The sequence below is a fragment of the Shimia sp. R9_3 genome, from assembly GCF_017743755.1.
Lineage (GTDB): Bacteria > Pseudomonadota > Alphaproteobacteria > Rhodobacterales > Rhodobacteraceae > Shimia.
Window position 1 is genome coordinate 1 of record NZ_JAGHRP010000014.1, and the last position, 42,675, is coordinate 42,675.

39 protein-coding genes, 1 tRNA gene and 1 pseudogene are annotated in these 42,675 nt (G+C 57.7%); 19 read left to right on the forward strand and 22 right to left on the reverse strand.

Annotated elements, in window-relative coordinates; translation table 11 throughout:
• The first annotated feature begins 49 nt into the window (after positions 1-49).
• The 3 genes from J7412_RS20480 (at position 50) to J7412_RS20490 (ending at position 3,628) form a co-directional block, all read left to right on the forward strand.
• A tRNA-Met gene (locus J7412_RS20480) sits at positions 50-126 on the forward strand.
• Between the two features lie 431 nt (positions 127-557).
• Entirely contained in the window at positions 558-1,178 is a 621-nt protein-coding gene (locus J7412_RS20485; RefSeq protein ID WP_209081250.1) for a hypothetical protein, read from the forward strand.
• Between the two features lie 5 nt (positions 1,179-1,183).
• Entirely contained in the window at positions 1,184-3,628 is a 2,445-nt protein-coding gene (locus J7412_RS20490; protein WP_209081258.1) for a hypothetical protein, read from the forward strand.
• A gap of 50 nt (positions 3,629-3,678) precedes the next feature.
• On the opposite strand, the gene J7412_RS20495 is transcribed toward J7412_RS20490, so the two are convergent.
• From J7412_RS20495 to J7412_RS20545, 11 genes are all read right to left on the reverse strand, one after another.
• Positions 3,679-4,827, reverse strand: a complete 1,149-nt coding sequence (locus J7412_RS20495) for a hypothetical protein (protein WP_209081261.1) — start codon at positions 4,825-4,827, stop codon at positions 3,679-3,681.
• 182 nt (positions 4,828-5,009) lie between these two features.
• Positions 5,010-5,228, reverse strand: coding sequence for a hypothetical protein (locus J7412_RS20500; RefSeq protein ID WP_209066021.1), 219 nt, complete (start codon positions 5,226-5,228; stop codon positions 5,010-5,012).
• Between the two features lie 123 nt (positions 5,229-5,351).
• Positions 5,352-5,600 carry a helix-turn-helix domain-containing protein gene (locus J7412_RS20505; protein ID WP_209081269.1) on the reverse strand — a complete coding sequence of 83 codons (249 nt, stop codon included), beginning with the start codon at positions 5,598-5,600 and terminating at the stop codon, positions 5,352-5,354.
• A gap of 83 nt (positions 5,601-5,683) precedes the next feature.
• A complete protein-coding gene (locus J7412_RS20510) occupies positions 5,684-6,412 on the reverse strand; it encodes a hypothetical protein (RefSeq protein WP_209081277.1) in 729 nt (242 codons plus the stop codon).
• Between the two features lie 170 nt (positions 6,413-6,582).
• A complete protein-coding gene (locus J7412_RS20515) occupies positions 6,583-7,731 on the reverse strand; it encodes a site-specific integrase (RefSeq protein WP_209081279.1) in 1,149 nt (382 codons plus the stop codon).
• A 337-nt stretch (positions 7,732-8,068) separates the two neighbouring features.
• Positions 8,069-8,455, reverse strand: coding sequence for a hypothetical protein (locus tag J7412_RS20520; RefSeq protein WP_209081281.1), 387 nt, complete (start codon positions 8,453-8,455; stop codon positions 8,069-8,071).
• A gap of 564 nt (positions 8,456-9,019) precedes the next feature.
• Positions 9,020-10,447, reverse strand: coding sequence for a CDP-glycerol glycerophosphotransferase family protein (locus J7412_RS20525; protein ID WP_209081283.1), 1,428 nt, complete (start codon positions 10,445-10,447; stop codon positions 9,020-9,022).
• Positions 10,444-11,583, reverse strand: coding sequence for a hypothetical protein (locus J7412_RS20530; protein ID WP_209081285.1), 1,140 nt, complete (start codon positions 11,581-11,583; stop codon positions 10,444-10,446). Before J7412_RS20530 ends, J7412_RS20525 begins: the two co-directional genes overlap by 4 nt.
• A 119-nt stretch (positions 11,584-11,702) precedes the next feature.
• Positions 11,703-12,743, reverse strand: coding sequence for a glutathione S-transferase C-terminal domain-containing protein (locus J7412_RS20535; RefSeq protein ID WP_209081287.1), 1,041 nt, complete (start codon positions 12,741-12,743; stop codon positions 11,703-11,705).
• A 63-nt stretch (positions 12,744-12,806) separates the two neighbouring features.
• Positions 12,807-13,373 carry a hemerythrin domain-containing protein gene (locus tag J7412_RS20540; protein ID WP_247744035.1) on the reverse strand — a complete coding sequence of 189 codons (567 nt, stop codon included), beginning with the start codon at positions 13,371-13,373 and terminating at the stop codon, positions 12,807-12,809.
• Between the two features lie 102 nt (positions 13,374-13,475).
• A complete protein-coding gene (locus J7412_RS20545; RefSeq protein ID WP_209081289.1) occupies positions 13,476-14,147 on the reverse strand; it encodes a GntR family transcriptional regulator in 672 nt (223 codons plus the stop codon).
• A gap of 84 nt (positions 14,148-14,231) precedes the next feature.
• Here J7412_RS20545 and J7412_RS20550 point away from each other — a divergent pair, with 84 nt between their 5' ends.
• From J7412_RS20550 to J7412_RS20565, 4 genes are all read left to right on the forward strand, one after another.
• Positions 14,232-15,263 carry an AbrB family transcriptional regulator gene (locus J7412_RS20550; protein WP_209081291.1) on the forward strand — a complete coding sequence of 344 codons (1,032 nt, stop codon included), beginning with the start codon at positions 14,232-14,234 and terminating at the stop codon, positions 15,261-15,263.
• A gap of 96 nt (positions 15,264-15,359) precedes the next feature.
• Positions 15,360-16,601, forward strand: coding sequence for a cytochrome P450 (locus tag J7412_RS20555; RefSeq protein ID WP_209081293.1), 1,242 nt, complete (start codon positions 15,360-15,362; stop codon positions 16,599-16,601).
• A gap of 22 nt (positions 16,602-16,623) precedes the next feature.
• The gene (locus tag J7412_RS20560) at positions 16,624-16,944 is read left to right on the forward strand and encodes a 2Fe-2S iron-sulfur cluster-binding protein (protein ID WP_209081295.1); all 321 of its coding nucleotides are present in this window, start codon (positions 16,624-16,626) and stop codon (positions 16,942-16,944) included.
• Positions 16,945-16,949: 5 nt separating this feature from the next.
• The gene (locus tag J7412_RS20565; protein ID WP_209081297.1) at positions 16,950-17,783 is read left to right on the forward strand and encodes an AraC family transcriptional regulator; all 834 of its coding nucleotides are present in this window, start codon (positions 16,950-16,952) and stop codon (positions 17,781-17,783) included.
• A 60-nt stretch (positions 17,784-17,843) separates the two neighbouring features.
• Here the strand turns inward: J7412_RS20565 and moaA are convergent, their stop codons facing one another.
• The 4 genes from moaA to glmU all read right to left on the reverse strand — a co-directional run bounded on the left by moaA (position 17,844) and on the right by glmU (position 22,790).
• Complete coding sequence (moaA, locus tag J7412_RS20570; RefSeq protein WP_209081299.1) at positions 17,844-18,848, reverse strand: GTP 3',8-cyclase MoaA; 1,005 nt, start codon at positions 18,846-18,848, stop codon at positions 17,844-17,846.
• An 89-nt stretch (positions 18,849-18,937) separates the two neighbouring features.
• A complete protein-coding gene (locus J7412_RS20575; protein WP_209081301.1) occupies positions 18,938-19,615 on the reverse strand; it encodes a DNA alkylation repair protein in 678 nt (225 codons plus the stop codon).
• Positions 19,612-21,435 carry a glutamine--fructose-6-phosphate transaminase (isomerizing) gene (gene glmS, locus J7412_RS20580; protein WP_209081304.1) on the reverse strand — a complete coding sequence of 608 codons (1,824 nt, stop codon included), beginning with the start codon at positions 21,433-21,435 and terminating at the stop codon, positions 19,612-19,614. The genes J7412_RS20575 and glmS overlap by 4 nt, the downstream gene beginning before the upstream one ends.
• Positions 21,435-22,790, reverse strand: a complete 1,356-nt coding sequence (glmU, locus tag J7412_RS20585) for a bifunctional UDP-N-acetylglucosamine diphosphorylase/glucosamine-1-phosphate N-acetyltransferase GlmU (RefSeq protein WP_209081306.1) — start codon at positions 22,788-22,790, stop codon at positions 21,435-21,437. The genes glmS and glmU overlap by 1 nt, the downstream gene beginning before the upstream one ends.
• A 134-nt stretch (positions 22,791-22,924) precedes the next feature.
• Here glmU and J7412_RS20590 point away from each other — a divergent pair, with 134 nt between their 5' ends.
• Both J7412_RS20590 and J7412_RS20595 read left to right on the forward strand, forming a co-directional pair.
• Positions 22,925-23,599, forward strand: coding sequence for an HAD-IA family hydrolase (locus J7412_RS20590; protein ID WP_209081314.1), 675 nt, complete (start codon positions 22,925-22,927; stop codon positions 23,597-23,599).
• A 58-nt stretch (positions 23,600-23,657) separates the two neighbouring features.
• Entirely contained in the window at positions 23,658-24,851 is a 1,194-nt protein-coding gene (locus J7412_RS20595; RefSeq protein ID WP_209081316.1) for an aminotransferase class I/II-fold pyridoxal phosphate-dependent enzyme, read from the forward strand.
• Positions 24,852-24,922: 71 nt separating this feature from the next.
• On the opposite strand, the gene arsC is transcribed toward J7412_RS20595, so the two are convergent.
• From arsC to J7412_RS20610, 3 genes are read right to left on the reverse strand one after another with little or no spacing between them, the layout of a single operon-like run.
• The gene (gene arsC / locus J7412_RS20600) at positions 24,923-25,261 is read right to left on the reverse strand and encodes an arsenate reductase (glutaredoxin) (protein WP_209081318.1); all 339 of its coding nucleotides are present in this window, start codon (positions 25,259-25,261) and stop codon (positions 24,923-24,925) included.
• A complete protein-coding gene (locus J7412_RS20605) occupies positions 25,258-26,325 on the reverse strand; it encodes a quinone-dependent dihydroorotate dehydrogenase (protein ID WP_209081320.1) in 1,068 nt (355 codons plus the stop codon). The genes arsC and J7412_RS20605 overlap by 4 nt, the downstream gene beginning before the upstream one ends.
• Complete coding sequence (locus J7412_RS20610) at positions 26,322-26,663, reverse strand: DUF952 domain-containing protein (RefSeq protein ID WP_209081322.1); 342 nt, start codon at positions 26,661-26,663, stop codon at positions 26,322-26,324. Before J7412_RS20610 ends, J7412_RS20605 begins: the two co-directional genes overlap by 4 nt.
• Positions 26,664-26,786: 123 nt before the next feature.
• Between J7412_RS20610 and J7412_RS20615 the strand changes: the two genes are divergently transcribed.
• The 6 genes from J7412_RS20615 (at position 26,787) to J7412_RS20640 (ending at position 33,789) form a co-directional block, all read left to right on the forward strand.
• On the forward strand, positions 26,787-28,349 hold the full coding sequence (locus tag J7412_RS20615) for a 5'-nucleotidase C-terminal domain-containing protein (RefSeq protein WP_209081324.1): 1,563 nt from the start codon (positions 26,787-26,789) through the stop codon (positions 28,347-28,349).
• A 67-nt stretch (positions 28,350-28,416) separates the two neighbouring features.
• Positions 28,417-28,722: a DUF1992 domain-containing protein gene (locus tag J7412_RS20620; protein WP_209081332.1), complete on the forward strand. Its 306-nt coding sequence runs from the start codon at positions 28,417-28,419 to the stop codon at positions 28,720-28,722.
• Positions 28,722-29,381, forward strand: coding sequence for an SOS response-associated peptidase (locus tag J7412_RS20625; protein WP_209081334.1), 660 nt, complete (start codon positions 28,722-28,724; stop codon positions 29,379-29,381). The genes J7412_RS20620 and J7412_RS20625 overlap by 1 nt, the downstream gene beginning before the upstream one ends.
• 138 nt (positions 29,382-29,519) lie before the next feature.
• A complete protein-coding gene (locus J7412_RS20630) occupies positions 29,520-30,341 on the forward strand; it encodes a bifunctional allantoicase/(S)-ureidoglycine aminohydrolase (RefSeq protein ID WP_209081336.1) in 822 nt (273 codons plus the stop codon).
• A 144-nt stretch (positions 30,342-30,485) separates the two neighbouring features.
• Positions 30,486-31,484 carry a type I glyceraldehyde-3-phosphate dehydrogenase gene (locus tag J7412_RS20635; protein WP_209081339.1) on the forward strand — a complete coding sequence of 333 codons (999 nt, stop codon included), beginning with the start codon at positions 30,486-30,488 and terminating at the stop codon, positions 31,482-31,484.
• Positions 31,485-31,512: 28 nt separating this feature from the next.
• On the forward strand, positions 31,513-33,789 hold the full coding sequence (locus J7412_RS20640) for an NADP-dependent malic enzyme (RefSeq protein ID WP_209066058.1): 2,277 nt from the start codon (positions 31,513-31,515) through the stop codon (positions 33,787-33,789).
• A gap of 301 nt (positions 33,790-34,090) precedes the next feature.
• Here the strand turns inward: J7412_RS20640 and J7412_RS20645 are convergent, their stop codons facing one another.
• Positions 34,091-35,863, reverse strand: coding sequence for an SLC13 family permease (locus J7412_RS20645; protein ID WP_209081341.1), 1,773 nt, complete (start codon positions 35,861-35,863; stop codon positions 34,091-34,093).
• A gap of 142 nt (positions 35,864-36,005) precedes the next feature.
• Here J7412_RS20645 and J7412_RS20650 point away from each other — a divergent pair, with 142 nt between their 5' ends.
• Entirely contained in the window at positions 36,006-36,746 is a 741-nt protein-coding gene (locus tag J7412_RS20650) for a YebC/PmpR family DNA-binding transcriptional regulator (protein WP_209066062.1), read from the forward strand.
• Between the two features lie 77 nt (positions 36,747-36,823).
• Here J7412_RS20650 and J7412_RS20655 read toward each other — a convergent pair whose 3' ends face one another.
• Entirely contained in the window at positions 36,824-37,396 is a 573-nt protein-coding gene (locus J7412_RS20655; RefSeq protein WP_209081343.1) for a superoxide dismutase family protein, read from the reverse strand.
• A gap of 189 nt (positions 37,397-37,585) precedes the next feature.
• Entirely contained in the window at positions 37,586-38,503 is a 918-nt protein-coding gene (locus J7412_RS20660) for a LysR family transcriptional regulator ArgP (protein WP_209081345.1), read from the reverse strand.
• Between the two features lie 88 nt (positions 38,504-38,591).
• Here J7412_RS20660 and J7412_RS20665 point away from each other — a divergent pair, with 88 nt between their 5' ends.
• Both J7412_RS20665 and J7412_RS20670 read left to right on the forward strand, forming a co-directional pair.
• The gene (locus tag J7412_RS20665; protein ID WP_247744036.1) at positions 38,592-39,233 is read left to right on the forward strand and encodes a LysE/ArgO family amino acid transporter; all 642 of its coding nucleotides are present in this window, start codon (positions 38,592-38,594) and stop codon (positions 39,231-39,233) included.
• 194 nt (positions 39,234-39,427) lie between these two features.
• Positions 39,428-40,360, forward strand: a complete 933-nt coding sequence (locus tag J7412_RS20670) for a pirin family protein (RefSeq protein ID WP_209081347.1) — start codon at positions 39,428-39,430, stop codon at positions 40,358-40,360.
• Positions 40,361-40,392: 32 nt separating this feature from the next.
• On the opposite strand, the gene J7412_RS20675 is transcribed toward J7412_RS20670, so the two are convergent.
• The gene (locus tag J7412_RS20675; RefSeq protein ID WP_209081354.1) at positions 40,393-41,520 is read right to left on the reverse strand and encodes a methyl-accepting chemotaxis protein; all 1,128 of its coding nucleotides are present in this window, start codon (positions 41,518-41,520) and stop codon (positions 40,393-40,395) included.
• 222 nt (positions 41,521-41,742) lie between these two features.
• On the opposite strand from J7412_RS20675, the pseudogene J7412_RS20680 reads away from it, so the two are divergent.
• Positions 41,743-42,669 (forward strand): annotated as a pseudogene (locus J7412_RS20680) (DMT family transporter); the annotation flags it as partial.
• Between the last annotated feature and the right edge of the window lie 6 nt (positions 42,670-42,675).

The window sequence follows — 42,675 nt, forward strand, 5'->3', positions numbered from 1 at the left end:
TGAAGGGCGACAGATCTTAAAGCCAACACAGGCCAAAGATCAAAAGCGTCGCGGGATGGAGCAGCCCGGTAGCTCGTCAGGCTCATAACCTGAAGGTCGTAGGTTCAAATCCTACTCCCGCAACCAATTTTACCCCCTTAGATCAATGAACTAGCGACCCAAGGCGCGCTTCTTGCGTTTGCGCTTTAAGAACCGTGGAAGCACTGTGGAAGCAATTGGGGCGGGAAACTAAGTGTGGCACTAGAGCAACTGCAGCCAACTAAGCTAAATGTTACCGTAATGAGCTTTTTTGGCATGCTAGGACCTTTAGGTTCTCGGGGTGTCGAAAGTACAGTCAGGAGCGCTGCTAACATCTCTAGCAAATATGCCCTAATATCCAATAGATGTGGGAAAACGATAAAGCGTTCTAAGAGGACGGTGTTCTCCTTTGGGGCACGCTTGGCTCTCTGAATGCGATTAAGAGTTGTTTTGTTCAGAGCTGCGTTTACAAGCTCTACTAGAGTAGCCGCTGGACTAAATTTTCTCGGCACCCAAGCGAGAGATTCAGGAGAAACAAAATGCGACGTTATTTGGCCGCTTGGCTCTTTGTTGGCCTATCTTTGGCGTTAGGTATTCTGACTCTCTCACTCCTTTCGCAAGAAGATCCCAATCACACCGATCGCGAGATCGAGCGAGCGATTTCTAACGCCTTAAATTATAAGACATCCGTTGGCGGCGAACTTTGGATAGTTAAGGCCATCGGGTGTGAAATAAGCTGGCAGCGTACTACCCTAGCAAGCTGTCAGAACCATAAGCTGGAAACTGAGCAGATCACGACTGTCTTCCTTCCAGAGGTGGAACGATATGATGTTACGGCGTCAGGGCAAACTGGTGTCCTGTCCATAGGATTTGATGAGTATACCACCAATGTCTTCGAGCAAGCACTAAAGCTCATTTATCCAGCTAGCCGAGTTGCATCAGAAAAGCCTGAAAAGTTGCAAAGCGCACATATAGATGCCCTTGGCTATGTCAAATCAAAGGGCGTCATTTCCGGCGGAACTTTTAGAAGCTGTGCGGTAAACAACGGGCTCAATATCAGTCTTACCGCAAAAGTTCAGATTGTTTCGAAACGATCTGAACTCAATAATTTGAAAGAAATCCTAGAGCAGAAAACAGCTCAGTGCAAAAAGAGTGAATAAGACCAATGTCGGAAGCCAACAACGTAATCAACCTAGGTGATCTGTATAAAGGTCCTGAATATCCGGGGAGCGTAACTAATCTGGTCGCGGACGATCTAGAATATTCTGAGATGACAGACTACCAACTTGATTACTTGGCAACTGCTGCTGAGAATGTAGCAGAGTATAAGCAGGAAGTGGCGGGCATTGAAGAACTGGTTGATCAACCTATAGACGGCCTCAGAATCCTTGGTGAGATTGTTACCGGAGGACGTCGCGCTTTGGTCGAAGCGGTGACTGCCATCACAGTAAATCGCGCTGCTACTCAGCTCGCCGAGCGCGCTACTATTCAAGAGTTGGCTGAAATAAATGTCAGAGCCCGGGAAGAACTGTCTAACCGTTCTCTGGGCGGAGATCGAAATTCAAATAGCATACCTACAGATGACTCGAACCCGCAGCCACATCCTGAATGGCACTACCCTTGGAACATCCAAGATTCTGATAATGGATCCTCAGGATCTGATGGTAGCTCAAACTTAGGTGGTTCCGGCGATAACACAAACGGGGGCAGCGCTTCCAACAACACAGGCGACTCTGGTGATAACGATTCTTGGAATGATAGCGGTTATGTCGGGACCCATGAAAATCGCGCTGGCGGGTCACGTGCTACAACAAGACGAACAAACGAAAGTGGTGAGACAACCGGTTATACCCATGAAATATCTGCTCCGGGTTCCAATAGTTCGATAGGATTCAGCGAATCCGCTCGGGATACCTCTGGTCGAGGTCGCTTTGGTGGTGCTGACATCCCAATCATCTTGGACTTGGATGGCGATGGCGTAGAAATCGCTTTTGGCACGCAGGTCTATTTTGACATCGATGAAGATGGCTATCTGGAACAGACGTCTTGGGCCTCTGCGGATGATGGTTTCCTTGTCATTGATCTGAACGCCGACGGCTCCAGAGGCGCTGGCGATGGTGTGATCGACAAGGCCGTTGAGATGATCTGGGGCGATTGGCTGGGCACGGTCAATTCGACCGACCTACAAGTTCTTAGCGTGCTTGAACAACTAAACGATTGGGGCAACGGCGATGGTGTGTTGAATGCCCAAGACACGATGTGGTCTGAGCTGCGCATATGGCAGGATTTGGATCAGGATGCTGTGACGGATGATGGCGAGCTAAAGACGCTTGGAGCGTGGGGCATTACAGAAGTTGCACTATCCTACGATGACGGCTCGGATTTTAACGAGCACGACGATGATATTTCGGTATTTGGCAATACATTGTTTGGACTGTCGTCCTACACGCGCAATGGTGAAGTTGTGGAAGGCGGCGTTGGCGATGTTGCCCTGACTAACAGTACAGAGGGCTGGAAACGCGTAGAAACCACGGTAGGGTTTGACGTGGTTGGGCAAGCCTCTAATGCTGAGGTTCGGCGCTACGTTGAACTTGAGAAGTCTCCCTCCGCAAACATCACGACTTCAGGCAATACCTACGACGGCGTCTATGGTGATGCGCGGAACAATTCGATCAACAGCGCGAGCACCTCAGTTAGCGTTCTTCTTAGCGGAGCAGCCGGAAATGACAGCCTGACCGGTGGGGCGGAAGGCGACATCATTCTTGGCGGTGAAGGTGTCGACAGTTTGATTGGTGGCGCAGGTGATGATCTTCTTGATGCAGGGGGCGGCGGCGAAGATTGGCAGCATCTTCAAGGTCAGGCGGGCAACGACATCTATAGTTACGGGACCGGTGATGGGAAGGCTCAGATAAACTGGGAAGCAGAGAACGCGACGAGTGGCGCGGCGGATCGAGTGTTGTTCCGCGATCTGTCCCTCTCGGATGTGAGCTTCTCGACTTACGAATTCTTAGTAGATATTATAGACTATTCCCCGAATGGTAACGTAGTTATCGGAACTATTCGTTCTTCAAACGGGGTCAATCTCGATATCAACTGGTCCAAGGACGGGCAATCCGGGACACTACGCGTCGCCAATATGGGGGAGCATATCGAAGAGTATGTGTTTGCTGATGGGGCGACTGTTGGCCAAATCAGTTTTGGAGACGGTGGTCTGCGCCTGTCAGGTACATCGGGCGATGACCTTCTGACCGGTTCCGCAACAGGCGCGCGCATTTTGTTTGGCGGTGAAGGTGATGATGTTTTGACCGCGACCTATCGAGGCGGCACTTCTGATCTCTTCGGTCAGGGGGGCAATGACGCATACCGCCTGATCTCTGCCGGTGGCTCAGTTTACATCCATGACGGCGAGGGGGCTAATCGTCTGGAACTTGTCGATGTCGCACTTGCAGAGGTGAGTTTCTCGCAGGATGACACTTTCACGCGTCTGACTTGGGAAGATGCGACGCATGGTATTACTCAGGCGAAGATCCATCGAAGTACCAATTTCGAAGAATTCGCATTCGCTGATGGGACAACATTCTCTAGCCTCGATGAATTTATACTGTCGTAGTTTACTCAGTGTGTTTGTATGAAGAGAGGAAACGGAGCGGGGCGTCGACGCTAATGTAGCTGATACCTCGCCCCAGCCTTCGCGATCCTTTCTGCGAGTGGCTGGTGATGATCTGCCGCCAATCTCTCGAGTGCGCCAACATGCGCTTCCATAAACTCCGGAAACTCATCCGCGCTTACCCCGGACATCGCCGCCCGCGTGACAAACAACCCAAGCAACTGCGCGTCCAGCTCACGCATCTTGGCCATGCGGTTGGCTTTCACCACGTCACAGGGCAGCACGCCTGCGCAATTCTCGTTTAGGTCGTTGCCAATGACATCCTCAAACTGCCGCCAGAGGCCGTGTACGGGCCATCTGGCGCGGTTGCTGTCAGTTGTCGGCATGGCATAGCGCATGCGGCTCAGAGCGTCTGTGAAGGCGTCTCCGATGATGTTGTGAACATCTTCCCAACTGCGCATCTCAAATCGGTTGCGGAGCTGCTTAGAACCTAGCCGCATTTCAAAGCGCCAGACTTGGCTAGCGTCGCGGTCTTTCAAATTCAAAGTTGGTTTGTTTTGTGCCTCAAGGGCGGCGTTCCAGATAGTTAGCCACCCCATTTTGTTTTGCTGAATGATCTCTGCGCGCTTGTCGTAAATCGCGAGCTGGCGGTTGGCGACGGCACCGGCACGCAGGCCAATCACACGCGCGCCGCTGGAGACGGTCGCCGTTTCAGCGACGCCAGTATATTCCGTGACCTTGGTGCCCGGTGGCACAACCAAAGCCTCTCTGTCTGGTTCAAACCATGGGGCGAGGTAGTCTACCGCAAAATCCGCACGAGCCACGCGGAGCTGTGTTTCCACGTACGGAATGCCAAAAGCCGACATGCAGTCCCTAAAGTGGCTCTCAGCACCCTCTAAGCCGCCTGTTGCGAGTCCAAAGGCCCGAAAGTCCACCGTGATGCCGGGATTGTTGGGAATGCGGTCCTCTGGGTCTTGAAAGAGCCAGAAAGCGCCATGATCCCCTGTATGGGCGGTAAAGCCTCGTGCGCCTTTGTTAGTGACGTTGAGCGTGATGTCTCCAAACTCCAAGACACATTCGCCAAGGGTCTCTTTGGCATGGGCTTTGGCAGAGAGCAGCTCTTCGCGGAAACGGGCCGGAATGTCGGTGGTCAGAGTGAACTTCAACCCATCAAACCCATAATGCAGGATCACCCCGTCCATTTACGCTCTCTTTCGTTTTCGTATTCGTGGAGGGGGGTGTTACAAGACCCCCCTCTCTCGCGGCATATTGCGCCGCTGTTTGGTTTTGAGATGTTGGGAAAAGAAACGGGGGCCTTATGGCCCCCTGTGTGCCTCCGGCGGGGCAGCATATGTTTTGGGGCCGGGCATGGCCCGGCGCTGGGTCACTTTGCAGTCAATTGGCGGCCAATCCAGATTTCGGCGCGTTCTGCGCATTTGGCCAGGTTGAGAAGGTCGGAATGATGGAAACTGTTGGTGTTGCGCCATTCGCCGGTGTCGGATTTGTAGCTGCGGGACAGATCAACAGAATAGAACCCGTCATTCTGCCAGACGGTGGCCGTGATCAGGCCGATTTTGAACTTATGTGCAGGCTGGTTTGCCATGGGGGATGTCTTTCAATTGGAATGTGGTTTGAGCGGGGACACAGGACCGTTTCGCCTGCGTCCCCAAGAGCCATCCGGCCCCAAAATCCCGCGCGGCGCTGCCAACCCCAACGCGGGCAAAACTCATGCGGCGGTGTAGGCGCTGGTGCTGTCGTGGCGGCGGACGTTGGCCCATTCCAAGAGATCGCTACGACGGTAACGGACGGAGCGTCCCGATTTGTAGAATTTGGGGCCGTAACCAGTTACCCGCCATTTTTGGATTGTCCGCACGCTCTGACACAGGAAGTCGGCGGCGGTTTTCTCGTCAATAAAGCTGTTCAAATAGTCTTGTGCAGCAGCGCTGCTGTCTTGTGAATGTGTTGTTGTGAGCATCCTTGATTTCCCCTTTTGGATTGGATGCTCTAGCCTTCGCTCAAAACTCAAACAGAAAAAACAACAGTAAAGTACCAGACAATTTACTGTTTTCTGCTTTTCTTTAACTCTTTGAATAAAGGGGTAAAATGTGGTCTTATGCCTTCGTTGGTAGGCTTGTCTGGGTCGACATATTGATCTGGAAAAAATTCCGAAAGAAGCCGACGAACTATGTCGTAGTGAGAATTCGCAGGACGTTTAACGTCGACCAAGCCACGGTTTTCCATGGTGGTAAATACAAACTCGACGTCATCTTTGATCGTCGGTCGGCCCGGTTTGGATTGTGAATGGGCAAGACCTGCGGCCAGCAATGGGTCGTTGTCTTCGCGAACCATTCTCACTCTGACATCCGTGAACACCATAGATTGAAACCTAACCTTTGTTTCATCTAGAGATTTGTTGCTGGTCCAAACCTCAGTTGGTAACTGCACAGGCTGGGTGTCCAAGGTTCTTGGGCGGTCAAAGCCGAAAGCACGATATTGGCCAGTTCTGAGGCGTTTCCTCACTTCCTCAGTTGCGCGTTCCAGAAGTTCACGCTTGGGCCGCGCCAATTCATCGGCCTCCTGCAAGCCGCTTGCAAGCAATTCCAATCCGGGCTGCATTCCTTGTTCTTTGAGCCGCTCTCCAGCTTCCATGACATTGTGGATCCATAGCTTGGATCCGCGATGCGCAACCGCTGCTTCCCATTCTTCTTTGAAAGCTCTTTGGGCAAAAAGTTTCGGTGTATTGGAAAGCCAATGTGAGCCTTTCCAAAGCGCCATGGTGTCTGTCACTGCAAGCCTCGTTTGCATCGTAATTTTGGTTCGTTTCCCTACCCGGGGTATACGCCGGGTAGGGAGCGCATAGGAAGTCTGTTCTCCGGGGTATACCCGCTCTGGCATTACGTACGTAGGATCGTGATTTCCTACGTACCGTATGTAACGGAGATTTTGCTCTACGTAACCTAACCTACCAGCGCACTCAGCCGGGCGGCATTTTCCTCAGCGGCGCGTCTAACAGGATCATCCGCCAAATGCGCATAGCGCATGGTTGTCTGAATTTGCGTGTGCCCAAGCAAGCGCCCCACCATCTGAATGGGCATGCCAGAGGACACCGCATTGGAGGCATAGGTATGGCGCAGGTCGTGAATGCGCACATCGCAAAGACCCGCGCGCTTGCGAATGCGACGCCAAGGTTTCTGCATGTCTGTGGCATAGCCTCCCGGTTGCTTGCCGATGATCACGTAGTGGTTGTCAGGACGCCGTGGCAGGGCGCTCAGGATGGCGCGGGCGGCTTGGGGTAGGGGAATGAGCCGCGCGCCTGTCTTGCTGTCTGGAAGCTCCATGCCGCGATCTGTGATGTAGCTCCACCGCAGGGTTTGAATTTCGCCCAATCGACACCCCGTCAGGATCAGCAGGCGAAACGCCGCGACCACATGGCATGTCTCTGTGCCATCGTGCTCCGCCTCTGTCAGTGCCGTGCCCAGCCGTTGCAGCTCACCTTGGCTCAGATAGCGCTCGCGCTTTTGCTCCCGATACTTGGGAACATGTCGGCAGGGGTTAGAGCCATCAGGGCGCAGGCCCCAGATTTCCGCAAGATTGAACATCTTAGACAACACCCCGAGGGTGCGATTGGCCTGATAAGGTTTGTCGCGAAATTTGTGGTGCAGCTCCGCAATGTCTTTGCGCTCCACATCGACAATCTTGAAAGAGCCGATGGCGGGATTGATAAACAGATCAATGGCGCGGCGATATTCGCCCTGCGTGCTGGGCTTGCAGCGTTCTTTGGCATGTTCTTCAAAGAACCGCTCACACAGCGCTGAAACAGTCGGCGCTCGGCGGTGCTGGGCGATCTCTTCCACAGGGTTCTCACCTTTAGACAATTCGCCCATGATCTCTTTGGCGTGATTGCGGGCTTGCTCTGCGGTGATGTTGCCATGCCGCCCAATGGACGCTCGCCGGGTGCGGCCCCCTTTGCGATATTGCACCTGATAAGTCTTGGTGCCCGATGGCATGATGCGCACCCCAAACCCTTTGATCTCGCTGTCCCATTCGAAGTAGCTTTTAGGGCGTACTTCAAAGCTATCAACGCTGCGTTTGGTTAGTTTTGGCATCGTGTTTTTCTCCGTCTCTGGCCCGTTTGTGGAAGCACTGTGGAAGCAGTTGGGCGCAAATCTTGGAGTAAGGCGTAGAGCTGAGGCGCAATCGCCGTCAATTAAAAAACAATGGATTCAATAAGATAGGGTAGAGGGGCGCAAAAAGGCGCAGACCGTGCAACAACGCCTAACCTCTCTCATAACCTGAAGGTCGTAGGTTCAAATCCTACTCCCGCAACCAATTTTACCCCCTTAGATCAATGAACTAGCGACCCAAGGGGCGCCGCGAGTAAGGTAAGCGCACCAGCGCGTGCTACAACCGTGCTACACAACGCAGCAAACTCAAACACACTGGTCACACACCCCCGCACTGCACCACAAGCCGCCCAAGGGCGGCTTGCTGCGTTTGCGCCCCAACCAAGTGGAAGCACCCTGGAAGCAATTGGAACGGAAAATAGGGTGTGGCGGAAGAGACAACGCGTGGTCTGCTGCCGACATTCACAAAATCTCTGAGCCGGTTGACCCCATCAGGGTGTTTCTCTGGATGCGGCAGGGCCTGTATGGAGGCAGAGCGGCGGAACCGCGCGGGTGGATGACCCACCACCTGCCATCCCTCAGCAGTGATCGCGACGGCCTCCCAGGACTCGCCACCCAAGTCGAGGTAAAGCGTTCGACCGATAGCTGCGATGCGGCTGAACACAGGGTGTGTCTCGCCTTCGAATTTGGCCACGCCTTCCAACATGCGGCGCTTGTCATCGACCTGGGTGGCATTGGAGGGCGCTTTGCCTTCGCTGATGTAGTGCTGTTAGGCGAGGTAGTCCCGGAACGTACGGCTTCCGATTTCCCAATGCTCAAAACGGCCTTTCCTACGTATCGTAGCGTATGGCTCCCCTTGAGGGGTTTTCTACGGTTCTAACCCTTCGACGGTCGGAGCGCTTGTCTCGCTCTCAGGCGAAGCGGTTTTCCTACGTACGTATGTTTCGGGAACATGCGGGCTGTTTGCCGCCTTTTGCTGTGTCGTATGTACGTACGTAGAAAAGCTATTGGGCAGATTGGGGGGCTGAGCTCCCACCCCGTGCTACATCCCTGCCACGCCACACAGCAATCTCAACCACACTCGCGACCTGAACCTCATGTTTCACAAATGCCGCCTCCGGACGGCATTTGTGCTCTTGCTCCGTCACCTAGTGGAAGCACCGTGGAAGCAACAATAGCGGGAAATGGCGTGCGAAAGTGACGCCGCATTCTGTTTCGCGACCTTGGCGCCGGTAGATAGGATTCCAGAATGGAAGCGTCTTCTACATCGCTAACGGCAGGCATCTGCGCTCCTGCTGAGAGCCTCTTCGCACGCCATCTTAAACAGCGCTCCATTGGAGTGAGCAGCGTTTCCGAGCGCATACTCTTTCATGCGTCGCCGATTTTCGGTCAGAGGATCACTATCAAAACACTCAACAATGAGCTCTCGAAGATTTTGCGCATCAGGTGACGCCAGATAGCCTGCTGAAACGCTTGGATAAGCCTCAAGCTGTTTTTTTGTGTAGCCGCGTGGATTGGTCACGACAATGGGTTTTTCTGTCGCCAGAAAATCGATGACCGTTGATGATATGTCGCTGATCAGCAGATCGGCTTCAGCATAGAGTGTCATTGGATCCTCCTCCGGGTGCGCCATGCGGGAGGCGACACCTTCGGGAAGCTTCTGGGCAGTTTGCTCGATGCGGGCAGAGATCTCAGGCCATTTGGCATCTTTAAAGGTCAGCGGATGGGGTTTGAAAATGACATCAACCTTGAGGCCAGAGTGGTAGACCTGATGCAAAATGGTATGGGCTTGGGAGAGAGAGCAAAAATTACTGTCCTCAAACATACCTTCCCAAGTGGTCATATAGAGGATGGTCTTACGCGTTGGGTCTTTCGGGCCGGTCTGTTTCGGCAGAGTGATTTGGGGGCGTCCCACGATGCGGAACTTTTCTTGGGGGATGTGAACGCCATGCCGGGCATACCGATCAATGGCCATTTCACCTGCCACGAACAGATGATCGTAGATCACCGACATTGGATTGTAGCTGGGAGGTTTATCGCTGTCGCCATGCAGCAGCTGTATGTGGGTGACCTTTGGATTGGCCGCAATTACCGGGAGATTGGACATGCTGTTGTTGACGTAGAACAGGACCTCGATGTTGGATGGCAGAAAGGCGGTTTGGCTGGGGAAGTCTTCGACAACTAAGACTTCAAGGAGATCGGACTTCGGGAAGTGACGGAGGTGCTTTCGTTCCCTTAGAATGATGACGAAAGGCTCATTCAAAGACAGCAATGGTTTCAGCCACATGGTGACTTGATAGGGTGTTGCCAGTCTCGGTTCCGAAAAATAGAGCGCCATGCGAGTGCGCCGAATTTTTGGATGTCGGAGGGCTTGCATGTAGCGAGGCAGTTGGCAGCGTTTGGCCTCAGTGACTGCAAGTTGCATCACGCCGCAGCGGACCGCTAAGCAGAGAGATGTCGCACCTAGTGTGAGCCACATGGCGTAGTCGCTGACCATACCGATTGCCGAAGCAACTAATCCGAAAAGGCATAGACCATGGCCCGCCAGTTTCAGCGGCGGCGAAGTTTGATGCACGGTCTCTGGTAAAGAGCAAACTGCGGATTTGGCTGTGACGCGAGCCAACCGGTTCCGTGACCAGACTTCAGCCCCTATGATCAGCGCTGCCATCAGAACGTGCACTATGAGCGACAGGGTCATGCTGCCTGCTCAGGTTGGGGCTCGCCGCAGGGTGGGACACCATGGAAGGCGGGGTGGTTGTTCACAATCCGCGCTGCAATATCGCCAAAGGCGGAGGCGCGCCATCTTGCGGCTTGTGCTGCGCTGCGCGCGATAACTTTGGCATAAAGCGCTGTGTTTTTGGGCAGTTGTTCTGCAGCCTTCAGGGAAGAGAACTCAGTCACCAGGACATGCTCAAACCGTGTGTAGCGCGTGAAATGGCTGTTTTTGGGGTGGTCGTTGGCGTAGAGGATCGTCTGTAGGTCAGGTTGCGCGCAATGATGCAGGGCGGAGAGTTTCTCAGCGTGCCAAAGATGCTGTGGATCCAGTTTGCGCAGCTCGTCAAATGCGGTTTGCTCGCGGACAATCAGAACATATGCGCGTCCAAGATCATCGAGTTTTTCACAGAGTGATTTGGTTGCGCTCAAATGGGCCCGGCCAGTGCCCGCGTGATAGATTGCCACCGATGCCGGTGCGGCTTGCAACTGGCGGGTCAGGAGGCCGGATACTTCCTTTGCAAACACTGCATGGTTGGTGCGATCAACCCGTTTGGTAAGTTCCGTCAGGAAGACCGCAGCGGCGCCTGCGAGACCAGGTAGAAACGCCCATGTGTAAGGCACGTCAAGGCCGGCGACGTGCATCATCAGCGCAGCTAAGGACAAAGCGGCCATAGCGCAGCGCAGCAGGTAGAGGTATCGCTTGCTGAGATCAGCGATATAGGGGGGCGGTAGAGTGTCTGAGTGGCAAACCTGCGCTTGAAGATGCTTGGAGTGTCGGTCGCAAAGGCGCACGGCGAGGTAGCAAATACAGATTGCCGCATTCGTTGCTGCGCCCGCCAAGACGAAGCTTGCTGAAAAGCCAAAGGTCACACCCAGAAAAGCCCAGCAAACTGCGAGAAGTGGCGGCAGCAGTATTTCCGGAAAGGTGTTGAGTACCTTCGCTTTACTGGTGATCAGCTTACCGTGTTGCGAGACTGTAAGAAACACTGGAACGTGCACGAGTATCGCCAAAAAGATGACGGGCAGGTTCTCCGGTGCGCGCGCTGGCGCGGGCAGCCACATAACACCGCAAACTGCGATCAGTGCCAGCACAGCAGGCAAGAAGAGTTTGAACGTCATGACAAGCCTTCTGCTCGAAGCGCAGCGGTCTGCGCTGGGGATCCAAAGATAATTTGACCAAAATTGGTGTGTATTTCTTTAAAGCCAGGACGATCGTTATGGTGCTGAGGGGGGGCAGGTTACCTTTCATCACGCGCGAGTTCAGGATGAAGATAGGCTTCCGGGTAAGTCATCGGTTTGTCTGGGCCAAGCGGGATGACATTGTTCCAGGTCCGGCCAAAATACCCTTGGCGGCAATGGATAAGCGAGCTGCTGTCAGCGACGCCGGGCAGGGCATACACCCGGCACAGCCAGCGCCAGAGGTGCGGATAGTCGAGGATCTTTGCGCCGTTGAGTTTCATGCGGATGTAGTAGACGGGGTCGTGGCGGTAGAGCGTTGGAAACAGACGCAAGTCTGCCTCAGTGAAATGCTCTCCCATCAGGAAAGGCCGATTGTCTGCCGACAGGTGATCTTCAAGCGTTTGAAGGGCGGAGAAATAGGCGGTGTATGCCCCTTCATAGACGTCCTGGCGCGAAGAGAAGCCTGCTTTGTAAGCGCCGTTGTTGATTGCTGTGTACGTCAGGGTGTTGAGTGTCTCGATCTCCACGCGCAGCTTTGTGCTTTCAGGATACAGATCCGGCCTTTGCCCTGTGGGGAATTTGCTGCCAAGCGCCGCGGCATGGGCGTTGAGCATCCGGATGATCTCTGCGCTTTCATTGGAGACAATGCGCTCGGTGCGTTTGTCATAGAGGATTGGCACACTCTTCTCGCTCGCCCCTTCAGCGGCATAGATCTCGGCGGCGAGACGGAAGTTTTGCGTACTGCCTGTGTCAGCGGTGCATTCAGGAAGTGGCGCGCCTGTGACCGGGGAAATGCGATCAGGATTGAACTCCCACAGATTGGGGCCAGCCGGATCAGATTCCCCGGTGCGGGTTGGGAAGGCGACACTCATCGAAAGAGTGTCCTGCAGGCCGAGGATGTTGCGGGCGAGGGTTACGCGATGGCACCACGGACAATTGAGCGCAACATAGAGGTGGTAGCGGTCAGCTTCAGGTGGGAAGTCACCGTCAGGATCAAGCCAATGGCGAAACCCGCTGAGGCCGCGCACAAATTCACCGGAGGCGCGGCGGGCCGTTGCGTTTTTCTGGTCTTCTTCGGTTGTGATGCTCTTGCCAGTCATTGTGCCACCCTGTTTGCATATGAAGGCGCCGCTAGCGGCGGCACCCATGGTTGTTACTTTGCCCTATCCACGCAGTTTGTGGTGCAAAATGATGGGTACGGCGAGGTCTTCCTCATCACCAAGGTGGCGCGCAAGAAAGGCCTCAATGGTTTCAGCATGCGCGTGCACTGCACCTGCCTCCTCATACATCGCGGCCTCATCGAGCTGGCTGAGCTTGATGGTGCGGTTTGCGGATTTTGTGAAACCATCCAGAACCTGGTCGAGGTCGTGGTGGTCTTTCTCCAAAATCTCAAGTCCGGCATCAAAACGCGGGTCCGCTTCCGAGAGTTCGGGAAAGTAACGATGGTCTTCCCAGCCGTGGTGGCCATGCAAGTTGCGCACCAAAGCATTGCCATAATAAGCCAAGCGTCCGGCATACTCCTGCGTTTCACGCTGGCCATCGAGATAGAGCTCCGCATCAGCGCGGATAAGCTCGCCGAGCTGGCGAAACATCTGGTGTGCGCCAAGCCATCGTCGGGTGGCATCCCTAAAGTTGGGGTGGGCCTCCCAGGCTTCACGCGGATAGGCATTGAGCAGGCGCCGCATGTCATCAGGCATCGGCGTTGTTCGGATGTGGGACAATTCAATCATGGCGTCCTCCTTTCATGACAAAAGGTAAGCCGCCTTGGAGGGCTTTCATCTGCACACACGCGCACAGAGGGGCTGCGAATTTGAAGGGGTCTTTGTGGGCGCTTAAAGCGTGTTGGGGTCGTCGAAATCGACGCGCAGGGCGCGGATGCGGGCACGCTGACCGGCGATGATATGTGCTCGCATGGCCGCTTCGGCAGCGTCGCCATCGCGCGTTACAAGCGCATCCAGAATCGCCTGATGTTCCGCAAGCGCATTTTCATAGCGTTCCGTATCGGCCAACGTGGTGCGGCCCAAAATCAGCATGGCCTTTTGCAGGCTGAGCATGGACTTGGTGAGAAAACGGTTCTTCGCCGCGTTCAAAAGCGCCAAGTGAAATTGGCGATTGAGACGCGATGCTTCTGTGCCTGCACCACTTTGCGAAAGAGCGTCGCTGATCGCACCAAGTTCGGCGATCTCCACGTCAGAGGCGGCGCGGGCGGCCATGCGCGCGGCCGTGCATTCCAGCACAACCCGCATTTCATAGAGCTCCATGACTTCAGAGTAGTCCAAGCGCCGGACGGTTGCTCCGACGCGAGGCAGGTGCGTCACCAGCCCATCCGCTTCCAATTGGCGAATGGCCTCCCGCACCGGCGTGCGGCTGATGCTGAAGCGGGTGGCAAGGTCTGTTTCCCGCAGGCGATCACCTGGCGAAAGACGCCCCTCTCGAATTTCCTGCAACAAGGCGCTGTAGGCCGCGTTGCCTTGAAGCCCATCTTGAGATGAGGTGCCATCCATTTTGGTCCACCAGCGTTGCCTTGAATTATTGTGTCCAGATGTATACAAAAGGATGCATATCGTCAATCACGATAGGAATCACCCGTGTCTCTTTTGCGTATTCGCGCGTTCACCTTTGCGGTGGCCGCCTTTGGTGCTGTTGCGTTCTGGGCCGTTGGCCTGCCTCTGCCGTTTCTGTTTGGACCAATGGCGGCTTGTTTGGTGGCCGCCCTTTCAGGGGCCAAGCTGGCTGGATTTGGCCAAGTCACGGCGGCGGCGCGCACAATCCTTGGCGTGGCTGTTGGCACGTCGGTGACACCCGAGGTGATGGCAGAGATCCCGAATATGGCTGCCAGCATCGCGCTGGTGCCGCTCTATATTGCTGTGATCGGGCTTGTTGGGGTGCCTTTCTTTCGCAAGATCTGTGGATTTGACGCTGTCACGGCTTACTACGCGGCGATGCCCGGCGGGCTTCAGGATATGATCCTGTTTGGCAAAGAAGCGGGCGGGAACGCGCGTATTTTGTCCCTGATCCATGCGACGCGGGTTCTGGTGATCGTGACTGTGGCTCCGATCCTGTTGATCTCCATCTATGGGGTTGGGCTCTCCAACCCCATTGGCCAGCCGGCTGCAGATCTGCGGCTCGGAGAGATGGCGCTGATGGTTGGCGCGGCAGTCGTTGGTTGGAAAGGTGGCGAGCGTATCGGACTTTTTGGCGCGAGTATTCTGGGGCCATTGATTGTCTCTGCCGCGTTGACGCTTGGCGGCTTTATCCATTCCCGGCCCCCGGCAGAGGCGATCCTCGTTGCGCAGTTCTTCATCGGGGTGGTGATCGGCGTGCACTACGTGGGGGTGACTCTGCGCGAGCTGCGCTCCGTTGTGCTGTCTGGGCTGGCGTTTATGTGCGTTCTTGCAGTGCTTGCAGCGTGTTTTGCCGAACTGGTGACGCTATTGGGATTGGCCCCGTCCATGGAAGCCTTTTTGGCCTTTGCCCCCGGCGGACAGGCGGAAATGACCATCTTGGCCATCGTGACCGGCGCGGATCTGGGCTTTGTCATCGCGCACCACCTGACCCGAATAGTTGTTGTGATCCTTGGGGCGCCTCTGGTGGCGCGCTTGCTGCGTGCGCGGACTTAGATGGGTGCGACTATTGTCTAGGTGATTTGGAGGATTTTACATTCTATTACACCGTGGCTCTCAGTATGGTCCGCCCGCGTAGCAAATGAGGTCGCCATGACGCAAGACACCCCAGCCACGGTTTTACTTGATCCACATGGAGCCGAGTTCGCGGCTGATCCGTATTCGACTTATGCGGCTCTGCGCGCATTGGATGGGCCTTATTATTATGAGGAAATCGACACCTGGATGTTGACGCGTATGGCAGACGTAGAGGCTGTGGCGCTCAACAAAACCATGTTGCGCAACAACGAAGCCTTTATCTCTGAGGAGGCGCGTCTGGCCCAGCAACGGGCGATCAATTTCCACGACATGCCGCATCATGAACGTTTTGTGCAGGTGAACCTGTTGGAAAGCGAAGGCGCAACCCATGATCGGTTGCGCAAGGTGGTGTTTCGCGAGTTCACCCCTGCGATGATCGCACGGCAACGCGAGGCGATCCAAAGTTTTGTCGACCGTTTACTCGACGGCCTGAGCGATCAGGACGAGGTGGATTTTGTCGGCGATTTCGCCGCCCACGTCCCCGGCCATATCATTGGCCGTATCTTGGGGGTGCCAGACGAAGATTGCCCGCAGCTGCGCCATTGGTCCGAGGAAGTGGTGCGCTTCTTTGATCCCGGTCGCGTTGATGAGGACAAGGCGCGGGCAGAACAGGCGACAAAAGAATTCTACGAATACCTTCTGGATCTATTGGCGGAGCGCGAAAAAGCGTCGCAGGATGATCTGCTCTCGCGTCTGATCAGCCACCGCGACGAGGGACGGCTCAGCCAAGATGAGCTGATCTCCACTGCCATGTTGATCCTGATGGCAGGGCATGGCTCCACCATTGATGTGCTGGGCAGTGGCATGCACGCGTTGCTGCGGTATCCTGAGCAGCATGACCGCCTGCGCGAAGATCCGTCGCTGATGAAGACAGCGGTGCAGGAAATGTTCCGCTATGAGTCTCCGCTGCCGTTCTTTCACCGCTTCGCAACGGAAGAGACCGAAGTTGGCGGCAAGCTCTTTCCGGCTGGGACGCGGTTTGGCCTGCTTTATGGCGCAGCGAACCGTGATCCCGCGCGGTTTGAAAACCCTGATAAATTTGATGTCGGACGTACCCCGAACCGGCACATGGCCTTTGGCGGCGGGGGGCATTTCTGTCTCGGCAACCATTTGGCGCGACTGGATATGGACGTCATATTCTCCACATTGAACACCCGCTTTGCCTCGATCTCTTTGGCAGAGGAAACCCCTGAATATAAACGCGGTTTGTCCGTGCGTGGCCCAAAGGCGCTGCGTGTGGCTTGGCAGCGCGCCTGAGCGAGACGGAAAGAAATAGCAAATGATCAAAGTGACCTTTGTCGAAGCCAACGGAAACCGGATTGAGGCCACGGCCAAGGCTGGTGACACCTTGATGCAGGCTGCGGTTGGCGCAGGTGTTGCGGCCATTGCCGCTGAATGCGGAGGCGCCTGTGCGTGCGGCACCTGCCATTGCGTTCTGTCTGAGGACTGGTTTAGCCGCGTGCCCGCACCGGCGTCTGATGAGGCGGATATGTTGGATTTCGTCATCGACCCGCAGCCCACCAGCCGGTTGAGCTGTCAGGTTGTTATTGGCGAAGACATGCAGGGGATCGAGGTTCAGGTTCCGGACTCTCAAATTTAAACCCCATGACGACAGCTGCGGAAGACACGAAGATTTACTTTGCCACAGGGCAGGGCGGAGAGTCCGTTTGGCCCTACCATGTGCCCGTAGGCGGGCGCACCTTGGCGCATCACGACACTGGTATGGTGCGCCGAAACTACAATGAGCATGTGCTGATCTATACGCTCTCCGGCACTGGGCATGTGGACATTGGCGAGACGCGGCATGCCGCCGGAGCTGAGAGCCTTGCCTGGATTGATACAGCACGCGCCTATGCGCATGGAGCGGCAGCACAGGCACCCTGGCGCTATGTTTGGCTTTCGATCCGGGGGCATGGGGTGGATGCTCTCTTTGAAAGGTTGGGATTTGCCCAAAATCCCGTGGCGTCGGATCTGTCTCACCTTGCTGGGAGCTTTGAGCAGATCTTGCGTGAGCTTTCAGCAGAAGCAGAAGGGGAAAGTGCCACCATCAACGCCGCGGTGTCGCAAATTTTGGCGCAGCTGTTTGAGCGTCGCAGCAATGCGGCTGGAGTGGCCAAAGATGAGCCGATGGCCGCACTAAGGGCGCACCTTCGCCGGGATTTGCAACGGGCCTGGCGTATTCCGGATATGGCGCAGATCACCGGTTTGAGCCATTCGCAACTCTTTCGCCGTTTTCGGGATGAAGCAGGGGTAAGCCCGATCGTTTGGCTGCGGCGAGAGCGTATGGCGGTGGCGGCGTATCTGCTGCGCAGCACAGATGAGCGTGTGGCGCAAATCGCTGCGCGTTGCGGCTATCCCGATCCTTTCCACTTTAGCCGTGATTTCAAGCTGGAGCAGGGCTGCGCGCCCCGCAACTACAGAGCACAGTTTCGCGCATAAAAAGAGCCGCATGTTGCGGCTCTTGGGCTTAGGCGATTTCTGATAAGCAGGCTTCGAAGATCAGCCGCCTGTGTGGCTCATGTGGCGTGACATCTGACCATCCACCTGTTGGCGGGAATAGTCAAAATCGTGCCCCTTCGGCTTGAGTGCAATTGCGGCACGAATGGCATCTTCCAGCGCCGCATCGCTTTCACTGCCACGCAATGGAGCACGCAGATCCGCCATATCCTCTTGGCCGAGACACATGAAAAGCTGTCCGGTGCAGGTGAGACGCACGCGATTGCAGCTTTCGCAGAAATTGTGGGTCATGGGCGTGATGAAGCCGATTTTTTGTCCGGTCTCTTCCAGTCGCACATAGCGGGCAGGGCCGCCGGTACGCTCAGGCAAATCTGTCAGCGTATAGCGCTCGGCCAGTCGCGCCCGCAGATCTTTGAGGGACCAATACTGATCAAGGCGATCTTCATTGCCAAGATCTCCCATGGGCATCACTTCAATCCAGGTAATGTCCATGTCGCGCGAGGCGCACCACTCTGCGAGCGTGAACAATTCATCCTCATTGAAGCCTTTGAGCGCCACCGCATTGATCTTAATGCGCAGGCCCGCATCTTGTGCGGCGTCCAGACCACGCAACACTTGTTGCAAGCGGCCCCAGCGGGTGATGTCGGCAAACTTGTCTTCGTCAATCGTGTCGAGAGAGACATTCACGCGACGCACACCACACGCATAGAGCTCTTCGGCAAAGCGCTCGAGCTGTGAGCCGTTGGTTGTCAGCGTCAATTCTTTGAGTGCCCCGCTGTCCAGATGGCGTTTCATGCCTTTAAAAAAGGTCATGATGTCGCGACGCACCAGTGGCTCGCCACCTGTAATCCGCAGCTTTTCCACGCCCAGACGGATGAAGGTAGAGCACATCCGATCAAGCTCTTCGAGCGTCAGAAGTTCTTTCTTCGGCAGAAACGTCATGTTTTCCGCCATGCAATAGACGCAGCGAAAATCGCAACGGTCGGTCACGGACACACGCAGGTAGTTTACGGCGCGATGGAACGGATCAATCAAAGGAGCTGTCATGGGGAGAACGTAGTCACGCGGCGCGGGCAGGGCAAGGGCGGCGAAAGTTGTAGAGATGTATTTTCTATACGACTTTGGCGCGCGCCCAATCAGCCAAGGTGTTTGCTGGCTTCTTTTCTGGCAAATGGCTTCATTTTTTCGCCATGGTTTTCCAGAAATGCACGCACACGCGGTTCATCGTGCTTTGACAGATCGCGCAGCCACCAAGCCACGGCTTTCTGGATGAACCACTCTTCATCAGAGACATACTCCGCAGCCCACCCCAAAATACGGTCCCGAGCCTCAAGTTCAGCTGGTTTTGGGTTGTTCTGTTTGGTCCACGGCAGCGTGATCACCAAAGCCGCGCGCCGGGTCCACATATGCTCTGACGTGGTCCAGCTTTCGACGGCATCTAAGCGTGATGGATCGGCGATGAGGCGGCGTTGACCAGCCATGCAGGCATGATCGGCAATAGCCCAACTGTCGAAATCCGCGACCCAGCTGCATATGAGCGCCCAGGCACCCTCATCAGGACGCAGGCGTGCTTGGGTCAGCAATTTGGAAGCCACGATACGCGCTTCAAAAATATCTGTTTCCCAAAGGGCCTGCGCCAACGCCACCCGGGTTTCCACCGAGAGCGTCTGTCGCCAGGTTTTGGCAAGATCATTGAGAGCCGGGTTTGAGATGCCCAACACGTCTCGTGTCTGCTTGTGGTAGGTCTTCATGCCGTCTGCACGCCCGGGCTCAACAAGGGCGTGCAGATGTTCAAGGGCGTCTTCGAGCGTCATTCCACAGTCACAGATTTTGCGAGGTTGCGTGGCTGATCGACGTCAGTGCCTTTTGCAACCGCGGTGTGGTAGGCGAGAAGTTGCGCGGGGATCGCGTAAAGAATGGGAGACAAGACAGGCGAAACCTGCGGCATCTGCAGTGTTTCCCAAGCCCCCTCGGCGCCTTCTTTCATGCCAGTGGAGTCTGAGATCAGCAGCACCTTTCCAGCGCGCGCCATGACTTCCTGCATGTTGGAGATCGATTTATCAAACAGCTCGTCATGTGGGGCAAGCACCACCACAGGGACCTGCTTGTCGATCAATGCGATCGGGCCATGTTTCAGCTCGCCGGAGGCATAGGCTTCTGCGTGGATGTAGCTGATTTCCTTGAGTTTGAGGGCGCCTTCCAGCGCGAGCGGGAACATCCGGCCTCGACCCAGGAACAGAATGTCACGTGCTTCCGCCAATTTGCGCGCCACTGCAGCGACCTGTGCCTCACCGCCAAGCGCCTGATTGATCAAGCCCGGTACGCCGCGCAGATCGGTCAAATTCTCTGCCAGCTGGGCGTCGCTCAGCTTACCCCGGTCATGGGCTGCCTTCAGCGCAAGCATCAGAAGCACGGTCAATTGGCAGGTGAAGGCCTTGGTGGAGGCCACGCCAATCTCGGCACCCGCAAGAATGGGGAGCACAAGATCGCTTTCCCGCGCAATCGAGCTCTCCGGGACATTCACGACCGACACAATCTGCTCCGTTTTGCCTGCGCAATAGCGCAGTGCAGCAAGCGTGTCTGCGGTCTCGCCTGACTGGGACACAAACAAAGCAACGGTGCCTTCGGTGACAGGAGGCTCGCGATAGCGGAATTCGGAGGCTACATCGACTTCGACTGGTATGCCTGCGACCTGCTCAAACCAGTACTTTGCAGTCAGGCAGGCGTAATAAGCCGTGCCACAGGCGACCATGGTCAAACGGTCAATTTTGGTGAAGTCTAGGCCAGCGTCAGGAAGAGAAACGGCCTTGCCGTCTTTGGACAAATAGTGATCGATGGCTTGGCCAAGTACGGTTGGCTGCTCTGCGATCTCCTTGGCCATGAAGTGTTTGTGCAGACCTTTGTCGACCTGAGCCTGGTCAACATTGATGGTTTTGCGCTCACGCTCAACGATCTCGCCAGCCTCATCGCGGATCACCAACGATGTTCGGGTCAGGACCGCGCTATCGCCTTCTTCAAGGTACGTGATCTGATCGGTCAGCGGCGCAAGGGCAATTGCGTCGGAGCCGACATACATCTCACCCTTGCCGTACCCAATCGCCAAAGGGGATCCTTTGCGCGCTGCAACGATCAGATCGTCTTGACCTTCAAACAGAAAGGCGAGGGCAAAGGCACCATCCAGGCGTGACAGTGTTTTTAAAGCGGCATCAACGGGCTGCAGGCCAGAGCTGATGTAGCTTTGCGTCAAAAGCGCAACTGTCTCGGTGTCGGTCTCCGTGACGAAGGAAAACCCGTCACGCGCCAACTCTTCACGCAACTCGCGGAAGTTTTCGATGATGCCATTGTGGACCACGGCCACGGGACCAGCGCGGTGCGGGTGAGCATTGGTGACGGAAGGCGCACCGTGGGTCGCCCATCGGGTGTGGCCGATCCCGGATTTGCCTCTGAGAGGTTCGTGGACCAGCAAATCAGAGAGATTTACCAACTTTCCCACGGCACGGCGACGTTCCAGTGCGCCGTCATTCACGGTCGCAATTCCCGCGCTGTCATAGCCGCGATATTCGAGCCGTTTCAGCGCTTCAACAAGGATGGGCGCTGCCTCGTGGTTTCCGAGGACACCAACGATTCCACACATTATTTGGTCTCCGAAATTTGTTTTTGTTTCTTTTTCTTTAATAAATCGAACAATTTTCGCGCTACGCCGGGTTTGTTGACCTGATCGGCGCGCGATAGCGCCAAATCCGTGGCGGGAACATTCTTGGTGATCACCGACCCCGATCCCGTCATCGCTTCATCACCAACAGTGACCGGCGCAACCAACATCGTGTTGGAGCCGATGAACACTCGGTCTCCGATGGTGGTGCGGTGTTTCATCACCCCGTCGTAGTTGCAGGTGATCGTACCGGCACCGATATTGGTTCCGCTCCCCAGCGTGGCGTCGCCGATGTAGGACAGATGATTGACCTTGGTGCCTTCGCCAACTTCGGCGTTTTTGATTTCCACAAAGTTACCAATGTGCACGTTTTCAGACAGCTCAGCTCCGGGGCGCAGGCGTGCGTAGGGGCCAACGGTTGCACCGCGGGAAACGTGGCAGCCCTCAAGGTGAGAAAACGCTCGGATGCGCGTGCCGCTTTCCACCGTCACATGGGGCCCAAAATAGACGTTGGGCTCAATCACGGTGTCCCTGCCAATCACAGTGTCAAAGGACAGCATGACGGTCTCTGGCTGTTGCAATGTGACACCAAGGTCCAGCAGCTCGGCGCGGGCATTTTTTTGGAAAATGCCTTCGGCTTCGGCAAGGTGCGCGCGGGAGTTGATGCCTAGTGTCTCGGCCTCGTCACAGGACACAGCCGTAACGTTCAGCCCTTTTTCGCGCGCCAGACCTACGATGTCAGTGAGGTAGTATTCACCCTGCGCGTTGTCTGACGAAATAGCGCTGATCAAATCAAAGAGCGTCTTGCTCTCAACCAGCATCACGCCTGAATTGCAGAAAGTGACGGCCCGCTCATCTGCTGAAGCATCTGCAAACTCGACGATCCGCTCAAGCTGATCGCCATTCATAATCAGGCGGCCGTATTTTCCGGGATCTGCAGCGTCAAAGCCAAGCACCACGACCGCGTTCTGCTCTTTTGCTGCGACCATGTTCTCAAGGGTTTCAGCGCGTACAAATGGGGTGTCCCCGAAGAGGACAATCACATCACCATCAAAATTAGCGAGCGCCTCTCGGCACATGTCCACTGCGTGGGCCGTACCTTTTTGTTCTTCCTGCAAAACTACTGCGGCGTCAGGATCAAAATCAGAAACTTCTTTGGCCACAAGCTCGGCACCATGGCCTGCCACAACCAGTGTCTTTTCCGGAGACAAAGCTTGTCCGGCCTGCATCGCATGGATCAGCATCGGGGCGTTCGCAATCGGGTGCAGCACCTTGGGCAGGTCCGAATTCATCCGTGTGCCTTTGCCCGCGGCAAGGATGATGAGGGCTATGCTCATTTGTTTTCTCTTTGTATTTCGGTTGTGCCCGTTTTATCGGAGTGCAGGAAGGGTGCAAGGCCGACAAGCTTCAATTCAGGTTGCGCCTTGTAACAGCCGTGGGCGGGAACTCGCGCATTTTAAGGGATAAGCGGATGAAAACAGTGGTTTTTGATCTGGATGGAACTCTGGCGGACACAAGTGGGGATCTGATTGCAGCGGCCAACCATTGTTTTCGGGACATGGGGTATGGTGACGTTTTAAGCGCTGAACGGGATGCAGGCGTTGCTTTGCGCGGCGGGCGGCGGATGCTCACCGAGGGGCTCACACGTATGGGCGCGATGAATGAGGCGACGATCGAGCGCTATTATCCAGTTCTGCTTGAGGCTTACGGCGGCGCTATTGCCGAGCACACTGTGCTCTATGATGGTGCGATGGAGGCTGTGGAGCAGTTGAAAGCGCTTGGCTATGGCGTGGGCATTTGCACCAACAAGCCTGAAGCGCTGGCCCAACAGCTCTTGATCGCGCTGGGCGTGCGCGAGGCCTTTGGGGCCTTGGTCGGAGCGGATACATTGCCTGTGCGCAAACCTGACCCCGCACCTTTAATCGAAACCGCGCGTCGCTTGGGAGGCGATCCGGCAAAAACGCTCCTGGTTGGCGACAGCGATACAGACCGCAATACAGCCAAGGCAGCGGGTGTTCCGAGCGTATTGGTGACCTTCGGGCCCAGTGGAGAGGATATGGCCGCGCTCGACCCCGAGGCATTGCTGCATGACTACGCTTCATTGCCGCAGGTGGTGGATACTCTGCTGGCAGATCCCGTCAGTTGATTGCGGCGGCATCCGATCTCTCGTAATGCTTATGCAGCGTTAATTCATTGAGGCCCCAATGAGCGAAGTTTTTACCGGCAATTTCACCCAGCAGGAACCCATCTCTGAGGAGGCGATTGCCGCCGCCGTAGAAGTCATGCGTACTGGGCGTTTGCATCGCTACAACCTGACCGAAGGGGAGGTGGGTGAAGTCTCTTTGTTGGAGCAAGAATTTGCACAGAGTGTGGGCGCGAAATACTGTCTCGCGGTGGCCTCGGGCGGCTATGCGATGGGCTGCGCCTTGCGGGCAATGGGCGTTGGCGCTGGGGACAAAGTGCTGACGAATGCCTTCACGCTGGCTCCGGTTCCCGGTGCGATCGCGAGCGTGGGGGCTGTGCCGGTGTTCGTGGGCGTGACCGAAGGCTTGGTGATTGATCTGGAAGATCTGGAAGCCAAGGCCGATCAGGCAGATGTTCTGATGCTGTCGCATATGCGGGGGCATATCTGCGATATGGATGCGTTGATGGCGATTTGCGCCCAGCACGGCATTCGGGTGATTGAAGATTGCGCGCACACAATGGGCGGCGACTGGCGCGGCATCCCATCTGGCCGGTTTGGGGCGATGGCGTGTTATTCAACGCAGACCTACAAGCATATGAACTCGGGCGAAGGCGGCTTTCTGATCAGTGATGATGCGGATCTCATAGCGCGGGCGACCATCTTGTCCGGCAGCTACATGCTCTATGGGCGCAATGGGGCCGTGCCCGAGGCCGAGGTTTTTGAAGGCGTGAAGTATGACACGCCAAATGTGTCCGGCCGTATGGATCACTTGCGCGCCGCCATCCTGCGCCCGCAACTGCGCAAGCTTTCTGACAGTGTCGCGGCCTGGAATGCGCGGCACGATGTGATCTTGAATGGGTTGCGCGATACGCCCGGGCTGACCGTTGTGGAGCGGCCTGAAGGCGAAGGCTACGTGGGCAGCTCGGTCCAGTTTTTGCTGCTGGATTGGTCGGTTGAGAAGATCAACGAGGTGCTGAAGCGCTGTGGTACGCGCGGTGTGGAGTTGAAGTGGTTTGGCGGTGCCGAGCCTGTGGCTTTCACGTCCCGTTACGACAGTTGGCGCTTTGCCCCGAGCGTGCCGATGCCAAAATCTGACCGGATCCTGAAGGGCATTGTGGATATGCGCATTCCACTGACGTTTTCGCTTGAGGATTGCGCGCTGATTGCGCGGATCATCAAGGCAGAAGTTGGTGCGGTGTTCCAATCGGGCTGATTGGGGCCGCTTGAGCGCGGAGGTATCGTTCCCGCGCTCTCAAAGTGTTTTAGCGCAGCAATCGCAGTAGCTTAAAGGATTTCCAGAACCGCTTCCGGAGGTCGTCCAATGGCGGCTTTGCCATCTTTAAGCACAATCGGACGTTCAATCAGGATCGGGTTTTCCGCCATAGCCGCGCGCAAAGTGGCGTCGTCGTCAGACTTGCTCAGGCCAAGTTCCGCAATGCGCTTTTCCTTGTTGCGCAACATGTCGACGGCTTTGAGGCCCAAGAGTTTCTGAACCTCGGCAATCTCTTCCGCGCTGGGCGCGTCTTCGAGGTAACGACGCACAGTGACGTCGCCTTTTTCTTCAACAATAGCCAGAGTTTGGCGTGATTTAGAGCAGCGTGGGTTGTGCCAAATGGTGATCACAGCCAGTCCTTTCGTTTGCTTCCAACAGCTTCTGCGACATTTGCAAAACCGTCGCGCTCCAGCAAGCCGTCCAATTCACGCACGATGGTCTCTGCAAGTGAAAACCCGCCGTAGACAAGCGCTGTATAAAGTTGCACCGCAGAGGCGCCTGCGCAGATCTTGGCATAGGCCTGTTCTGCAGAGCCAATACCACCGACCCCGATGAGAGGCAGAGTGCCGTCCGTCAGCTTAGACAAACGTGCCAAAACGCGGGTCGATTTCTCAAAGAGCGGTGCACCTGAGAGACCGCCAGCCTCGCCCTTGTGGGCGCTGGCCAGGCCATCTCGGTCGAGTGTTGTGTTGGTTGAAATGACCGCGTCCACGCCAGTTTCCTGAGCAACCTCAGCGATTTCGCCAAGTTCGGCATCCGTGAGATCCGGCGCGATTTTCAGGAATACCGGGATTTTGCGGCTCAGGGTGTCGCGGGTCTGCATGACACCACTCAGAAGGGCGGAAAGCGCGGCTTTGCCTTGCAAATCACGCAGTTTTTCGGTGTTGGGCGAACTGACATTGACCGTTGCGAAGTCCAGATGCGCGCCACAATGTGCCAACACGCGGGCAAAATCCTCGGCGCGGTTCTCGCTGTCTTTGTTGGCGCCGAGGTTGAGGCCGATCACGGCGTCTTTCGGACGCTGTGCCAGGCGCGCGCCGATAGCCTCCATACCGTCATTGTTAAAGCCAAAGCGGTTGATGGCGGCTTGGTCCTCGGTCAGGCGAAACAAGCGCGGTTTGGGATTGCCGGGCTGTGGCCGCGGCGTTGCTGCCCCCACTTCGACAAAACCAAACCCCGATTTAGCGAGGCCAGAAAGCGCGGTGGCATTTTTGTCAAATCCGGCGGCAAGACCAACGGGGTTGGGCAGATCAAGGTCCGCGACAGTGGTGCGCAGGCGCGGTGAGGTGATTTGCCCAGGCGCATTGGCGAGGCCCATTTGAATGGCGCGGATCGCCAGACCATGGGAGGTTTCCGGATCAATGCTGCGCAGGGCTTTCATGCCCAGCGTTTCAAGAAGACGCCCACCGCTCATTGGCTCAACCCTGCCGGAAATTGATGCGCACCATCGACGAGCGGGAGAGGCTGTGCCCAGAGGACATCTGAAAGCGCGAAAGCCCGGTAGAGATGCGGGAAGAGGGCACCACCGCGAGAGACCTCCCACTTCAGATCCTCCCCAAGGGTGTCAGCCTCTACCGCGAGCAGATACAGGTTTTCCTCTCCGGCGAAGTGTTTGGCGGCGGTTTCCGCAGCCTGTTCCGCTGTCGAGAAATGGACAAAGCCATCTGCAATATCCACGGGTGCGCCTGCCGTTTGGCCCTCGGCGCGCAGAGTGGCCCATTCCTCGGCCCGAAAAATCTTGAAAATAAGCATGGCTTGCTCATGCAACGGGCGCGGCGCAAGGTCAAGCTGTACAGCTTTTGTTAAACCTTTGACATGCGCGTCATTTAAGCGGCACGATATTGACTGAATGATAAAAACGAGAAGGGATTCTCCATGATTGCGCGTTTGATGACAGGGGCCGCAGCGCTCGCCGTAACCGCTGGTATGGCAGCCGCCGACTATACTTTGCACATTGTACATATCAACGATCTGCACAGCCGTATTGAGCCGATCAACAAGTATGACTCGACCTGTAAGGCTGAGGACAATGCAGAGGGCAAATGCTTTGGCGGCTATGCGCGTGTGGCGACCAAGATTGCCGAACTGCGCGAGGAATTGGCTGGTCAGAACCTCGTGGTTCTGGATGCCGGCGACCAGTACCAAGGCTCCCTGATGTACACGACCTACAAAGGTGACGTGGAAATCGAGATGATGGAGAAGATCGGTTTTGACGCCATGGCCGTGGGTAACCACGAATTTGATGATGGTCCGGAAGGTCTGCTCAAATTGGTCGAAGGCGTATCCTTCCCGGTGATTTCCGGCAACCTTGATGTCTCCCAATCCGATGTTCTTGCGGGCAAAGTGACCAACCATGTGGTGCTGGAAGTTGGCGGTGAAAAGGTCGCCATCATCTCCGCGCTCGCCACGGACACGGCTGAAACCTCAAGCCCTGGCGAAGCGGTGATCTTCCAGAATGAGATTGAAGCCCTGCAGGCGGATGTAGATGCGCTGACCGCGGAAGGCGTGACCAAGATCATCGCGCTGAACCACGTAGGTGTGAACAAAGATATGGAGATCGCAGGCGCCGTGTCTGGCGTGGATGCGGTTGTCGGTGGTCACTCCCACACCAAGTTCTCCAACACCGAAGAAGGCGCGATGGCCTATCCAACCATGGTTGGCAACGTGCCTGTGGTGCAGGCATATGCCTATTCCAAATATGTTGGCCACCTGACCCTGACCTTTGATGATGCAGGCAATGTGACCGAAGCAACCGGCGACACCATTCTGCTCGACGCCTCTGTGGCGGAAGATCAGGACATCGTCGCGCGCGTGGCCGAGCTGGCTGGCCCGATTGAAGAGATGAAATCACGCGTGGTTGCTTCGACCGACGCGGCGATTGATGGCGACCGTGGATCCTGCCGGGCAGGCGAGTGCGCCATGGGCAACCTTGTGGCAGGCGCGATGCTGGATCGTGTGAAAGATCAAGGTGTTGAAATCGCGATCCAAAACGGTGGTGGTCTGCGGGCGTCCATCGACGCGGGCGAAGTGACCATGGGTGAGGTGCTCACGGTGCTGCCATTCCAGAACACTCTGTCCACCTTCCAAGTGACCGGCGAAACCATTGTGGCCGCTCTGGAAAACGGTGTGAGCCAGATCGAAGATGGCGCAGGCCGCTTCCCGCAGGTTGCCGGTATGACCTTCAGCTTTGATGCCGCCGCAGACGCAGGCAGCCGCATCAGCGACGTAATGGTTGGCGGCGCGCCAATTGATCTCGCCAAGGTTTATGGCGTTGTGTCCAACAACTATGTGCGTAACGGTGGCGATGGCTACAAAATGTTCCGCGACGCTGAAAATGCCTATGACTATGGCCCGGACTTGGCGGATGTGACTGCAGAGTATCTGGCCAAGAATGGCGCGGGTGCGGCGGCTCTGGATGGCCGTATCAGCAAAAAGTAAGCGCCTGATTGCTTGACGTTTCTGACCCTCGCCGGGAAACTGGCGGGGGTTTTGCTTTGAGGGCGTTATGGATCATCCGCTGATCGATCTGATCAATCAGAAAATTCGCGAGGCTGAGGAGGCTGGCGAATTTGACAACCTGGCAGGAGCGGGAAAGCCTTTGCCAAAGGAAGAAGATCCCGAAAACGCTTTGATCAATCGGCTGGTGAAAGAAAGCGGTGGCGTGCCAGAGTTTGTGTCCTTGTCCCGTGAGCTGGCGAAGCTGCGGGAACAATTGCGAGAAACGGGCGACCGCACCAAGCGGCGCGACATCATGAAGGACATGTCCATGATGGAAGCACGGATCGAGATGGCGCGAAAGGCCCATCGCTGATGTGTGGACGTGTGGCGGTTACCCTGCCAAATGACGCCATGGCGCAGATGTTCGCGGCCTCCCCGGCCAACAACCTGCCGCAGGTGCCAAATTACAATGTCTGCCCAACCACGCAAATTCATGTGGTTTTGGGGGGGGCTGATGTGGGGCGCAAGCTGGTCTCCATGCGGTGGGGCTTTCTGCCCAGCTGGTACAAAGCCCCGAATGATGGCCCCTTGCTGATCAACGCGCGGGCCGAAACCATCGCAGAAAAGCCTGCCTTTCGAAGGGCTTGCCGGAAGCGGCGTTGTTTGATCCCGGTGACGGGGTTTTATGAATGGACCAAGGATTCTGAGGGCACTCGCTGGCCTTGGTACATTCATGGGTCAGAGACCTTGGCGCTGGCGGGGGTGTGGCAGGAGTGGGGCGTTGAAGGTGAGCGCATCGCGACCTGTGCGGTTGTCACCACATCTGCCAATGAGACCATGTCTCAGATCCATCATCGCATGCCTGTGGTGATTGATGAGGATGATTGGGGCCTTTGGCTTGGGGAAAAGGGGCACGGTGCCGCGACTTTGATGAAAGCAGCGAATGAGGATCTCTTGTCCTTTCATCAGGTGGATCGCGCGGTGAACTCAAATCGGGCATCAGGGCCAGAGCTGATCGAACCCTTTGAGTGATCTTCAACTTCGGGCACAAAGCGCCGGGGTATTTTCAAGAAAAGCGCAACACTCCTTCAGCTCATAAAACCCGCCTTGTGCATTGGCCTGAGCGGAGAGTTTGGCAATGATGGGCCGAGACTTTTCTGGAGGGTTTTCATGACCAAAACACCGTATTTCGCACCGCAGGGCGGGTTGCCGCCTCAGACACAGTTGCTGACGGATCGGGCGATGTTTACCGAGAGTTTTGCCGTGATCCCCAAGGGCACGTTGACGGATATCGTCACTTCCAACCTGCCGTTCTGGCGCGACACCCGTGTGTGGGTCATTGCGCGCCCGATGTCCGGGTTCAGCGAGACGTTCTCGCATTATATCGTGGACGTTGCGCCTGGTGGCGGCAGCGACAAGCCTGAGCTTGAGGCGGGCGCACAGGGTGTTCTCTTTGTGGTGGAGGGCGAGGTGTCTTTGTCCATTGAGGGCAAAGATCACACTTTGTCTGTAGGCGGCTACACCTATCTTCCGGCTGGGTGCAATTGGCGCCTGATCAATCGCTCAGAGCAAAACGCGAAATTCCATTGGATTCGCAAGCTTTATGAAGCGGTTGACGGGATTGATGCGCCTGAGGCTTTTGTCACCAGCGATGCGGACACCCCCATCCGGCATATGCCAGATACCGATGGCGCTTGGGGCACCACGCGATTTGTGGACCCTGACGACATGCGCCATGACATGCACGTCAATATCGTGACCTTTGAGCCGGGCGGCGTGATCCCCTTCTTGGAGACACATGTGATGGAGCATGGGCTCTATGTGCTTGAAGGCAAAGCGGTTTATAAGCTCAATCAGGATTGGGTCGAGGTCGAGGCCGGCGACTACATGTGGCTGCGCGCCTTCTGCCCGCAGGCGTGTTACGCAGGTGGCCCGGGCAAGTTCCGTTATCTGCTCTACAAAGACGTCAACCGGCACATGAAGCTCCGTTAATCGCCGTGACGTGACGGCATCGCAGAAAACCACGCGTGGTAGCGGTAACGGGTTAAATTGGGTCGTTTTTCTGCAGAATTGGGGGTGGCAATTGACCGGCAAACCGGATCAATTGGCGTTCCAGAGGACTCGCAGGATCGCAAGATGACCGCAGATCGCACCCGTATTTTCATCAATGGGTTTGGCCGCATCGGCCGGACCCTTTTGCGCATCCTGTCAGAAGGTGGGTATCCCGATATCGAGATCATTGGCATCAATGACATCGAACCGCTGGAAACATGCGCGTATCTCTTTGAATATGATAGCGTTTTTGGGACGTATCGCGGCAGTGTCGAGGCTGCTGATGGCGCGCTGATCGTGGATGGAAAGCGCGTTCCGTTTCATGCGCAGAGTGATCTCAGCAAGCTCGATCTCAGTGCCGTTGATGTGGTGTTGGAGTGTACCGGCATGGCAGGCACGCGCGCGATTGCGGAGCGGGGATTGGCAGCGGGTGCGCGGTCTGTGCTGATTTCAGGCCCGTCTGATGAGGCTGACGTTACTGTGGTGCTTGGCGCCAATGATGCAGCCCTCAAGGATCAGGTGATTGTCTCCAATGCCTCCTGCACGACAAACGCTTTGGCGCCGCTGATGCGGGTGTTGGATGCGGAATACGGGCTGATCTCAGGGCATATGACCACGGTGCATTGCTATACGGGCAGTCAGCCGACGGTGGACAAGCCGCGTGGCGATCTGGCGCGCAGCCGGGCGGCGGCTTTGTCGATGGTGCCGACCACCACTTCTGCGCAGCGGATGATTGATAAGGTGCTGCCGCATCTGAAAGGGCGGGTTGAGGCGCGGGCGATCCGTGTGCCCACTGCCAGCGTGTCAGCCATTGATCTGACAATCCAGACGGAGCACGCGGTGACCGCTGAGGCGGTGAACACATTGTTGCGCCAAGAGGCGGAAAACAAAGGAATATTAGGGTGGACGCGCAAACCGTTGGTCTCCACAGACCTGCGGGCGCGGCCGGAATCCCTGATTGTGAGCGAGCGAGAAACCAGCGTTTCGGTGGGCGGGCTTTTGCGCGTCTTCGGCTGGTATGACAACGAATGGGGCTTTTCCAACCGGATGTTGGATATGGCCCGATTGATGGGGCGGCGTTGAGCCGTGCGAGGGGACTTGGGAGATAGAAATGACAAATACCAAAGATCATGATCGCGCCCGCGAGGCCGCGTTGAAATATCATGAGTTTCCAAAGCCCGGTAAGCTGGAAATTCGCGCGACCAAGCCGATGGCAACCGGTCGCGATCTGAGCCGTGCCTACAGCCCGGGCGTGGCTGAAGCCTGTATCGAGATTGAGAAAAACCCCGCAGATGCAACGCGTTACACCGCCAAAGGCAATCTGGTTGCGGTGATTTCCAACGGCACGGCGGTACTTGGCCTTGGCAACATCGGGGCGCAGGCGAGTAAGCCGGTGATGGAAGGCAAGGCGGTTCTGTTTAAGAAATTCGCCGGGATCGACTGTTTTGACATTGAGGTGAATGAGCCTGATCCGGAGAAACTGGCGGATCTGGTATGCCGTCTGGAGCCGACCTTTGGCGCGGTGAACCTTGAGGATATCAAGGCGCCGGATTGCTTTCTGGTGGAGCGTCTCTGCAAGGAGCGAATGAACATTCCGGTGTTCCACGATGACCAGCATGGCACCGCGATTGTGGCAGCTGCGGCAGCCTATAACGCTTTGATTGTGGCCAAGAAAAAGGTCGAAGACATCAAAGTCGTGGCGCTGGGCGCGGGGGCGGCGGGGATTGCCTGTCTCAAGATGCTGATGACCATGGGTGTGCAGCACGAAAACATCCTGATGCTGGACAGCAAAGGCGTGGTGCACAAGCAGCGCAACGATCTGACGCCGGAGAAGGCGGAATTCGCGCAAGCCACTGAAAAGCGGACCACAATGGAGGCCATGGAAGGGGCGGATCTGTTCCTTGGTGTCTCAGGCCCCGGGCTTCTGACCAAAGAGATGGTCGAGCAGATGGCGGACAATCCGATCATCTTTGCGCTGGCCAACCCGACACCTGAGATCATGCCGGAGGAGGCGCGTGAGGCGGCTCCAGGGGCGTTGATCGCCACGGGGCGGTCGGACTACCCCAACCAGGTCAACAACGTGCTCTGCTTCCCCTTCATCTTCCGAGGGGCGCTGGATGCGGGTGCAACCGAGATTAACGACGAGATGAAGCTCGCCTGTGTGGAGGCGATCGCGGCGTTGGCGCGGGAAACCACCAGCGCGGAAGTGGGCGCGGCCTACAAAGGCGAGGAGCTGACATTTGGCCCTAACTACCTGATTCCAAAGCCGTTTGATCCACGTCTGCTGCCGACCATTGCGGTGGCTGTGGCTCGTGCAGCGATTGAATCCGGGGTGGCGACCAAGGAGCTGGATCTCTACGCCTATGAGGACAAACTGCAGGCGCAGGTGTTCCGGTCTTCGATGATCATGCGGCCGGTCTATGAATCTGCCAGCATGTCGCGTCGCCGGATCATCTTTGCCGAGGGGGAAGACGAGCGGGTGCTGCGCACGGCACAGGCGATGCTGGAGGACACGGTGGACACGCCGGTGCTGATCGGACGTCCGGAAGTTGTTGGCCATCGTCTTGAAAAGGCTGGATTAAAGATCAAGCCGGGGGTTGATTTTGAACTGATCAACCCGGAGCAGGATGAGCGTTATCGCGACTATTGGACCACCTATCACCAGAAGCTGCGGCGCAATGGTGTGAGCCCGGACAGTGCGCGGGCGATCCTGCGGACCAACAACACGGCGATTGCCGCCATTGCGGTGGAGCGCGGGGATGCGGACAGCATGATCTGCGGCACCTTTGGCGAGTATCGCTGGCATCTGCGCTACGTCACAGATGTGTTGAAAAACAATGAGTTGCACCCGATTGGCTCGCTCTCTCTGATCATTCTGGACAAGGGGCCGCTGTTCCTTGCAGACACCCATATCCACATCGAGCCGACCTCTGAGCAGATTGCGGAGACGGTGATTGCGGCGGCGCGGCACGTGCGGCGCTTTGGGGTGGATCCGAAGATTGCCCTGTGTTCGGGGAGCCAGTTTGGTAACCTTGACAGCCACTCTGGCCGGGTGATGCGCGGGGCACTGGATGTGCTGGATCAAACCGAGCATGACTTTGAATATGAAGGAGAAATGCACACCGATGCGGCGCTGGATCCGGAGCTGCGGGAGCGTCTGTTCCCCGGTGGGCGGCTCAACGGCAAAGCCAATGTGCTGGTCTATTCCAACACCGATGCGGCGGGTGCGACCCGCAACATTCTGAAGTCGGTGGCGGATGGGCTTGAGGTTGGTCCGATCCTCATGGGGATGGGCAACCGCGCGCATATCGTGACGCCGTCTATCACTGTGCGGGGCCTTTTGAACATCGCCGCGCTGGCGGGCACAGCGGTGTCGACCTACGGCTAACAAGCCAAATATTTCGCAGCATGCAACAGCCTCCGTTAACCATGGTTTTCGGGGGCTGTTTTGCGTCGGTATCCCGTCGGTATTGCGGAGGTGCGATTTTCAGGCCGCGCGAAAGGTGAAGGCAACGTGCGGTGAGGGGCGCAACGGAGGGGCGCGCCTGACCCTGGGTGGGCGCATGTATGGCGAAAGATGCCTGCGGGCGCTTTCCATCAAAAACAAGCGTGGCTTTATGGCTCGCCGTTGGCAAAGCGCCCTCCCGTGGGGAGGGTCGGGCGCGGCCCGGCTTTGCCGGGCGATTGGGTTACAGCGGCCAGAACACCAGAATGGCGGGGATGGACACGGCGACCACCAAGATCTCAAGCGGCAGGCCCATGCGCCAGTAGTCGCCAAAGCTGTAGCCGCCGGGGCCGAGGATCAGCGTGTTGTTCTTGTGGCCGATGGGGGTGAGGAAGGCCGAGGAGGCCGCCACGGCCACGGCCATCAGGAACGGATCGGCGGAGACACCCAACGCCTGCGCCATCTGAATGCCGACCGGGGCGGCGACGATGGTGGTGGCGGTGTTGTTGAGCACATCAGACAACGTCATGGTCACGAGCATCAGCACCGTCAGCACGGCCCAAGCGGGCAGACCGGCGGTGAGGCTGACAAGGCTGTTGGCGATGAGCGCGGTGCCGCCGGAGCTGTCCAGCGCCGCGCCAAGCGGGATCATGGAGCCAAGCAGGACCACCACCGGCCATTCGACGTGATCGTAAAGTTCGGAGAGCGGCACGATCTTGGCGAGCACATAGGCCACCACCACCAGACCCAAGGCGACGGGCAGGTAGATCAGCCCAAGCGAGGCGGCGGCGACTGCGCCCACAAAGAGACCGATGGCGAGCCACATCTTGCTGTTGGCCGTCACCACGAGGCCGCGGTCTGCGAGCGGCAGACAGCCAAGCCAGTCGGTCACATCCGGGCCGCGATCCTTGTGAACGAGGATCAGGAGGATGTCGCCGGGCTGCACCACGGTTTTGCGGATCTGGCTGCGGATGCGGCGGCCTTCGCGGGAGATGCCCATAAGCACCGCGCCCTGACGCCACGCAAGGCCAAGCGCCTGCGCGGTCTTGCCCGCGATGCGGGCGGTTTCGGGCACCACAACTTCGATGATGTCGAGACCGTCGCCTGCGGCGTTGAGATGCTCCTCGCGTTTCTCATCGGAGAAGTTCAACGAGAGCGCGGCGCGGAATTCATCCAGCGCGTCGGGGCTGGCTTCGAGCACCAGCGCGTCGCCTTCGCGCAGCACGTTGTTGCGCGCCGCACCATAGAGCCGTTTGCCGCCGCGCATGAGGCCAAGGAGCTGCACATCAGCGTCTTCGGCGTTGGGCTCAAGCTCGGCCAGACGTTTGCCGATGAGTTTGCTCTCTGCGGGCACGGTGAGTTCGGCGATATACTGGCCAAGATCGGAGACCTTTTTGCCTGCGTCTTCGCGATCCGGGATCAGACGCCAGCCGATAAGCGCCACAAACAGCAGGCCGGCGATGGCGGTGAGGCCACCCACGGGGGCGAAGTCAAACATCCTGAAAGGTGCCCCAAGGGCATCTTCGCGGATTGAGGCGATGATGATATTGGGGGGCGTGCCGATGAGCGTGGCCATGCCGCCAAGGATGGTGGCAAAGGAGAGGGGCATGAGCGATTTGGCGGGGCTGCGGCCTGCCTTGCGGGCGGTCTGGATGTCCACCGGCATCAGCAGGGCCAGCGCGGCGACATTGTTCATGAAGGCCGACAAAAGCGCGCCAATGCCCCCGATGATGGCAATATGGCTGCCCAGTTTGCGCGCGCTGTCCACCAATGTGCGGGTGATGAGAAACACCGCGCCGGAGCGCACAAGGCCTGCGGAGACAATCAGCACCAGCGCCACAATCAGCGTGGCGGGGTGCCCAAAGCCGGAAAAAGCCTCTTTGGTGGGGACCACGCCAAGCACAACGCCCAGCAGCAGGGCGGTAAACGCCACCAGATCATAGCGAAACCGCCCCCAGAGCAGCATGACAAACACGCCGCCAAAGAGGGCAAAGAGGATGATCTGATCGGTGGTCATAAAAAGCGCCTGTGGTCAAAGTGATGCGATCATCTCAACCGTAGGGGGGCAAGAAACGCAAGCCGCTTGCGGATTTTGGCCGCTCTGACGTATAGAGACCCCTGATATAGAACATCTGCCATAACAGACCCGGAGGCGAACCATGGCCGGCCATAGTAAATGGGCAAACATTCAGCACCGCAAAGGGCGTCAGGACGCCGCGCGCTCCAAGCTGTTTTCCAAACTTTCCAAAGAGATCACCGTTGCTGCAAAAATGGGTGACCCGGACCCGGAGAAAAACCCGCGTCTGCGTCTGGCGGTGAAAGAGGCCAAGAGCCAATCCGTGCCAAAGGATGTGATCGAACGCGCGATCAAGAAATCCGTTGCCGGTGACGGGGATGACTATGAAGAAATCCGCTATGAGGGCTATGGCCCCAATGGCGTGGCGGTGATTGTTGAGGCGATGACCGACAACCGCAACCGGACCGCCTCCACCGTGCGCTCGACCTTCTCCAAGAATGGCGGCAACCTGGGCGAGACCGGCTCTGTGGGCTTCATGTTTGACCGCAAGGGCGAGGTGACTTACCCGGCTTCCGTGGGTGATGCGGACGCGGTTTTTGAAGCGGCCATCGAGGCGGGTGCCGAGGACGTGGAAAGCTCTGAAGACGGCCACATCATCTGGTGTGAAGACACCGATCTGAACGACGTCTCCAACGCGCTGGAAGCGGCGCTGGGCGAATCTGACAGCACCAAGCTTGTCTGGAAGCCAACCACCACCACCGAGATGGATCTGGAAGGCATGCAGAAGCTGATGAAGCTGATTGACGCGCTGGAAGATGACGACGACGTGCAGCGTGTCACCGCAAACTTTGAAGCCTCTGACGAGGTGATGGAGCAGCTCTAAGCGGCTGCGTCCCCGAGATTTAAAAAAGGCCCGCGGCGGGGAGCTGCGGGCCTTTTGTTTTGCGCGCTGGGAGGAGGTCAGCGCGCGGTGATGACGCCGCAGGCGATGCGCCCGCCGGAGCCACCGATGGGTTGGGAAAAGTGATTGTCCGGATTTGCGTGGATCACCAAGGTGGAGCCGTCTTCATCGAGCACTTTGCCGTCGCCCTGATCAAGCATCAGAAGATTGGTATAGAGCTCGACCTCTGCGGTGCCGTCCGCGCCAACGATCAGATTGGGCAGATTGCCTGCGTGCGGGCCGTCAGCGTTGAAGAAGCCGTGGGGCAGGTTGCCAGGCATGATATGGCCATGGGCGCCTTTGAAGGTGTCAAGCGGGGCGCATTCTCCAACCGCGTGAAAATGCATGCCGTGTTTGCCCGGTGGCAGGCCTTTGACCGACAGCGAGATCAGAATGCCGCGCGGGCCTTGCATGAAGCTGGCGGTGCCGATGGGGTTGCCTGCGTTGTTGATCAGCGTGGTCTCTGCTGTGGCGGTGATCTGCGGGGCTTCGGCTGAGGCGGCCGACGCGCTGGCCGCGAAGGGCGTGATCGCGGCGGGGGCGAGCGTGGCGGTCAGGAGGGCGGGAAACAGGAGGGATTTCAAAAAGTGCATCTTGGTAGTCCTTCGCTTTGGTTGTCTGCGTGACACTGTCAGGGCGAGGTGGGCAGACCGCGCGGGCGCTCTCTGTCTGTGCGGCCTTCTGGCGACAAGAGAACGGCGCTGGAAAAGCTGTGCCTCACTACATCAACGCGGCGCACGGGGAATTTATGCAAATTTTATTGAAATTGGTTTTATGCGCGGTCAGCGCGGCGGGAATGTGGATGGCGATGTCGGCGAGGACGTGGGCGGCAGGGTCTGCTTGGCCACGCGCTGAACCGCCTTGCTGAGCGCCTCAAGGGCGGGGGCGAGCAGGCGGCTGGATTGCCAGAACAGCGGGGTGTCATAGGTGGTGTCAGGGATCAGCGGCACCAGCGCGCCGCTTTGCAGATGCGGGCGGATCAGGGGCTCCGGGTTCATGCCCCAGCCAAGCCCCCGCAGGCTGGCCTCCACAAAGCCGGTGGAGGAGGGCAGGCGGTGGCTGGGCGGTGTGGGGGTGACGCCGAGATTCCGGGCCATCCAGATCTGTTGCAGCCGGTCCTTGGCGTCAAAGATCAGGACGGGCGCGGTGGCAATCGCCTCTGCCGTGACGCCAGACGGAAAATGGCGCGCCATATAGGTCGGGCTGGCGGAGGCGACGTAGCGCATGGCCCCAAGCGGGGTGCTGTCACAGCCCGCAATGGGCGCCTCATGGGCGGTCACGGCCGCCACGACCTCGCCGCGGCGCAGCCAGTCTGCGGAGAAATCCTGATCATCCACCACCAGATCAAACAGCAGATCAGGCACCTCGGCGGCGGCTTTGAGAAACCATGTGGCGAGGCTGTCGGCGGTCACCGCTATGCGCAGGCGGGCGACGCGGGGCGACAGCGTTTCCAGATCTCGCGCGAGCGCGCCTTCCAGCAGGCCCACCTGATCCAGATGCGCGGCCAGACGGCGGCCGGTCTCGGTGCCCTCACACGGGGTGCCGCGCAGCACCAATGGCATGCCCACGCGCTCCTCCAGGGTTTTCAGCCGTTGGGAGATGGCGGATTGGGTCACGCCCAACTCCTGAGCGGCAGCCTCAAAGCTGCCGGTGCGCAGGATCGCGGCAAGAGCGGCGAGATGGGCGTAGTCGAGTTGCATTAGTTTTCCTAATGATGCGGAAGATGTTTTAATTTGAGTAATTGTAGGGGGCGCTTTAGTCAATCCGCAAGCTCGGGAAGGACAGCAGATGGTTGAGACAGGCATTGGGACGGGGATTGAGACGGGCATTATGGGCCCCGCAGCGGCAGGGTTTGTGCTTGGATTTTCGCTGATCATGGCGATTGGGGCGCAGAATGCCTTTGTGCTGCGCCAAGGCCTGCGGGGTGAATATGTGCTGCCACTGGTGCTGACCTGTGCGATCTCTGACACCATCCTGATCACCCTGGGCGTGGCCGGGTTTGGCGTGCTGATTGCGGCCAATCCGAGCGCGCTGGATTTTGTGCGTTATGCGGGCGCGGCGTTCCTCTTTGTCTATGGCGCGATGAATTTCCGCGCGGCCATGAAGGGCGGCGACGCGCTGGATGAGAAGGGCCGCACGGTGGGCAGCCTTGGGGCGGCGGTCACCACCTGTTTGCTGCTGACCTGGGCTAACCCACATGTCTATCTGGACACGGTAGTGCTGCTTGGGGGGATTTCGGCGCAATATACCCCCACCTGGGCCTTTGGACTTGGAGCTGCGGTGGCGAGCTTTGCGTTTTTCTTCTCGCTGGGGTTTGGGGCGCGGCTGTTGCGGCCGCTGTTCACCAATCCGCGCGCCTGGCAGGTGCTGGATGTGTTGGTGGGGCTGACCATGTGGGCGATTGCCGCCAAGCTGATCTGGGGCATGTAGAAACAAGCTGACGGTGTTTGAGGGCGCTGCCCTCGCCCCAACAGGTTGGGGCTTCACCCGGGATATTGGGGGAATGAGAAGGCGGGCGGGCGTGGTTGACGCCAGTGTTGCACAGAGACTGTGCGCGGGTCGCGGTTTGTTGCAAGGCGGTTTGCGGCTAGGTTTGTGGCAGCTGTTGTCTGAGGAGACCCGCCATGAGTTGGAACCCCGCCCTTGAGCCTTCTTGCCCTGATGCTGCGACGCTGGACAGCATTGAGACCGTCATCATTCCCCGCGCGCGCGATCTGGGCGGGTTTTCGGTGCGCCGCGCTTTGCCAGCACCCAAGCGCCAGATGGTGGGGCCGTTTATTTTCTTTGATGAAATGGGACCGGCGGAGTTTCTGACCGGGCAGGGCATTGATGTGCGTCCGCATCCTCATATTGGGCTGGGAACGGTGACCTATCTTTATCGCGGGGAGTTTGAGCACCGCGACAGTCTTGGCACCCATCAGATGATTTACCCCGGAGAGGTGAACTGGATGGTGGCCGGAAATGGCGTGACCCATTCAGAGCGCACCAGTGAGATGACGCGGCAATCGCCGAGTTCGCTGTTTGGCATTCAGACCTGGATTGCCCTGCCTGAGGAGCGCGAGGATGATCCGGCGATGTTTGAGCATCACGGCAAGGAGACGCTGCCGGTGCTGGAGGGGGAAGGCAAAGAGGTGCGGCTGATCCTTGGGGATGCCTGGGGCGCGCGTGCGCCGGTGACGATGCTGTCTGAGACCTTTTACGCCGATGTGGTGCTGCAGCCCGGAGCCAAGCTGCCGATGCCGGACAATCATGAGGATCGCGGGCTTTATGTGGTGCAGGGCGCGGTGGAGATCGCGGGAGATGTGTTTGAGCCCGGGCAGATGATGGTGTTTCGCCCCGGGGATGCGATCACGGCGGTGGCCGGGCCGCAGGGCGCGCGGCTGATGGCGCTGGGCGGGGCGACGATGAACGGGCCGCGCTATATTTCCTGGAATTTTGTCAGCTCCAGCAAAGAGAAGATCGAGGCCGCCAAGGCAGATTGGTCTGCCGGGGATTGGGCGCATGGGCGCTTTCAGCTGCCGCCGGGGGACACGGAGGAGTTTATCCCGCTGCCTTAGTGGACAACGCGCTTTGGAGGAGAAGCGGGGGCTTACATGGCCTGAGGAAGCGGCTGGCCTTGGGATGCAGGCGCGACGTCCAGAAGGCTTAGAGCCTCACCGCAGAGTTCGATGTTTTTCTGTGAGCCCTGCACCGCGGCCTGTGTGTTGTCTTTGATGCTGCGGATTTCGGAGACAATCTCGGAATAGAGCGGCAGCTGGCGGCGGGTCTCTTCGCTGCTGGCGGTGATATTGGCGACGAGTCCGTCGATGTTTTCCTGAATGGAGCGGGTCAGAGTGCGGCAGGCCTCGCCGCGCTCAAGGCTCTTTTCGGCAGCGATTGCGACTTTGCCAACGGTCTCAGAGAGATCGGCCTGTGCCTGTTGCAGCCCTTCCATGCGCTCCAGAATGCGGGAGATGTCAGACTCTGCCATATCGGCAAGCTCACGCACTTCGCCCGCGATGATGGCAAAGCCGCGGCCCTGCTCGCCGGCACGGGCGGCTTCGATGCCGGAGTTGAGCGCCAGCAGGCGGATGCGGTCGGCCAGCCCGCGAATGGCTTCAGAGGCGCTGCCAACCTCCGCAAGGGTGGTTTCGATTTTTGCCACCGGGGTGGCGATGTGGGTGATCTGTTGGGTCGTGTCTGTGGTCAGATCCAGAAATCCGTCGACCTCCAATGTCACATCGCGCACGGAATTGCCGACCTGCGCGGCTTTCTGGGCTGCGCGGTTGGCGCCTTCGCTGAGGGTGTCAAACACCACGCCGAGGCTTTCGGCCTGAGTGATGAGGTTGGAGATGAATTCCACCCGTTCGCGGGAGGTGCGGTTCACGTTGGAGGCGTTGTTGCGGATGGTTTCGACCCGCGCGGTGGCGTCTTGCAGGCCGTCCGGATAGATGGTGCGCTCTTCCACGACGGTGCGGATCTCGATCTCCGGCTCGCGTTCTGCCTCGATCTCCTCGCTGGAGCGCGCTTTGGGCTGCGCAAAATAGGTCGACAGGCTGCTGACACAGAAGGGGATTACGGCGGTCAGGCAGGCGGCCAGAGGATCAAAGGCGGCCTCTCCAAAAAGCGCGGGCCACTGGTTGATGAAGGTCAGAAGCGGGCCAACGATGCTGGCAGCGATCAGGCCGCGTTTGAGCGACAGGCGCACGGCGGGAGGAAGAGACTGTGAAGAACGCATTAAAAGACCACCTTGTTCCAGCAGCTACGGTTTAGGCCGCGCGTCCCAATATTTTGTAAACGGGCTGCATCAAATGCCGGGGTCAACGGGCTGACCGCGGGCAGGGCCGGGCCAAGAGTGGGGGCGGCGCCGTCGCTGCGCAAGAGGCTCGCGGTCAGATGACGGAGTTTTGAAGGTTAACCTGTTTGCTATCTCGACTCTTGGGGCGGCGCGTGCCTAAGTGACGCCATGACAGATGCAGCTCAGACAAATACGGAAGCGGGGTCTCCGCTGAAAGGCGTGTTTTGGATGCTGGTCACGGGGCTGTGCTTTGTGGCGGTGACGGCTTTGGTGAAGCTGGTGGGCACAAGGCTGCCCGCCTCCGAGACGGCTTTTCTGCGCTATGCGCTGGGCGTGGTGTTTCTGATCCCGATGATCCGGCCCATTCTGGCCGCCAAGCTGAGCCGCCGACAGGTGGGGCTGTTCACGCTGAGAGGGGTTTTGCACACGGGGGCCGTGGTGGCGTGGTTTTTCGCCATGGCGCGAATCCCAATCGCCGAAGTGACAGCGATGAACTACCTCTCGCCTGTCTATGTGACGCTGGGCGCGGCTTTGTTCCTCGGAGAAAAGCTGGCGTTTCGCCGGATTGCGGCGGTGATTGTGGCGCTTGCTGGCGTGGCGATCATCCTGCGGCCCGGGTTTCGTGAGCTGAGCCCCGGGCATTTTGCCATGCTGTTCACGGCGCTGGGCTTTGCCGGGGGCTATCTGATTGCCAAGAAGCTGAGCGAAGAGGTTAGCCCCACGGTGGTGGTCGGCATGTTGTCTGTCACGGTCACCATCGGGCTTGCGCCGCTGGCGCTGTCGGTTTGGGTGACGCCCACGTTTGAGGAGCTGGTGATCCTGTTTGCGGTGGCCTGTTTTGCCACGGCGGGCCACTACACCATGACGCTGGCGTTTAAGGCCGCACCAGTCACCGTGACCCAGCCGGTGAGCTTTTTGCAGATGGTCTGGGCGGTGCTGCTTGGCTGGCTGGCCTTTGGCGAGCAGCCCGATGTCTGGGTGTTGGTGGGGGCGCTGGTGATCATCGGGGCGATCAGCTTCATCACCTGGCGGGAGGCGGTGTTCAAGCGGCGTCAGATCACGCCATTGGTGGGGCAGACCAAGATGTGAGCGCTC

What these genes read in the sequence shown, in the direction of transcription:
- J7412_RS20485 (WP_209081250.1), top strand. Translation starts at nt 558, where the DNA reads ATGCGACGTTATTTGGCCGCTTGGCTCTTTGTTGGCCTATCTTTGGCG.
- J7412_RS20490 (WP_209081258.1), top strand. Translation starts at nt 1,184, where the DNA reads ATGTCGGAAGCCAACAACGTAATCAACCTAGGTGATCTGTATAAAGGT.
- J7412_RS20495 (WP_209081261.1), bottom strand. Translation starts at nt 4,827, where the DNA reads ATGGACGGGGTGATCCTGCATTATGGGTTTGATGGGTTGAAGTTCACT.
- J7412_RS20500 (WP_209066021.1), bottom strand. Translation starts at nt 5,228, where the DNA reads ATGGCAAACCAGCCTGCACATAAGTTCAAAATCGGCCTGATCACGGCC.
- J7412_RS20505 (WP_209081269.1), bottom strand. Translation starts at nt 5,600, where the DNA reads ATGCTCACAACAACACATTCACAAGACAGCAGCGCTGCTGCACAAGAC.
- J7412_RS20515 (WP_209081279.1), bottom strand. Translation starts at nt 7,731, where the DNA reads ATGCCAAAACTAACCAAACGCAGCGTTGATAGCTTTGAAGTACGCCCT.
- J7412_RS20520 (WP_209081281.1), bottom strand. Translation starts at nt 8,455, where the DNA reads ATGTTGGAAGGCGTGGCCAAATTCGAAGGCGAGACACACCCTGTGTTC.
- J7412_RS20525 (WP_209081283.1), bottom strand. Translation starts at nt 10,447, where the DNA reads ATGACCCTGTCGCTCATAGTGCACGTTCTGATGGCAGCGCTGATCATA.
- J7412_RS20530 (WP_209081285.1), bottom strand. Translation starts at nt 11,583, where the DNA reads ATGACGTTCAAACTCTTCTTGCCTGCTGTGCTGGCACTGATCGCAGTT.
- J7412_RS20535 (WP_209081287.1), bottom strand. Translation starts at nt 12,743, where the DNA reads ATGACTGGCAAGAGCATCACAACCGAAGAAGACCAGAAAAACGCAACG.
- J7412_RS20540 (WP_247744035.1), bottom strand. Translation starts at nt 13,373, where the DNA reads ATGATTGAATTGTCCCACATCCGAACAACGCCGATGCCTGATGACATG.
- J7412_RS20545 (WP_209081289.1), bottom strand. Translation starts at nt 14,147, where the DNA reads ATGGATGGCACCTCATCTCAAGATGGGCTTCAAGGCAACGCGGCCTAC.
- J7412_RS20555 (WP_209081293.1), top strand. Translation starts at nt 15,360, where the DNA reads ATGACGCAAGACACCCCAGCCACGGTTTTACTTGATCCACATGGAGCC.
- J7412_RS20560 (WP_209081295.1), top strand. Translation starts at nt 16,624, where the DNA reads ATGATCAAAGTGACCTTTGTCGAAGCCAACGGAAACCGGATTGAGGCC.
- J7412_RS20565 (WP_209081297.1), top strand. Translation starts at nt 16,950, where the DNA reads ATGACGACAGCTGCGGAAGACACGAAGATTTACTTTGCCACAGGGCAG.
- moaA (WP_209081299.1), bottom strand. Translation starts at nt 18,848, where the DNA reads ATGACAGCTCCTTTGATTGATCCGTTCCATCGCGCCGTAAACTACCTG.
- J7412_RS20575 (WP_209081301.1), bottom strand. Translation starts at nt 19,615, where the DNA reads ATGACGCTCGAAGACGCCCTTGAACATCTGCACGCCCTTGTTGAGCCC.
- glmS (WP_209081304.1), bottom strand. Translation starts at nt 21,435, where the DNA reads ATGTGTGGAATCGTTGGTGTCCTCGGAAACCACGAGGCAGCGCCCATC.
- glmU (WP_209081306.1), bottom strand. Translation starts at nt 22,790, where the DNA reads ATGAGCATAGCCCTCATCATCCTTGCCGCGGGCAAAGGCACACGGATG.
- J7412_RS20590 (WP_209081314.1), top strand. Translation starts at nt 22,925, where the DNA reads ATGAAAACAGTGGTTTTTGATCTGGATGGAACTCTGGCGGACACAAGT.
- J7412_RS20595 (WP_209081316.1), top strand. Translation starts at nt 23,658, where the DNA reads ATGAGCGAAGTTTTTACCGGCAATTTCACCCAGCAGGAACCCATCTCT.
- J7412_RS20605 (WP_209081320.1), bottom strand. Translation starts at nt 26,325, where the DNA reads ATGAGCGGTGGGCGTCTTCTTGAAACGCTGGGCATGAAAGCCCTGCGC.
- J7412_RS20610 (WP_209081322.1), bottom strand. Translation starts at nt 26,663, where the DNA reads ATGCTTATTTTCAAGATTTTTCGGGCCGAGGAATGGGCCACTCTGCGC.
- J7412_RS20615 (WP_209081324.1), top strand. Translation starts at nt 26,787, where the DNA reads ATGATTGCGCGTTTGATGACAGGGGCCGCAGCGCTCGCCGTAACCGCT.
- J7412_RS20620 (WP_209081332.1), top strand. Translation starts at nt 28,417, where the DNA reads ATGGATCATCCGCTGATCGATCTGATCAATCAGAAAATTCGCGAGGCT.
- J7412_RS20625 (WP_209081334.1), top strand. Translation starts at nt 28,722, where the DNA reads ATGTGTGGACGTGTGGCGGTTACCCTGCCAAATGACGCCATGGCGCAG.
- J7412_RS20630 (WP_209081336.1), top strand. Translation starts at nt 29,520, where the DNA reads ATGACCAAAACACCGTATTTCGCACCGCAGGGCGGGTTGCCGCCTCAG.
- J7412_RS20635 (WP_209081339.1), top strand. Translation starts at nt 30,486, where the DNA reads ATGACCGCAGATCGCACCCGTATTTTCATCAATGGGTTTGGCCGCATC.
- J7412_RS20640 (WP_209066058.1), top strand. Translation starts at nt 31,513, where the DNA reads ATGACAAATACCAAAGATCATGATCGCGCCCGCGAGGCCGCGTTGAAA.
- J7412_RS20645 (WP_209081341.1), bottom strand. Translation starts at nt 35,863, where the DNA reads ATGACCACCGATCAGATCATCCTCTTTGCCCTCTTTGGCGGCGTGTTT.
- J7412_RS20650 (WP_209066062.1), top strand. Translation starts at nt 36,006, where the DNA reads ATGGCCGGCCATAGTAAATGGGCAAACATTCAGCACCGCAAAGGGCGT.
- J7412_RS20655 (WP_209081343.1), bottom strand. Translation starts at nt 37,396, where the DNA reads ATGCACTTTTTGAAATCCCTCCTGTTTCCCGCCCTCCTGACCGCCACG.
- J7412_RS20660 (WP_209081345.1), bottom strand. Translation starts at nt 38,503, where the DNA reads ATGCAACTCGACTACGCCCATCTCGCCGCTCTTGCCGCGATCCTGCGC.
- J7412_RS20665 (WP_247744036.1), top strand. Translation starts at nt 38,592, where the DNA reads ATGGTTGAGACAGGCATTGGGACGGGGATTGAGACGGGCATTATGGGC.
- J7412_RS20670 (WP_209081347.1), top strand. Translation starts at nt 39,428, where the DNA reads ATGAGTTGGAACCCCGCCCTTGAGCCTTCTTGCCCTGATGCTGCGACG.
- J7412_RS20675 (WP_209081354.1), bottom strand. Translation starts at nt 41,520, where the DNA reads ATGCGTTCTTCACAGTCTCTTCCTCCCGCCGTGCGCCTGTCGCTCAAA.